This window comes from Enterobacter sp. BIGb0383, assembly GCF_003751845.1.
Classification (GTDB): Bacteria; Pseudomonadota; Gammaproteobacteria; order Enterobacterales; family Enterobacteriaceae; genus BIGb0383.
In genome coordinates this window covers 228,756-286,012 of record NZ_RJKQ01000003.1, presented here as the reverse complement: position 1 = coordinate 286,012, position 57,257 = coordinate 228,756, and the positions used below count along the sequence as shown (strand labels likewise).

The 57,257-nt window shown below is 57.0% G+C and carries 49 protein-coding genes, 1 tRNA gene, 3 pseudogenes and 1 riboswitch (2 of these 54 cut by a window edge); of the genes and pseudogenes, 22 read left to right on the top strand and 31 right to left on the bottom strand.

Translation table 11 applies throughout. The features are described 5' to 3' along the window. On the top strand, window positions 1–527 hold the end of the coding sequence (yqhD, locus tag EDF81_RS16915; RefSeq protein ID WP_123349321.1) for an alcohol dehydrogenase. The gene continues 637 nt to the left of window position 1, outside the view; only the last 527 of its 1,164 coding nucleotides appear in the window; its start codon lies off the left edge, out of view; the stop codon is at window positions 525–527. Between the two features lie 104 nt (window positions 528–631). Next, entirely contained in the window at window positions 632–1,459 is an 828-nt protein-coding gene (gene dkgA, locus EDF81_RS16910) for a 2,5-didehydrogluconate reductase DkgA (protein WP_123349320.1), read from the top strand. Between the two features lie 65 nt (window positions 1,460–1,524). On the opposite strand, the pseudogene EDF81_RS16905 reads toward dkgA, so the two are convergent. The 6 genes and pseudogenes from EDF81_RS16905 to EDF81_RS16880 form a co-directional block, all read right to left on the bottom strand. Continuing rightward, window positions 1,525–3,695: pseudogene (locus EDF81_RS16905) on the bottom strand (YgiQ family radical SAM protein); the annotation flags it as partial. Between the two features lie 25 nt (window positions 3,696–3,720). After that, window positions 3,721–5,127, bottom strand: coding sequence for a hypothetical protein (locus EDF81_RS16900; protein WP_123349318.1), 1,407 nt, complete (start codon window positions 5,125–5,127; stop codon window positions 3,721–3,723). Window positions 5,128–5,160: 33 nt separating this feature from the next. Further along, window positions 5,161–6,573 (bottom strand): cell division protein FtsP, encoded by a 1,413-nt coding sequence (gene ftsP / locus EDF81_RS16895; protein WP_123349317.1) that lies wholly within the window; start codon window positions 6,571–6,573, stop codon window positions 5,161–5,163. A gap of 75 nt (window positions 6,574–6,648) precedes the next feature. Beyond that, on the bottom strand, window positions 6,649–7,386 hold the full coding sequence (plsC, locus tag EDF81_RS16890) for a 1-acylglycerol-3-phosphate O-acyltransferase (RefSeq protein WP_123349316.1): 738 nt from the start codon (window positions 7,384–7,386) through the stop codon (window positions 6,649–6,651). Between the two features lie 178 nt (window positions 7,387–7,564). After that, on the bottom strand, window positions 7,565–9,829 hold the full coding sequence (gene parC, locus EDF81_RS16885; RefSeq protein ID WP_123349315.1) for a DNA topoisomerase IV subunit A: 2,265 nt from the start codon (window positions 9,827–9,829) through the stop codon (window positions 7,565–7,567). A 172-nt stretch (window positions 9,830–10,001) separates the two neighbouring features. Next, window positions 10,002–10,403: a YgiW/YdeI family stress tolerance OB fold protein gene (locus tag EDF81_RS16880; protein ID WP_123349314.1), complete on the bottom strand. Its 402-nt coding sequence runs from the start codon at window positions 10,401–10,403 to the stop codon at window positions 10,002–10,004. Window positions 10,404–10,554: 151 nt separating this feature from the next. Between EDF81_RS16880 and qseB the strand changes: the two genes are divergently transcribed. The 5 genes from qseB (at window position 10,555) to EDF81_RS16855 (ending at window position 15,356) form a co-directional block, all read left to right on the top strand. After that, window positions 10,555–11,214, top strand: a complete 660-nt coding sequence (gene qseB / locus EDF81_RS16875; RefSeq protein ID WP_123349313.1) for a quorum sensing response regulator transcription factor QseB — start codon at window positions 10,555–10,557, stop codon at window positions 11,212–11,214. Further along, on the top strand, window positions 11,211–12,566 hold the full coding sequence (gene qseC / locus EDF81_RS16870; protein WP_123349312.1) for a quorum sensing histidine kinase QseC: 1,356 nt from the start codon (window positions 11,211–11,213) through the stop codon (window positions 12,564–12,566). Before qseB ends, qseC begins: the two co-directional genes overlap by 4 nt. A gap of 109 nt (window positions 12,567–12,675) precedes the next feature. Further along, window positions 12,676–13,257: an NAD(P)H-dependent oxidoreductase gene (locus EDF81_RS16865; protein WP_123349311.1), complete on the top strand. Its 582-nt coding sequence runs from the start codon at window positions 12,676–12,678 to the stop codon at window positions 13,255–13,257. A gap of 30 nt (window positions 13,258–13,287) precedes the next feature. Next, the gene (locus EDF81_RS16860) at window positions 13,288–13,602 is read left to right on the top strand and encodes a putative quinol monooxygenase (RefSeq protein ID WP_123349310.1); all 315 of its coding nucleotides are present in this window, start codon (window positions 13,288–13,290) and stop codon (window positions 13,600–13,602) included. Between the two features lie 302 nt (window positions 13,603–13,904). Continuing rightward, complete coding sequence (locus tag EDF81_RS16855) at window positions 13,905–15,356, top strand: MFS transporter (RefSeq protein WP_221180827.1); 1,452 nt, start codon at window positions 13,905–13,907, stop codon at window positions 15,354–15,356. A gap of 84 nt (window positions 15,357–15,440) precedes the next feature. Here EDF81_RS16855 and EDF81_RS16850 read toward each other — a convergent pair whose 3' ends face one another. The 3 genes and pseudogenes from EDF81_RS16850 to EDF81_RS16840 form a co-directional block, all read right to left on the bottom strand. After that, complete coding sequence (locus tag EDF81_RS16850; RefSeq protein ID WP_123349308.1) at window positions 15,441–16,631, bottom strand: glycoside hydrolase family 88 protein; 1,191 nt, start codon at window positions 16,629–16,631, stop codon at window positions 15,441–15,443. Window positions 16,632–16,673: 42 nt separating this feature from the next. After that, complete coding sequence (locus EDF81_RS16845; RefSeq protein WP_123349307.1) at window positions 16,674–17,942, bottom strand: oligosaccharide MFS transporter; 1,269 nt, start codon at window positions 17,940–17,942, stop codon at window positions 16,674–16,676. 63 nt (window positions 17,943–18,005) lie between these two features. Next, window positions 18,006–19,835, bottom strand: a pseudogene (locus EDF81_RS16840) (DUF2264 domain-containing protein). 166 nt (window positions 19,836–20,001) lie between these two features. On the opposite strand from EDF81_RS16840, the gene EDF81_RS16835 reads away from it, so the two are divergent. The 3 genes from EDF81_RS16835 (at window position 20,002) to EDF81_RS16825 (ending at window position 22,064) form a co-directional block, all read left to right on the top strand. Further along, on the top strand, window positions 20,002–20,847 hold the full coding sequence (locus EDF81_RS16835; protein WP_123349306.1) for an AraC family transcriptional regulator: 846 nt from the start codon (window positions 20,002–20,004) through the stop codon (window positions 20,845–20,847). A 180-nt stretch (window positions 20,848–21,027) separates the two neighbouring features. After that, entirely contained in the window at window positions 21,028–21,489 is a 462-nt protein-coding gene (locus EDF81_RS16830; protein WP_123349305.1) for a helix-turn-helix domain-containing protein, read from the top strand. Beyond that, on the top strand, window positions 21,489–22,064 hold the full coding sequence (locus tag EDF81_RS16825) for a PIN domain-containing protein (protein ID WP_123349304.1): 576 nt from the start codon (window positions 21,489–21,491) through the stop codon (window positions 22,062–22,064). Before EDF81_RS16830 ends, EDF81_RS16825 begins: the two co-directional genes overlap by 1 nt. Before the next feature lie 57 nt (window positions 22,065–22,121). Here EDF81_RS16825 and parE read toward each other — a convergent pair whose 3' ends face one another. The 5 genes from parE to nudF are packed head-to-tail and all read right to left on the bottom strand — an operon-like array spanning window position 22,122 to window position 26,534. Next, complete coding sequence (parE, locus tag EDF81_RS16820; protein WP_123349303.1) at window positions 22,122–24,014, bottom strand: DNA topoisomerase IV subunit B; 1,893 nt, start codon at window positions 24,012–24,014, stop codon at window positions 22,122–22,124. A 41-nt stretch (window positions 24,015–24,055) separates the two neighbouring features. Next, the gene (gene yqiA / locus EDF81_RS16815; protein WP_123349302.1) at window positions 24,056–24,631 is read right to left on the bottom strand and encodes an esterase YqiA; all 576 of its coding nucleotides are present in this window, start codon (window positions 24,629–24,631) and stop codon (window positions 24,056–24,058) included. Beyond that, window positions 24,631–25,458, bottom strand: a complete 828-nt coding sequence (gene cpdA, locus EDF81_RS16810; protein ID WP_123349301.1) for a 3',5'-cyclic-AMP phosphodiesterase — start codon at window positions 25,456–25,458, stop codon at window positions 24,631–24,633. The genes yqiA and cpdA overlap by 1 nt, the downstream gene beginning before the upstream one ends. Before the next feature lie 24 nt (window positions 25,459–25,482). Then, a complete protein-coding gene (locus tag EDF81_RS16805; protein ID WP_123349300.1) occupies window positions 25,483–25,905 on the bottom strand; it encodes a DUF1249 family protein in 423 nt (140 codons plus the stop codon). Next, window positions 25,902–26,534 (bottom strand): ADP-ribose diphosphatase, encoded by a 633-nt coding sequence (nudF, locus tag EDF81_RS16800; protein ID WP_123349299.1) that lies wholly within the window; start codon window positions 26,532–26,534, stop codon window positions 25,902–25,904. Before nudF ends, EDF81_RS16805 begins: the two co-directional genes overlap by 4 nt. A gap of 199 nt (window positions 26,535–26,733) precedes the next feature. Between nudF and tolC the strand changes: the two are divergent. The 3 genes and pseudogenes from tolC to EDF81_RS16785 form a co-directional block, all read left to right on the top strand. Continuing rightward, a pseudogene (tolC, locus tag EDF81_RS16795) lies at window positions 26,734–28,104 on the top strand (outer membrane channel protein TolC); the annotation flags it as partial. 164 nt (window positions 28,105–28,268) lie between these two features. Continuing rightward, window positions 28,269–28,931, top strand: a complete 663-nt coding sequence (locus EDF81_RS16790; protein ID WP_123349297.1) for a DUF1190 family protein — start codon at window positions 28,269–28,271, stop codon at window positions 28,929–28,931. Window positions 28,932–28,936: 5 nt separating this feature from the next. After that, window positions 28,937–30,097: a glutathionylspermidine synthase family protein gene (locus tag EDF81_RS16785; protein ID WP_123349296.1), complete on the top strand. Its 1,161-nt coding sequence runs from the start codon at window positions 28,937–28,939 to the stop codon at window positions 30,095–30,097. A gap of 55 nt (window positions 30,098–30,152) precedes the next feature. Here EDF81_RS16785 and EDF81_RS16780 read toward each other — a convergent pair whose 3' ends face one another. The 5 genes from EDF81_RS16780 to ribB all read right to left on the bottom strand — a co-directional run bounded on the left by EDF81_RS16780 (window position 30,153) and on the right by ribB (window position 34,957). Further along, window positions 30,153–31,439 (bottom strand): TRAP transporter large permease, encoded by a 1,287-nt coding sequence (locus tag EDF81_RS16780; protein WP_123349295.1) that lies wholly within the window; start codon window positions 31,437–31,439, stop codon window positions 30,153–30,155. A gap of 27 nt (window positions 31,440–31,466) precedes the next feature. Then, window positions 31,467–31,976: a TRAP transporter small permease gene (locus EDF81_RS16775; RefSeq protein ID WP_123349294.1), complete on the bottom strand. Its 510-nt coding sequence runs from the start codon at window positions 31,974–31,976 to the stop codon at window positions 31,467–31,469. An 84-nt stretch (window positions 31,977–32,060) separates the two neighbouring features. After that, window positions 32,061–33,038: a TRAP transporter substrate-binding protein gene (locus tag EDF81_RS16770; RefSeq protein WP_123349293.1), complete on the bottom strand. Its 978-nt coding sequence runs from the start codon at window positions 33,036–33,038 to the stop codon at window positions 32,061–32,063. 324 nt (window positions 33,039–33,362) lie between these two features. Beyond that, the gene (gene ygiD, locus EDF81_RS16765; protein WP_123349292.1) at window positions 33,363–34,145 is read right to left on the bottom strand and encodes a 4,5-DOPA dioxygenase extradiol; all 783 of its coding nucleotides are present in this window, start codon (window positions 34,143–34,145) and stop codon (window positions 33,363–33,365) included. A gap of 158 nt (window positions 34,146–34,303) precedes the next feature. Continuing rightward, entirely contained in the window at window positions 34,304–34,957 is a 654-nt protein-coding gene (gene ribB / locus EDF81_RS16760; RefSeq protein WP_123349291.1) for a 3,4-dihydroxy-2-butanone-4-phosphate synthase, read from the bottom strand. A 93-nt stretch (window positions 34,958–35,050) separates the two neighbouring features. Beyond that, a riboswitch (FMN riboswitch) is annotated at window positions 35,051–35,203 on the bottom strand. A 123-nt stretch (window positions 35,204–35,326) separates the two neighbouring features. Between ribB and ubiK the strand changes: the two genes are divergently transcribed. After that, window positions 35,327–35,623 (top strand): ubiquinone biosynthesis accessory factor UbiK, encoded by a 297-nt coding sequence (gene ubiK, locus EDF81_RS16755; protein ID WP_123349290.1) that lies wholly within the window; start codon window positions 35,327–35,329, stop codon window positions 35,621–35,623. Between the two features lie 44 nt (window positions 35,624–35,667). On the opposite strand, the gene hldE is transcribed toward ubiK, so the two are convergent. From hldE to EDF81_RS16740, 3 genes are all read right to left on the bottom strand, one after another. Beyond that, window positions 35,668–37,101 carry a bifunctional D-glycero-beta-D-manno-heptose-7-phosphate kinase/D-glycero-beta-D-manno-heptose 1-phosphate adenylyltransferase HldE gene (gene hldE / locus EDF81_RS16750; protein WP_123349289.1) on the bottom strand — a complete coding sequence of 478 codons (1,434 nt, stop codon included), beginning with the start codon at window positions 37,099–37,101 and terminating at the stop codon, window positions 35,668–35,670. Window positions 37,102–37,176: 75 nt separating this feature from the next. After that, window positions 37,177–40,011 carry a bifunctional [glutamate--ammonia ligase]-adenylyl-L-tyrosine phosphorylase/[glutamate--ammonia-ligase] adenylyltransferase gene (gene glnE / locus EDF81_RS16745; protein ID WP_123349288.1) on the bottom strand — a complete coding sequence of 945 codons (2,835 nt, stop codon included), beginning with the start codon at window positions 40,009–40,011 and terminating at the stop codon, window positions 37,177–37,179. Window positions 40,012–40,026: 15 nt separating this feature from the next. Then, the gene (locus EDF81_RS16740) at window positions 40,027–41,328 is read right to left on the bottom strand and encodes an inorganic triphosphatase (RefSeq protein ID WP_123349287.1); all 1,302 of its coding nucleotides are present in this window, start codon (window positions 41,326–41,328) and stop codon (window positions 40,027–40,029) included. A 242-nt stretch (window positions 41,329–41,570) separates the two neighbouring features. Between EDF81_RS16740 and EDF81_RS16735 the strand changes: the two genes are divergently transcribed. Both EDF81_RS16735 and EDF81_RS16730 read left to right on the top strand, forming a co-directional pair. Continuing rightward, complete coding sequence (locus tag EDF81_RS16735; protein WP_123349541.1) at window positions 41,571–42,191, top strand: TIGR04211 family SH3 domain-containing protein; 621 nt, start codon at window positions 41,571–41,573, stop codon at window positions 42,189–42,191. A 90-nt stretch (window positions 42,192–42,281) separates the two neighbouring features. After that, complete coding sequence (locus EDF81_RS16730) at window positions 42,282–43,556, top strand: multifunctional CCA addition/repair protein (RefSeq protein WP_123349286.1); 1,275 nt, start codon at window positions 42,282–42,284, stop codon at window positions 43,554–43,556. Here EDF81_RS16730 and bacA read toward each other — a convergent pair. Then, the gene (bacA, locus tag EDF81_RS16725; RefSeq protein WP_123349285.1) at window positions 43,538–44,359 is read right to left on the bottom strand and encodes an undecaprenyl-diphosphate phosphatase; all 822 of its coding nucleotides are present in this window, start codon (window positions 44,357–44,359) and stop codon (window positions 43,538–43,540) included. The two genes, EDF81_RS16730 and bacA, sit on opposite strands and share 19 nt — an antisense overlap. Window positions 44,360–44,461: 102 nt before the next feature. Beyond that, complete coding sequence (gene folB / locus EDF81_RS16720; RefSeq protein ID WP_123349284.1) at window positions 44,462–44,830, bottom strand: bifunctional dihydroneopterin aldolase/7,8-dihydroneopterin epimerase; 369 nt, start codon at window positions 44,828–44,830, stop codon at window positions 44,462–44,464. Window positions 44,831–44,937: 107 nt separating this feature from the next. Here folB and plsY point away from each other — a divergent pair, with 107 nt between their 5' ends. Next, window positions 44,938–45,558 (top strand): glycerol-3-phosphate 1-O-acyltransferase PlsY, encoded by a 621-nt coding sequence (gene plsY, locus EDF81_RS16715; RefSeq protein ID WP_123349283.1) that lies wholly within the window; start codon window positions 44,938–44,940, stop codon window positions 45,556–45,558. Between the two features lie 38 nt (window positions 45,559–45,596). On the opposite strand, the gene tsaD is transcribed toward plsY, so the two are convergent. Further along, window positions 45,597–46,610, bottom strand: a complete 1,014-nt coding sequence (gene tsaD, locus EDF81_RS16710) for a tRNA (adenosine(37)-N6)-threonylcarbamoyltransferase complex transferase subunit TsaD (protein ID WP_123349282.1) — start codon at window positions 46,608–46,610, stop codon at window positions 45,597–45,599. Window positions 46,611–46,846: 236 nt separating this feature from the next. Here tsaD and rpsU point away from each other — a divergent pair, with 236 nt between their 5' ends. The 3 genes from rpsU (at window position 46,847) to rpoD (ending at window position 51,021) form a co-directional block, all read left to right on the top strand. Continuing rightward, window positions 46,847–47,062, top strand: a complete 216-nt coding sequence (gene rpsU, locus EDF81_RS16705; protein ID WP_001144069.1) for a 30S ribosomal protein S21 — start codon at window positions 46,847–46,849, stop codon at window positions 47,060–47,062. Between the two features lie 144 nt (window positions 47,063–47,206). Beyond that, entirely contained in the window at window positions 47,207–48,952 is a 1,746-nt protein-coding gene (gene dnaG / locus EDF81_RS16700) for a DNA primase (protein ID WP_123349281.1), read from the top strand. Window positions 48,953–49,182: 230 nt separating this feature from the next. Further along, the gene (rpoD, locus tag EDF81_RS16695; protein ID WP_123349280.1) at window positions 49,183–51,021 is read left to right on the top strand and encodes an RNA polymerase sigma factor RpoD; all 1,839 of its coding nucleotides are present in this window, start codon (window positions 49,183–49,185) and stop codon (window positions 51,019–51,021) included. 55 nt (window positions 51,022–51,076) lie between these two features. Here rpoD and EDF81_RS16690 read toward each other — a convergent pair whose 3' ends face one another. The 3 genes from EDF81_RS16690 to mug form a co-directional block, all read right to left on the bottom strand. Continuing rightward, window positions 51,077–51,550 carry a hypothetical protein gene (locus tag EDF81_RS16690; protein WP_123349279.1) on the bottom strand — a complete coding sequence of 158 codons (474 nt, stop codon included), beginning with the start codon at window positions 51,548–51,550 and terminating at the stop codon, window positions 51,077–51,079. 8 nt (window positions 51,551–51,558) lie between these two features. Continuing rightward, on the bottom strand, window positions 51,559–52,164 hold the full coding sequence (locus tag EDF81_RS16685; RefSeq protein ID WP_123349278.1) for a protein rhiA: 606 nt from the start codon (window positions 52,162–52,164) through the stop codon (window positions 51,559–51,561). 169 nt (window positions 52,165–52,333) lie between these two features. Next, the gene (gene mug, locus EDF81_RS16680; protein WP_123349277.1) at window positions 52,334–52,840 is read right to left on the bottom strand and encodes a G/U mismatch-specific DNA glycosylase; all 507 of its coding nucleotides are present in this window, start codon (window positions 52,838–52,840) and stop codon (window positions 52,334–52,336) included. Window positions 52,841–52,965: 125 nt separating this feature from the next. Between mug and EDF81_RS16675 the strand changes: the two genes are divergently transcribed. Both EDF81_RS16675 and yjjJ read left to right on the top strand, forming a co-directional pair. Further along, a tRNA-Ile gene (locus tag EDF81_RS16675) sits at window positions 52,966–53,042 on the top strand. A 172-nt stretch (window positions 53,043–53,214) separates the two neighbouring features. Beyond that, window positions 53,215–54,519, top strand: a complete 1,305-nt coding sequence (gene yjjJ / locus EDF81_RS16670) for a type II toxin-antitoxin system HipA family toxin YjjJ (RefSeq protein ID WP_123349276.1) — start codon at window positions 53,215–53,217, stop codon at window positions 54,517–54,519. Between the two features lie 39 nt (window positions 54,520–54,558). Here yjjJ and EDF81_RS16665 read toward each other — a convergent pair whose 3' ends face one another. The 3 genes in view from EDF81_RS16665 to EDF81_RS16655 are tightly spaced (each overlapping or abutting the next) and all read right to left on the bottom strand, a layout consistent with a single transcriptional unit that may run on beyond the window. Next, window positions 54,559–56,241, bottom strand: a complete 1,683-nt coding sequence (locus EDF81_RS16665; protein WP_123349275.1) for an ABC transporter ATP-binding protein — start codon at window positions 56,239–56,241, stop codon at window positions 54,559–54,561. After that, window positions 56,238–57,104 (bottom strand): ABC transporter permease, encoded by an 867-nt coding sequence (locus EDF81_RS16660; protein WP_123349274.1) that lies wholly within the window; start codon window positions 57,102–57,104, stop codon window positions 56,238–56,240. Before EDF81_RS16660 ends, EDF81_RS16665 begins: the two co-directional genes overlap by 4 nt. Next, window positions 57,094–57,257 carry the final stretch of an ABC transporter permease gene (locus EDF81_RS16655; protein WP_123349273.1) on the bottom strand. Its footprint extends 799 nt past the window's final position, so only the last 164 of its 963 coding nucleotides appear in the window; its start codon lies off the right edge, out of view — the gene reads right to left on this strand; it ends in the stop codon at window positions 57,094–57,096. The genes EDF81_RS16660 and EDF81_RS16655 overlap by 11 nt, the downstream gene beginning before the upstream one ends.

Here is a 57,257-nt window from a genome sequence, read left to right as displayed (position 1 = left end):
AGGACCGCTTTGCGGAAGGTATTCTGCTGACGCTGATCGAAGACGGTCCGCGTGCGCTGACAGAACCGGAAAACTACAACGTGCGCGCCAACGTGATGTGGGCTGCCACTCAGGCGCTGAACGGCCTGATCGGTGCAGGCGTACCGCAGGACTGGGCCACCCATATGCTGGGCCACGAACTGACGGCAATGCACGGCCTGGATCACGCCCAGACCCTGGCGGTGGTGCTGCCTTCCCTGTGGAATGAGAAACGCGACGCCAAGCGTGGGAAGCTACTGCAGTACGCTGAACGCGTCTGGAATATCACCGAAGGTTCAGAGGATGAGCGTATCGATGCGGCCATCGCTGCCACCCGTCGCTTCTTCGAGGAACTCGGCGTGCCGACACGCCTGTCCGGCTACGGTCTGGACGGCAGCTCTATCCCGGCGCTGCTGGCCAAACTGGAAGAACACGGCATGACAAAACTGGGCGAACATCAGGATATTACCCTCGATGTCAGCCGCCGGATTTACGAAGCGGCACGCTAAGTCATTTGACGCAGCGACTTCCGTTTTGGCAGTTTTAGGCCAAACTTAGTGCACACAACCTTACCGGGATTTATTCCCGGTAAGCTTCATCAAAGGAGAACTGCATGACACATCCAACCGTGATTAAGCTCCACGACGGCACCATTATGCCGCAGCTGGGGCTCGGCGTGTGGAAGGCTGGAAACGACGAAGTGGTTGAGGCTATCCATAAAGCGCTGGATGTCGGCTATCGGTCCATCGATACCGCTGCGGCCTATAAGAACGAAGAAGGCACAGGGAAAGCATTACGCAGCGCTGGCGTACCGCGTGATGAACTCTTTATCACCACTAAGCTGTGGAATGGCGATCAGCAGCGGCCAAAAGAGGCCCTGCAGGAGAGCCTGAAGAAGCTTCAGCTGGATCATGTCGATCTCTATCTGATGCACTGGCCTGTGCCGGCGCTGGATTATTTTGTCGACGCCTGGAAAGGCATGATCGAGCTGCAGAAGCAGGGCCTGGCGAAAAGCATCGGCGTCTGTAACTTCCAGATCCACCATCTGCAACGGTTAATCGATGAAACCGGCGTGACCCCGTCGATCAACCAGATCGAGCTGCACCCGCTGATGCAGCAGCGCCAGCTGCACGCATGGAATGCGACGCACAAGATCCAGACCGAATCCTGGAGCCCGCTGGCGCAGGGCGGCGAAGGCGTTTTCGATCAGAAAATTATTCGTGAACTGGCGGATAAATATGGCAAGACCCCGGCACAGATCGTGATCCGCTGGCATCTGGATAGCGGCCTGGTAGTGATCCCGAAATCGGTCACCCCGTCGCGCATTGCCGAAAACTTTGACGTCTGGGATTTCCGTCTGGATAAAGACGAGCTGGGCGAAATCGCTAAACTCGAACAGGGTAAACGTCTGGGGCCGGACCCGGACCAGTTTAGCGGCTAAGTTTTTCCTTATTCTGCCCCCGCAATGGGGGCAGAATAACAGTCTTAGCGCGTGCGCGGCTTATTGCGCTGCTGCTGTTTAATCGGCGTATGTTTCGTTAATGCCGGGCGTGCCGTACGGTTCTGGCGGCGGGCTTCACGCATCTCATCAATTGTCGGCGACGGCACCAGACAGTCGCGGCGACCGCCTATCAGATGTTTTTTCCCCATGCTTTCCAGCGCCTGACGGATCAGCGGCCAGTTAGCCGGATCGTGATAGCGCAGCAGGGCTTTATGCAGACGGCGCTGACGATCCCCACGCGGCACCACCACATCCTCACTCTTATAGTCAATTTTACCCAGCGGGTTCTTGCCGGTGTAATACATGGTGGTCGAGTTGGCCAGCGGCGACGGATAGAAGTTCTGTACCTGATCGAGACGGAAGCGGTGCTGCTTCAGCCACAGGGCCAGATTCACCATATCTTCATCACGTGTTCCCGGATGAGCCGAGATAAAGTAAGGGATCAGATACTGCTCTTTCCCCGCCTGCTTCGAATAGGTATCAAACAGCTCTTTAAAGCGGTGATACGTTCCCATTCCCGGCTTCATCATCTTCGACAGCGGCCCTTCTTCCGTATGCTCAGGCGCAATCTTCAGATAGCCACCGACGTGGTGACTGGCCAGCTCTTTGATATAGCGCGGATCGGCCACGGCCAGATCGTAACGGACGCCTGAGGCGATCAGGATCTTTTTGATGCCTTTCAGATCGCGCGCGCGACGGTAGAGATCGATGGTCGGCTGATGGTTGGTGTCCATATGCGGACAGATTTCCGGGTAGACGCAGGAGAGACGACGACAGGTTTGCTCGGCACGCGGCGAGGTGCAGCGCAGCATATACATGTTGGCCGTCGGCCCGCCCAGATCGGAGATAATTCCGGTAAAACCGGGGACCGAGTCGCGAATGGCTTCGATCTCGTTAATGATCGAGTCTTCCGAACGGCTCTGAATAATGCGCCCTTCATGCTCGGTGATCGAACAGAATGAACACCCGCCAAAGCAGCCGCGCATAATGTTGATCGAGAAACGGATCATATCGTAAGCCGGAATGCGGCTTTTGCCATAGGAAGGATGCGGAATACGCTGGTAGGGCAGCGCAAAGACGCTGTCCATCTCTTCCGTGGAGAGCGGGATCGCCGGAGGGTTGATCCAGATATAGCGATCGCCGTGCTTCTGCATCAGCGCCCTGGCGCAGCCGGGGTTGGTTTCATGATGCAGAATGCGTGACGTGTGGGCATAGAGCACCTTATCGCCCTTCACTTTCTCAAAGGAAGGCAGCAGAACGTAGGTCTTCTCCCAGGGCTTCGGCCGCGGCGGCTGAACGGTGACGCGCTTCGGCTCCTGCGGCTGCACCGGCTTGTTGTCGGCGCAGGGCAGATCGTCCCCGTAAGGGTGCGGGATCGGATCGATACGGCCCGGGGTGTCCAGGCGGGTGGAATCGACGCCGCTCCAGCCCGGCAGCGCCTCTTTCAGCATAATGGCGGTATTACGCACGTCACGGATGCTGGCGATCGGCTCACCGGCGGCCAGACGGTGGGCCACCTCGACCAGCGGGCGCTCGCCGTTGCCAAACATCAGCATATCGGCCTTGGAATCGACCAGGACCGAGCGGCGCACCGTATCGGACCAGTAGTCATAATGGGCGATACGGCGCAGGCTGGCCTCGATGCCGCCGAGGATCACCGGCACGTCTCTCCACGCCTCTTTACAGCGCTGGGTATAGGCCAGCGTGGCGCGGTCCGGGCGCTTGCCCGCCACGTTATCCGGCGTATAGGCGTCGTCATGGCGCAGTTTACGATCCGCCGTGTAGCGGTTGATCATCGAGTCCATATTGCCTGCGGTGACGCCGAAAAAGAGATTCGGTTTGCCGAGGCGCATAAAGTCCTCTTTGCTGTTCCAGTCCGGCTGCGCAATGATCCCTACACGAAATCCCTGCGCTTCCAGCATCCGGCCACAGATCGCCATCCCGAAGCTGGGATGATCGACATAGGCATCGCCCGTGACCAGAATAATGTCGCAGCTATCCCAGCCAAGCTGGTCCATCTCTTCCCGCGACATCGGCAAAAAAGGCGCCGGGCCAAAGCAGGCGGCCCAGTACTGCGGCCAGGAGAAGAGGTCACGATCCGGCTGGATCAGGGATATTGCGCTCATAATGCTTCCGGAAATGGCAAAAAAATAATCAAAGGGCGGGGATTATAAGCCCTATTTCCTTAGAGATCGAAAGGATTATTCGCCCGCCTGATGATTTCCTGCCGCACAGATCTCGCGAATGCGCTGCTCCCCGGAAGGGAAGCGCTCGCCCGCGGCAAGATTGTCCAGTGCTGCCTGTAGCTGCTGACAGGTCAGGCCCGCCTGATAGAGCGCCCAGACGACCTGAGAGCCCTCTTCTTCCGTATAGAAGCTGCGCGCCACCTGCGCCGGAGACCAGGCGGCCTGCTTCCTGAGCATATCGCGCATCACCAGCATTAGGATCTGCGGATCGTCGCCGAAATGGCTGCGTGCCCGGTCAATCGCCGCGTCCAGAATCTTGTTCTCACCCTTCTCATCCTGATAATCGGCCCAGCGGATACGGGTCTTATCAAGCACGGCGGCGATAATCTCGCGCGGGGCATACTGCACCAGCCAGAGCCATAAAGTGGCCGGGTATTCGGAAACAGCGGGAGTATCCAGAATGCCTGGCGTCCGGGCAATCTTATCGACGACCGTCAGATCCCCCAAAATGATCCGCGCCTGAATCAGCTGCATAGTGTTCTCCGGCGGATGGTAGTCCCACAGGAATTTAACCAGTTCCGGATCCGCCGATTTGACGATTTTAGCCCAGGCTGCATCATCGAGCAGCTCCGGCATCTTCGCCAGCAGGATCTGCGCCTTTGCTTTGTACTCTGCGACCTGACGTTCACCGGGTCGGGTGTAGATATAAACCAGCGAACTTAACGGGCCAATCTCCTGCACGTACTCACGCCTGCTTACAACCTCAGGAGAATTGCCAGCCAGCAGCTCGCTGAACAGGCGCAGTGCCGGGCGATTATCGCGGTGAAGCGCGATAATAAACGCCGTCTGCTCGTAGTAGCCCTCTCCCCGTTTACCAAAAGGCGTCGCGCCTTTGTCGAGCAGCGCTTTAAGCGTCGCCTCAGGAATATCAGTGTTGCGGGTGGCGTTCTCCAGCATCCGCTGGCGGAATTCCGGGTCGTCGAGCTCGCGGATAAAGCTCTTGCTGGCCTGGCGAAGATCGCGCAGCTGGTGGAGTTCACGGCCGGTTTGCAGGTCGTGCATCTTGTTCGGTTCGAGATAATGCATCAGACCCAGAAACAGCACCAGGCCGGTGATATGGCCGCACAGCAGCGGAGCCAGCCAGGGCTTCGACTTGCTCGGGATCGCAAAGAACAGCATCGAAAGCATCATGATGGGCGCGGCGAAGAAGTAAATATTACTGTCGACGCCGTAGTAGCTCAGCATGCCCGCCAGCAGCAGCAGCGCCGCGACCTGGGGCAAAACCAGCCATTTGACAATGATCAGACCGCGGGGACGGCGCGACGCCATCACCAGCAGCGCAATGACAATCCCCGCCAGCACGAAGGGAGCCGCCAGCAGAAACAGAATGGTGGCAACATCAAACCAGCTAAAACTTAGCATCGCGCAGTCCTTTGCTATGAATTTACAGAGAGATTAAGGGGCCGGATTCACCAGCAGCTGCCCGGCAGAGCCACGGTCCGCCATTTCCAGCGTCTGGCTGGCGAACTGGAACGGGAAGTGCGGCCAGGAGGGCTGACCAAAATAAACCAGCAGCTCGACCTGCCCGTCGATCCAGACCGTGTCTTTCCAGCCGCGATCTTCCGGGAACGGCATGGCACCGTTAATGTTATCGACCAGGAAGCTGACGCCTTCAATATGAAATGCCTGAGGCATATCCGCCCGTACCGTCCAGCGCTCCCAGCTTCCCTGTTGGGTAGTGATGTCGATTCGCTTAGGATCCCACAGCTGGCCGTTAATCCCCGGCTCGTCACCGAGAGTGATATCGCGGCTGCGTACCGGCGCGCCCTTAAGCACATCGGCAGGCAGCAGGCGCATCGGCAGCGCGCTGGTGACCAGCGGCAGCAGGCCGGTCGGGCGCAGGGTCAGCACCAGAGTAGAGACCAGAATAGAGGAAGGTTCGAAGATCCCACGGATCCGGTCGACAATGCCCGCCGCCTCGCCGCAGGTGAGCGACACCTCGTCGCCGTTGGTCATATCGATCAGAATTTCGCGCCGCTCTCCCGGCGCCAGGGCCAGCTGTTTGACCGCCACGGGCGCAGGCAGGAACCCCTGATCGCCCGCGATCACATGCAGAGCGCGGCCATCGCTGACCTGAAGCTGATAGCGACGGGAGTTGGAGGCGTTGAGCAGGCGCAGACGCACCCAGCCGCGAGAGACCTCAACATAGGGACTCTGCGCGCCGTTGACCAGCAGGATATCGCCGACAAAGCCGCCGCTGCCCGGTTCGCTGTATTCCGGCGTGCCAAAGTTATCCAGTCGCTTGTCCTGGATAATCAGCGGGAAATCATCGACGCCATAGTGGTTAGGGATCGGCAGCGTTTTGCTGACCTCATCCTCTACCAGCCACAGTCCGGCGAGGCCGTTATAGACCTGCTGCGCGGCGTGGTTGGGCGTGTTGGCGCGATACCACAGGGTGGCCGAGCTTTGACGAATCGGCAGCACCGGCGCCCAGTCGGCGCCAGCAGACATCATTCTTGCCGCGCCGCCAATCAGCGCACCGGGAACCTGCAGCCCCTGCACGGTCATGGCGACGTTTTCCGCCAGCCGGTTGCTGTAGATCAGCTTAACGTCATCGCCGCTCCAGACACGAACGGTCGGCCCCAGGTACTGGCCGTTGATGCCCCAGATTGACGCACGGGTCCCCTGGGTAAAGGACCAGTGGGTACGCTGCATCGTCAGGAACAGCGGCTGACCACGGCGGGACTCCAGCAGCGGAGGCACCGGTAGCGGCGGCTGTTTGCCTGCGGCATGCGCCTGTAACGGTAGCGCACCGGCACAAAGTGCCAGTCCCGATGCCTTAATAAAATGACGCCGACTCAGCGACATAATGGCTCCATGAGAGACGGAAAAACATAAGCGGGAAATCATTTCCCGCCGGAAGGCGCGCCCGGGCCTGTACCTTTAAATCTGGCCGGATGCTTCCCGCTCCGCAACTTCTTTATCGAGCTCGGCGATTTTCTCCGCCATCAGCGCGTGGCAATGTGCAGCCAGGTCGCGGACCTGCTCTTTTTCCCAGCGGGTGACATCGATCGGCGGCAGCATTTCAACAATCACCAGGCCGTTCTTCAGACGATTGAGGTTAATTTTGTTGGAGGTGTTTGAGACACACACCGGAATAATCGGCACGCCAGCGGCGATAGCCGCATGGAAAGCACCGGTTTTAAACGGCAGCAGACCGCGACCGCGGCTGCGGGTGCCTTCCGGGAACATCCACACTGAAATTTTACGCTTTTTAATCTGCCCCACCACTTCCGCGATGGTGCCGTGCGCTTTGGTACGGTTGTTACGGTCAATCAGCAGGTTGCCCGTCAGCCAGTACAGCAGGCCAAAGAACGGAACCCACAGCAGGCTTTTTTTACCGACGGTCACCGTCGGAGGCTGAACGATAGCCGCCGCCGTCACCATATCGTAGTTGTTCTGGTGGTTACCGATGTAGATTGCGCTACCCCAGGTTTCGGCATCGGCCGGCTTGCGTTTCTCGACCTTCAGACCAAAAACGGGTGCCAGGCGACCAAACATATGGCCAAAGGTGGCAACATGACGCGGATTACGCGGGCTGAACAGGCAGTAAATACAGCCGAAAACACAGACCAGAATGCTGTAAATCACAACGATGATAAAGCGGAAAATCAATAGCATAGCTACCTCTAAAGCCCGGATATCTGATTATTATACGTGAGCTGTCGGCGGCTAAACCCACTTAGGGCAAGCGCCGTCGAACGCGTATTGTTAATCGCCGCACGGGAATTCACAACGGCTATCCGGGAATAATTCGTGTCGCTCCCTCTGCCGGACGGCAGAGGGAGTGCATGGTCAGTTACTCTTCGCTGTTGCCAGCGTCGACGCTCGCCTGACGAGGAGAGTCAATTTCAACCCGATCGATACGCTGCAGGCCGCGCATCAGCGTCCCACGACGTCCGCGATCGCCGGTCACTTTCTCCAGCTCTTCCGGGCGCAGTTTGATCTTACGTTTGCCGACGTGGAGGGTTAAGGTGCTGTTCGGCGGCAGGACATAGAGATGGGCAAGGCCATCAGCGCCACTCGCGGCATCGGCGGAAGGAATGCCGATAATTTTGTTGCCCTTGCCCTTCGACAGCTGCGGCAGATCGCTGACCGGGAACATCAGCATACGACCCGCATTCGAGATCGCCAGCAGCATATCGCTGTCGTCCTCAATCACCAGCGGCGGCATCACCTTCGCATTTTCCGGCAGAGAGATCAGCGCTTTACCGGCGCGGTTACGGGCAATCAGATCGTTAAAGGTACAGACAAAGCCGTAGCCCGCATCGGAGGCCATCAGCAGTTTCTGATCGTCACCGGAGGTCAGCATATGGTCAACGCTCGCGCCCGGCGGCAGCGTCAGCTTGCCGGTCAGCGGCTCGCCCTGCCCGCGCGCCGACGGCAGCGTAATAGGGTCAATGGCGTAGCTGCGGCCCGTGGAATCCACAAACACCACCGGCTGATTGCTCTTACCTTTAACGGACGCTTTCCAGCTATCACCCGATTTGTAGCTCAGCCCCTGGGCATCGATATCATGGCCTTTGGCGCTGCGCACCCAGCCCATCTGCGACAGGACGATAGTGACCGGTTCAGACGGCTGCATATCGTGTTCGTTCATGGCTTTGGCTTCTTCGCGCTCGTGCAGCGGAGAACGGCGATCGTCCCCGAAGGCTTCGGCGTCAGCCTGCAGCTCTTTCTTCAGCAGGTTGCTCATCTTACGCTCGGAGGCGAGGATGCCCTGCAGATGGTCGCGCTCTTTCTCCAGCTCATCCTGCTCACCGCGAATTTTCATCTCTTCCAGCTTCGCGAGATGGCGCAGTTTCAGTTCGAGGATCGCTTCCGCCTGGGTTTCGCTGATGCCAAAGCGGGCAATCAGCGCCGGTTTCGGCTCATCTTCGGTACGGATGATATGGATGACTTCGTCGATATTGAGAAACGCCACCAGCAAACCTTCAAGGATATGCAGGCGCTTCAGCACTTTCTCCAGACGGAAACTCAGACGACGACGCACGGTGTCGCGGCGGAAGACCAGCCACTCGCTGAGGATCTCCAGCAGGTTTTTCACCGACGGACGTCCGTCGAGGCCGATCATATTCAAGTTAACGCGGTAGCTCTTTTCCAGGTCGGTGGTGGCAAACAGGTGATTCATCACCTGATCCATATCGACGCGGTTAGAACGCGGCACAATCACCAGACGGGTCGGGTTTTCGTGATCCGACTCATCGCGCAGGTCGTCGACCATCGGCAGCTTTTTATTGCGCATCTGGCTGGCGATCTGCTCCAGCACTTTTGCGCCGGACACCTGGTGCGGCAGGGCGCTGATCACCACCGCGCCGTCTTCTTTGGTCCACACCGCACGCATACGCACCGACCCGCGTCCGTTCTGGTAGATCTTACGGATCTCGGCGCGGGGCGTGATGATCTCCGCTTCCGTCGGATAGTCCGGGCCCTGCACAATATCCAGCAGTTCGTCGAGGGTGGTTTTCGGCTGTTCAATCAGAGTTATCGCCGCCTTCGCCACTTCACGCAGGTTATGCGGTGGAATATCGGTGGCCATACCGACCGCGATCCCGGTGGTGCCGTTAAGCAGAATGTTCGGCAGGCGCGCCGGCAGCATTTTCGGCTCCAGCATGGTGCCGTCAAAGTTTGGCACCCACTCTACCGTCCCCTGCCCCAGTTCACTCAGCAGCAGCTCGGCATATTTGGACAGACGAGATTCGGTATAACGCATCGCCGCGAAGGATTTCGGATCGTCCGGCGCCCCCCAGTTACCCTGGCCGTCGACCAGCGGATAACGATAGGAGAACGGCTGGGCCATCAGCACCATCGCTTCATAGCAGGCGCTGTCGCCGTGCGGATGGTATTTACCCAGAACGTCCCCGACGGTACGGGCGGATTTTTTGAACTTCGCGCTGGCGCTCAGCCCCAGCTCCGACATGGCATAGACAATGCGGCGCTGTACCGGCTTCAGGCCATCACCGATAAACGGCAGTGCCCTGTCCATGATGACGTACATGGAGTAGTTTAAATAGGCGTTTTCCGTGAACTCATGTAGCGCGAGGCGCTCTGCCATATCGCTCATTACTGACGATTCCTCAACTGTAAGCCTCAGGCGATACCCGACAGGTGACGGATATCAGCAGGCAATATTGCCGCAGATACTACCTTATATAGAGCGTGGAGTCACAGAGAGGCGAATAACTTTCGTGCGGGGCGGGAAAAGCAAAAGGGCCGATGATTCGGCCCTTTTGGGATCAGTTACTGACTTTACGGATCTGCTTCACGTCGATCTCGACAGAGTTCCAGTCTTTATCGACTTCACCCTGAATTTCAACCGTATCCTGCGGGGTCACGGTCTGCCCGTTCCAGCGCTTGTGGTCGATATCGACATTCACGGTGCCGGAAGCATCTTTAAAGACGTACAGGTCGTCAGAGATACGCTCGGTGATATTGCCGCGCAGCGTAACCCAGGTATCGTCACGCAGGGATTTCGCATTGGCAACGGTGCTGCTGCTGCCGTTGGGTCCCTGGAAACCACCGGTTTGCGTCTGCTGAGTCTGTGTTGTTGCCGGACCGGAAAAACCGCCAGGATTAGCAGCAAAAGCCGGGGCCGAGCACAGTGCCAGAATGGCGGTCATTGCAGCGATTTTTTTCATCTCTATCTCTCCTTGTAAATGCGTTTCATCGCTATTAAACCGCCCAGTCCTTAACGACTTCTTAAATCAAAAAAAGATAATTTTTCTCTGTACAGGCCTCGCCCGGAGAGGGTTTACTGGCCCCAGGCAGGCACTTACCCAGGACGGTACTATGCGCATTTTACTGATCGAAGACGATAAGCTGATTGGCGACGGACTGAAAACCGGGTTGGCCAAAATGGGCTTCAGCCCGGACTGGTTTACCGACGGTAGCGCCGGGAAAAATGCCTTATACAGCGCACCCTATGACGCGGTGATCCTCGACCTGACGCTGCCGGGCATCGACGGGCTGGAGATCCTGCGCGAGTGGCGGGAAAAACGCCATGCTGAACCTGTTCTGATCCTGACCGCCCGCGACGCCCTGAACCAGCGCGTAGAGGGGCTTCGCCTCGGTGCCGACGACTATCTGTGCAAACCCTTTGCCCTGATCGAGGTGGCCGCCCGGCTGGAGGCGCTGATCCGTCGCGCCCACGGCCAGGCCCAAAGCGAACTGCGCCACGGTCGCGTCACCCTGAGCCCGGGCAATCTGGTTGCCACGCTCGACGGTGAAACCCTGGTGCTGAAACCGAAAGAGTTCGCCCTGCTGGAACTGCTGATGCGCAACGCGGGCCGCGTGCTGCCGCGTAAACTGATTGAAGAAAAGCTTTATACCTGGGACGACGACGTCTCCAGTAACGCGGTCGAGGTGCACGTTCACCATCTGCGCCGCAAGCTGGGCAGCGACTTTATCCGCACCGTTCACGGGATTGGCTACACCTTAGGTGATGTATGAAACTGATTTCCCGCCTGCGGCTTAGCCTGCGACTCAGGCTGACGCTCCTTTTCTTACTGCTGGCGCTGATCGCCTGGAGCTGCGCCAGCCTGGTAGCCTGGAAGCAAACCACCCATAAGCTTAATGAGCTGTTCGATACCCAGCAGATGCTGTTCGCCAAGCGCCTGAGCGTGATGAATCTCGATGAGATCCGCACCACGCAGCCGAAGATCCGCACCGCCAAAAAGCTCAAGCACGGCCACCTCGACGATGATGCCCTCGCCTTCGCTATCTTTACCCGCGACGGTAAGATGCTGATTAACGACGGCGATAACGGCGACGACATTCCTTATCACTATCGCCGGGACGGTTTCGACAACGGCAATCTTCGCGGCGACGACGATCCGTGGCGCTTTGTGTGGCTGACCACCCGCGACGGCGAGCATCGCATTGTCGTCGGCCAGGAGTGGGAATACCGTGAGGATATGGCGAGGGACATTGTTATCTCCCAGCTGATGCCCTGGCTGGTAGCGCTGCCGCTGATGCTGCTGCTGCTGATCGTTCTGCTTAGCCGCGAACTGCGGCCGCTGAAAAAACTGACCCAGGCACTGCGCCTGCGCTCGCCGGACGCCACCGATGAACTGGACGCACGCGGCGTACCGGGCGAAGTCCGTCCGCTGGTTGACGCGCTGAACCAGCTGTTTGCCCGCACCCGCGACATGATGGGCCGGGAGCGGCGCTTCACCTCCGACGCCGCTCATGAGCTACGCAGCCCGCTGGCCGCGCTGAAAGTGCAAACCGAAGTGGCCCAGCTCTCGCCGGACGATCCCGACACCCGCAACAAAGCCCTTACCCAACTGCACGAAGGTATCGATCGCGCCAGCCGCCTGGTGGATCAGCTCCTGACGCTCTCCCGGCTGGACTCGCTGGAAAATCTCGACGACGTACAGCGCATTCCGCTGGACGATCTGCTGCAGTCTGCGGTGATGGATATCTGGAGCCACGCCCGCCAGGCCGGTATTGACGTGCGTCTGGATATTCAGGCCTCCGGCGTCGCCCGTACCGGACAGCCGCTGCTACTCAGCCTGCTGGTACGCAATCTACTGGATAACGCGGTGCGCTATAGCCCGTCAGGCAGCATCATCGACATCACGCTTTATCCGCAGCGCTTTACCGTGCGCGATAACGGTCCCGGCGTCAGCGCCGATGCCCTGGTGCGTATCGGCGAGCGCTTCTACCGCCCACCGGGCCAGGATGAAACCGGCAGCGGTCTGGGTTTGTCGATTGTTCAGCGTATCGCGACCCTGCATCAGATGTCGGTCGCCTTTACGAATCATCCCGAAGGGGGTTTCTGCGTGACGGTGAGCTGGTAAGCGTATTATTGCTTTTACAGCAAAAGTCTTTGCACATTTTGCTCATTTAATCGCTCCGCTGCGCGGCGTAGTATGGCGACCAGACGCAATGATTTGAGGAGTGACCCCCATGAGCAATATCCTGATTATTAACGGTGCGAAAAAGTTCGCCCACTCTAACGGCCAGCTGAATGACACCCTGACCGCGGTCGCGGAAAGCTTTTTGCGCGACGTCGGGCATGATGTCCGGGTGACCCGCGCCGATGCCGACTACGACATCGCGGCAGAAGTGCAGAATTTCCTGTGGGCCGATACCATTATCTGGCAAATGCCAGGCTGGTGGATGGGCGCGCCCTGGACCGTGAAGAAATATATCGATGACGTGTTTACCGAAGGCCACGGTTCCCTTTACGCCAGCGACGGACGTACCCGCTCCGACGCCAGCAAAAATTACGGCTCCGGCGGCCTGATCCAGGGCAAAACCTATATGCTCTCCCTGACCTGGAATGCCCCGCTGGAGGCATTCACCGACAAAGAGCAGTTCTTCCACGGCGTGGGCGTGGACGGCGTTTATCTGCCGTTCCATAAGGCGAATCAGTTCCTGGGGATGGAGGCGCTGCCGACCTTTATCGCCAACGATGTGATGAAAATGCCGGACGTCCCACGCTATAGCGCAGAATATCGCAAGCATCTGGCGGAAATTTTTGCTTAACTGGGAGGCTGTGATTAGAAGGAGTTAACCATGTTGACCATTATTGCTGAAATCCGTACCCGTCCGGGCCAACACCACCGTCAGGCCGTGCTGGATGAGTTCGCGAAAATTATCCCTGCCGTACTGCAGGAAGCAGGCTGCCACGGCTACGCGCCGATGGTGGATCACGCCGCTGGCGTGAGCTTCCAGACCACCGCCCCGGACTCCATTATTATGGTGGAGCAGTGGGAAAGCGTGGCGCACCTTGAAGCGCATCTGCAAACGCCGCATATGAAGGCGTGGGGCGAGGCGGTGAAAGGCAGCGTCCTGGAAACCCAGATCCGTATTCTGGAATCCGGGGTTTAAGCCAGTATTGATAGAAACCTGTTCGATTAAAAGCCAGCGTCGCTGGCTTTTTTATTTCCCGCAATCTATTACGCCACTGAAACAATTAAATATCTCACAACGATTATGGGAGCTAATACGCATTTGTTAAATATCACAATCAGATTGTGAAATAACGGAATTGAGCCAGACTGCCGACATCCTCAGGATTAAATCTTTGCAATAGCAAAGGGAATACCTGTATGGCGGGAATACTTAATTACGAAAAAATGCGCATATATAAAAAACAGCCTATCACAATGCTGCGCTCATTAGGTTATGGAATGAATGACCTTAACGGCTCCGCATGGGGAACCCTTGTCGGTTCATATCTGATGCTGTTTCTGACCACTTATGCCGGGCTTAATGCTGGCCTGGTTGGCACGATGCTCTTCGCGTTGAAGATCGTTGATATGGTCGTCTGCGGCGTTATCGGCGGCGTATCCGACCAGCTATTTCGCACCGCAATCGGACGTCGCTTCGGCCGCCGCCACAGCCTGTTTCTTATCGGTGCCATCGTCACCCTGCTCTGCTTCCCGCTGCTATTCACCGTTCATGTCGGTTCGTACCTCTGGTATTTTATCGTTTTACTTCTGCTTGATACCGCGCAGTCATTTAACAGCATCGCGTATGAAACGCTGGCGACGGAAATGACGGATAAAGCAAATGAGCGGGTTAAAATGAGCTCGGTCCGCATGTTTATCTCCGCATTTGGTACTTTCGCGGTCACAGGGCTCCCTGCAATATTACTCTCCGTCCTGGGCAACGATAGCGCAACTGCCTACACTATTTCCGGTATTGTGTTTGGTATTTTCCTGTTTCTTGGCACCATGATTACCTGGTATACGACCTGGGAATTTTCGCCCACCTACGTAGAGAACTTCGAGAAAAAAAACCGGGTTGAAGAAACACGTAATTACCGCACTGCGTTAAATGAATACCGTAATGTCATGCGCACAAAAGCCTGTCGCAGAACCTGTATCATCTATTTTGTCTCCTATTTTGCCAAAGACTGTTTCAATACCTCATTTTTCTTTTACGTCGCGTTTATGCTCGGACTGTCGCAGGCGATGGCGCAGACCGCATCTTCCCTGTCGCTGATTGGCCTGTTCGTTGTGCCCGTCGCCACCTTATGCATGTATAAATTCGGGCCTAAGTGGCTCTGGACGGTCGCATTTTCAATGATGATCGCCGTGCTGGCTTACTACTCCGCACTCTATCTCCTGAATATTCAGCTCTCGAACGCCGTCGCCTTTGCTACCATCCTGGCGCTGACCGCGCTCTTTCAGGTGGGCCGTCAGACTATGGAATACACCGTCTGGAACGTTATTCCGCTGGTTCCCGACGTTGACTCACTGGTGTCGACAAAGCTTCGCGCCGGGACGTTCGCCGCCTGCCAGACCTTTACCCGTAAGCTTACCGGGGCGGTAGGTTCCGCACTCGTTGGCTGGGTTCTGGCCTTCGGCGGGTTTGACAAGTCGCAGTCCGTACAGAGCGACAGCGCTCAGTTAGCGATTATGACCGTCTTTATCGTGATCCCCTTTATCTGCCTGGCGTATTCGCTGTACCTCATCCGCTCCTTCAACCTGAATCCGCAGACCCATAAGGTCATCAAGGATGAGATTGCCCGCCTGCAGCAAGGAGGAAAAAAAAGTGATGTGGATCCGCATACCCGGCGCGTGGTGGAGGATCTGACCGGCTATTCTTATGCTGAGATATGGGACGCGGATAAGTAATGTAAGACACCCACAGCCTTACGTCGGCGAGGTCTGCAACATTCTGCTCGCGCGGCCAGCTCTCGCCTGGCCGCAGCAGTGTTGTTACCAGTAGAGCTTCCAGCTCTGGCTCACGCGCGCCAGGGCTTCAACGTAGAAGTAATCCCCCCAGCTGCTGCACTCGTCCACGCCTTTGTTGCTGGAGAGATGATAGACCGAGTGCTTCAGCACGCCGTTACCCGCCTCCTCAAGCCCGCTGACATAGTGCCGCGACAGGGAGAGCACAATCTCCGTCGCCCAGAGCTGATAGCGTTCCCGGTCCGGATCGGTCACCGGTAGGTGCTTCACCAGCTCCAGCAGGCCACAGGCGGCAATCGCCGCCGAGGAAGAGTCACGCAGTGCATCGGTGCCGACCAGCGCCAGATCCCAGTGACAAACGTGATCCTCCGGCAGGCGGTTAAGGAAGTAGTTCGCCAGCCGCTTCGACAGGGTAATCATGCTCGCATCGCCGGTATAGATATAGCTCAGCAGGAAACCGTAAATCCCCCACGCCTGACCGCGCGACCAGCAGGAGTCGTCCGCATAGCCTTGCTGGGTGTTGCCGTAGCGCGGCTCGCCGGTTTTCACATCCATATAGTAGGTATGGAAGGTCGAGGCATCTTCGCGGATCAGATACTTTGCCGCCTGCATCACGTGGGCCTGCGCCGCACTGGCAAAGCGCGGATCGCCGGTCTGTTCGCTGGCCCAGTAGAGCAGCGGCAGGTTCATATTGCAGTCGATAATCATCCTTCCGGCCTGCTCAGGATCCTGCAAATCGCCCCAGGCCTGGATAATGTGCGCCTTTGGATGGAAACGCTCCAGCAGCGCTTCCGCCGCCTGCAACGCAAAACCACGGGCATCGCGGTTGCCGGTCAGACGCCAGCCCGCCACGCAGGAGAGCGTATACAGGAACCCAAGATCGTGGGTATTGGTGTCCTGACGTCCGGCGATACGCAGCCCGAAGGAGCGCACGTGCTTTTCCGCCATCTCGCGGAAGGTCGCATCACCGCTCATCTCCCACGCCAGCCACAGCTGCCCGGTCCAGAAGCTGGTGGTCCATTCGACGTTGTCGGTCAGCGGGTAGTAGCCTTTAACGCAGGTTTCTGCCGGGAAACGCTCACCGAACTCCGCTAAATGACGGCCTATCAGGGCAAGGACATGACTGCGCGCCGCGCCCAGCTCATCACGCAGCGCCTGCGGATGATGCGGAGTGCCAGGGAAGTCGCGCAGGGTCTCCTCAGCGATATGCTTTAACATATTTCGGTTCCTTTTTTGACAGCAACAAATCGGTTATTCGCATTAACGTGCAGTATGACTTCCGGCAATATCCAGCGGCGCACGCTGGCGCCATTTGCTCTGGCAGGCCGAAAGAGTGAAGGCGGATATCACGGTAAACAGCAGGGCGATGGAGCCCATAATGATATAGGTATGCTCGAAGCCAATCCGGTCATACAGCAGGCCCGCAGGCGAGGAGACCACAACGTTGCCGACGTAGAGCATCGCCTGATAGCCCAGCAGATACATGGTGGCATTCACACGCTTGTCGAAATGCTCGGCGATATATTTAAAGACTGAGACCAGCAGCAGACAGATTTCCAGACCGTAGAGCGGTTTCAGCACGGAAATTAACAGGTGCGAATCGGCGAGCCCGGAAATAATCAGACGTGCACCGACCACCAGCCCGACAATTAACAGACCGCGTTTGGCCCCGATATAATTCACAAACAGCGGGATCACCATATACATCAGGAATTCCATCGCCGACTGCACGGTGCCCAGATAGCCAAAGACGGCGTTGCCCTGATGAATATCGTCGAAGAAGGTGACGAAGTAGCGCGAGAACTGCTGTTCGGCGATAAACATCATCCAGGCTACGCCCGCCACGTACAGACAGAATGCCCAGAATTTGCGACTTTTCAGCAGCGCATAGACGTCCGCCGGAACGATTTTTTCTTTGGCCAGCACTTCACCGGCATGGGCGGAGTTAACGTTCACTTTCAGGCTAAGCAGCACCACCAGCATCACCAGTGACGCCACGCTGCCGAGAATAAAGTTATAGGCCGGAGAGAGGTTAAACAGCAGGCCGGAGAACGATGACGCCACCGCCCAACCCAGCGATCCCCACATGCGGATCTGGCCGAACTCCATGCCGTTCAGGCGGCTAAAGCGGTCGGTATAGGATTCGCAGGCGGCAACACCGGCATACCACGCGAAGCTTAAATAGATCGCCCCGACGACAATCCCCAGCATGGTGTTGGAAATCAGCAGCGGCTGGTAAACATAAATAAAGAACGGAGCCATCAGTGCCGACATGGCGACCACAAAATAGAGCAGGTATTTGCTCATGCCTATTTTGTCGAGAATGTAGCCGTAGATCGGTTTAAGAATTACCGAGAAGATACCGTTAACCGCAAAGACCGTGCCGATTACCGTCCCGCTTAAATTCGCTTTTTGTCCTAACCAGATCGCCAGCAAACCAATACTTGCCGACCAGGTAAAGAAGTACAAAAAGATGAAGGTACTGATTTTGTAATACTCGGTTCTGTTTTTCGTTGGTGTATTTTCCATACTATCCTCGACGAAAGCCTGTAGAGATATCAGTTAAGGGATGTCCGGCTAACGGCCCGGAGGTTAAACAGAGAGCGTGAGCGTCCTGCCGCTGAGCGGGTCGGTTATCGTCAGTCGGTTACCGTCGATAGTCAGATCCGGTCGCAGAGACCAGGGTTTATCGGGGCGTCCACTGGCCGCCACGGCGCAGCACAGCCAGCTTTCACCCCGGGGAATATCGCCCGTCAGTAGCGGGATCGAAACGCAACCGGCAAACATAATGCTGCTGTTGGGCGGCGTCACCACGCTGTCCGCCCGCCGGAGCGGCTGCGGGGAGAGATCGAGGATCGCGCTGGTGCCGTTACTGGCGTTAATCCGGCAGCCACGCTCGCCCAGCGGATCGTGATCCGCCTTCAGTACCGCAAAGCCGCCCTCCACCGTTTTCAGCACGCGTGCGCTGTCGATCTTATGCACCCGCAGATGCCACTCGCCGCAGGCAATCAGCCAGGTCGTGATATGCACATCGTGCCAGGGCGACCAGCGGGAGAGAATGTGATCCTGATGCACCTCCACCGCTTCACACTCGCGCCGTCCCCGGTAGTACTCATCGCCATCCGCCAGCAGCAGCATCGAGTCACAGGCGGCGTGTTTAATGCCGTAGCGACCGCGCTCGATGGTGAAGCCGAACCGGCTGGAGTAGGCAAATTTGGTGTATTTGGCGTCGGTATTAACGTAGTTATTCAGCTCCCGCTGGCCGGATGTCAGCATAGTGACATGCTGCGATCCTGCACTGTGGATAAGGATCTGTCCGGCATGTGGGATTGCCCGACTACCGTCCATCGCGGGAAGCGGCAGCTCTTCGGCCTGCCAGAACGGATGATCCGCAGGCAGGGCCAGGATCAGAAAGACCTTCAGCGCCCAGTAGGGCGATCCCGGCGAGTTATAGTCCTCGCACATCGCCAGGTTCGGATACGCAAAGCCGAGCGTCAGAATCCCGTCGCGATCGAAGATGGGCTGCTTCAGCCACCAGCGCAGATGGCGCAGGATCACGCCTTTGATGATGCCAGGCGACAGCACATCCAGCCCGGCAAAGACTGCCGCACTCCAGAAAGCGACCATCGCAAAGCGGTAGGTCAGGCTGCGGCCAAACGGCACCGATGCGCCGTCTGCTGCCGACATCCAGATAAAATCGGCGGCAAATTACTGAGCGCGTTCGCGCAAAACGGCGCAGCGCTGCGGGTCGTCATCCTGATTGAGCGTGGCATAAATCAGGCCGTAGAAGTGGAAGGCCATCGGGATGTAATAATCTTTCGGCCGCCCGGGACCGTCGGAATACCAGCCGTCGCCCAGGTAGTAAGCTTCCATCATGGCAAAACGACGCTCTACCGCCGCTTTATCCCAGGGCAGCCCGGCGCGTTTAAAACCGAGCTGGACCATAATGGCGAAATAGTTCCAGTTGCTGTCGGGCATCTGCGCGTCGGTGATTTGGTCCAGCCAGCGGTGCAGGTTGTGCAGGGTCTGCGCATCAAACATCTCGTTAAAGCGCTCACCCAGCAGCGACAGGCCCAGGCCGTAGGCGGCCATTTCCACCAGCCGCTGATCGTACGGCCCGGTTTCGCCCCAGTAGCCTTCGCTGTCGGGATCGGTGCCCTGACGAATAGCCTCGCGGTATTTATCAAAGACAGGCACCTCTTCGCCGCCCGCCAGCAGCGGGAACACACCCCACAGCGCACGGGAAAGCCCTTCCATATTGGCGATTTCAACGCTGTAGTGGGCACAGGTCTGGCCCAGAGGAAAACCGGATTTTCCCGCCGGAAACTGCTTATCCAGCGCCGCCAGCATCTCCGTCAGCGCCGCGACAACATCATCCCGCGAAGACAATATTTTTGATGTTTCCACTCTGGTCACCCGCATCCTTTTACCCGCCTGTTAACGTGGGACTAAGGATAGTGAATCGCCGGATGACAGAAATGTTATCTCAGTCACACCGGGAGAATTTGCCCAAACCGCCAGTTGTGGAAATTTAAAAAGGTGGTTTATAAATGGAATTTAACCGCTATAAATTGAGAAATATTGTCCTGTGAAAACCCACTGGCAGGCGGATCGTCTGGAGCCGATCGCGCTTAATAACGCCATCGTCTCCTTTAGTCGGCTGTACGCCAATACGGTGCGCTATCACCACTGGCATCAGTGCCTGGAGGTGCTCTATGTCGAAGAGGGTTACGGCGTGGTGATCGTCGATAATCGCCAGTACACCATGCGGCCGGGGCGACTGTTCTTTTTCCCGTCCTTTACGCTGCACAAGGTGATGGTGGATGAGAAGGTGCAGGACAGCTACCGGCGGACGATTATCCACGTCGACCATCATGCGGTGCTGAAAACCCTGCGCGACTTCCCGCAGAATCAGAGACGTCTTCAGACCCTTACCGCCCGTGGCGGCCCGGCTTTCGTGGCCGATATGGCCGACTGCCACACGCATATCGACCATCTGTTTAGCCGCTACGCACAGCTGGCGGCGCTGAATACGGAAAACGTCGCCAGCCTGCTGCTGACGTTACTGAGCCTGCTGCCCCAGGAGCAGCAACACCTTCCGGAAAGTGACGGCGGCATCGCCAGCGAAGTGATGTTCTGGCTGGAAGAAAACTACCGGCAGAAATTCAGTCTTGATGCGCTATCCCGGGATATCGGTAAATCCCGTAGCTATGTCTCGCGCCGCTTCCATTTTGAGACCGGCGAGCATATCCATCACTACCTCAACACCCTTCGCCTGCGCAAAGCCTGCGAAACGCTGCTGCACAGCGAGACCAGCATCCGCGAGATAGCCGCTGAAGTGGGGTTTTCCGATGTGACCTATTTTATTAGCGCGTTTAAAAAGGGGATTGGTGAAACGCCGCTGCAGTACCGGAAGAAATCAATGGGGAAATAGTGGGCGTTTCGTTTATTGCGAATTTCGTTTATTTCGTTTAATCTTCTCTTAGAACACTGCAGCCTGGCAAGGAAAACAAAACAGCTCGCATTCAGCGATGTTTGTTACATCATCATCCCTATGTTTTCCTGAACACTTATCGCAAATTAATTTTTTCATACTCTCAATGGGAGGAACACCATGACACACTCGCAGCTTAACGGTCTCAGTCTCCCGGCAAAAAAGGAAATAGAGGCCGCCACGCGTGGGCAAAAAGAGCTTGCTACCTGGCTGTCCACGCACCTGGAAACCCAGAAAATCACGATTCAGGATGCAAACGACATTGCCCATCAGATTGAACTGCCCACTTCGGCACTAAAGCTTCTGGTCAACGTCCTCGGAGAGCTGGCGGCAGGAAATGCCGTACAGGTTGTTCCGGTGCATGCTGAACTGACAACGCAGGAGGCTGCCAATATGCTGAACGTTTCTCGCCCTCATCTGGTCAAGCTGCTCGAGGAGGGCAATCTGCCTTTCCATCGGACCGGCCGCCATCGCCGGGTACTTTTCGCTGATCTTATGCACTACAAAGAGCAGCGCGATCGTGACAGTATGCAGGCCATGCAGGCGCTGACGGACCAGGGCCAGGAACTCGGGCTTTACTGATGCTGCATCCCCCGTGGCCCACGGTACTTGATGCCTGTGTGCTTTATCCGTCGCTGCTGCGGGACCTGCTGATGCATCTGGGGCTAACGGGGTTATATCAGCCGAAATGGACCGACCGTATTCAGCAGGAATGGCAGCGAAATCTGCTTATCCACCGCCCTCAAATCTGTGCTGAGCAGCTAAGGCGAACGGAAACCCTGATGAATCAGGCTTTGCCTGATGCCAGGATCGTTGGCTATGAGGATCTTATCGAAGGACTCCGTTTGCCCGATCCCGATGACAGGCACGTACTGGCAGCGGCCATACGCTCCGGAGCCGAAACCATTGTTACGGCGAACCTGAAAGACTTTCCGGCAGAACGTCTGGCTGTATTTGGCATTGAAGCACTGAGCCCGGATACGTTTATTTGCGATCTCTTCGACCTCAATAACGCGCTGGTACTGAGAGCGGCCAGAAATGCTCGTGTTTCTCTCAATAAACCCCCGTTCGGGGCCAATGAGTATCTAGCATGTTTACAGCGTGCAGGCTTGCCTTCGCTGGCCACAGTATTACAGCCCTGGCGGCTTATGTTTTAACCCACACCCAAAAAAAACGGAGCGCACCAGGCGCTCCGTTTTTTCAGCAACAGGCTATCAGGATTCCAGATCCGCCATATCGCCTTTCTCCTGCAGCCAGTTGCGGCGGTCTTCCGAACGCTTCTTGGCCAGCAGCATATCCATCATCGCGTTGGTGCGCTGATCGTCCTCGTCGCTGATGGTCAACTGCACCAGACGACGGGTGTTTGGATCAAGAGTGGTTTCGCGCAGCTGGAGCGGGTTCATTTCACCCAGCCCTTTAAAGCGCTGAACGTTAGGCTTGCCCTTTTTACGCTTCAGCTGTTCCAGCACGCCGGCTTTCTCTTCTTCGGTCAGCGCGTAATAGACCTCTTTGCCGAGGTCGATACGGTACAGCGGCGGCAGCGCCACGTGGACGTGGCCGTGTTTCACCAGCGTACGGAAATGCTTCACAAAGAGCGCACACAACAGCGTGGCGATATGCAGACCATCGGAGTCGGCATCCGCGAGGATACAGATTTTGCCGTAGCGCAGCTGGCTCAGATCGTCGCTGTCCGGATCGATACCGATAGCAACGGAGATATCGTGGACTTCCTGCGAGGCCAGCACTTCGTCGGACGAGACTTCCCAGGTATTCAGGATCTTACCCTTGAGCGGCATGATCGCCTGGTATTCACGGTCACGAGCCTGTTTGGCAGAGCCGCCCGCCGAGTCCCCTTCCACGAGGAAGAGTTCGGTACGGCTTAGGTCCTGCGCGGTACAGTCCGCCAGCTTACCGGGCAGCGCAGGGCCGCTGGTCAGCTTTTTACGCACCACTTTTTTCGCCGCACGTAGACGACGCTGGGCGCTGGAGATCGCCAACTCCGCCAGCATTTCTGCGGCCTGAACGTTCTGGTTCAGCCACAGGCTAAAGGCATCTTTCACCACGCCGGACACAAAGGCCGCGCACTGACGCGAGGAGAGACGCTCTTTGGTCTGACCGGCAAACTGCGGATCCTGCATTTTCACCGACAGCACGTAAGCACAGCGATCCCAGATATCTTCGGCGGAGAGTTTCACCCCACGCGGCAGGATATTGCGGTATTCGCAGAACTCACGCATGGCGTCCAGCAGGCCCTGACGCAGGCCGTTAACGTGGGTGCCGCCCTGCATGGTCGGGATCAGGTTAACGTAGCTTTCCGTCAGCAGCTCACCGCCTTCCGGCAGCCACAGCAGCGCCCAGTCCACCGCTTCGGTCTCACCGTCGAAATTGCCGATAAACGGCTTTTCCGGCAGCAGAGGCAGCCCGTTGACCGCTTCGCTCAGGTAGTCGCTCAGACCATTCTCGTAGCGCCAGGTCTGTTCGGTGCTGTTAACGTGATCTTTAAAGACTATCTCTACGCCAGGGCAGAGCACCGCTTTCGCTTTCAGCAGGTGAGACAGGCGGGAAACGGAGAAACGCGGGCTGTCGAAGAAGCTTTCATCCGGCCAGAAATGGACGCTGGTACCGGTATTGCGCTTGCCGCAGGTGCCGATCACTTCCAGATCCTGAACCTTGTCGCCGTTTTCAAACGCGATGCTGTAGATCTGAGCGTCACGACGCACGGTCACTTCAACACGCTTCGACAGGGCATTGACCACGGAAATCCCGACCCCGTGCAGACCACCGGAGAACTGATAGTTCTTGTTGGAGAACTTACCGCCAGCATGCAGGCGACAGAGGATCAGCTCAACCGCAGGCACGCCCTCTTCCGGATGTATATCCACCGGCATCCCACGGCCATCGTCGATCACTTCCAGCGACTGGTCCGCGTGCAGGATCACCTCCACGCGTTTAGCGTGGCCGGCGAGCGCTTCATCCACGCTGTTATCGATAACTTCCTGACCAAGGTGGTTCGGGCGAGTCGTGTCGGTATACATCCCCGGACGACGGCGCACTGGCTCAAGCCCGGTCAGTACCTCAATGGCATCTGCGTTATAAGATTGCGTCATGGTGTTTTCGTAGAATGTGAACGCATCGTTTCCCGGGCGGCTCAGCGCAGACCGAGAAAATCGATAATCTGTGTGAAATGATCGTCAAAACCCACAAAAGCGTGATTACCACCCTGCTCAATGGTCTGGCGGCAGGAGGCGTAATACGCCACTGCCTGGCGGTAGTCGAGCACTTCATCTCCCGTCTGTTGCAGCAGCCAGAGCAGGTCTGGCGCGTCCAGCGGGTCGATCTGCATGACTTTGAGATCGTAAATATGGCGAGACTCTAGCACATATTGTTGCCCTGTGTAGGGATTCTCGTTCTGACCAAGATAGTTCACCAGCAGCTCAAAGGGTCGCACCGCCGGGTTCACCACCACCGCAGGCAACGTAAAGCACTGGGAGAGCCAGGTGGCGTAATACCCGCCAAGGGAGGAGCCGACAATGCCCATCGGCACGCCGCCTCGTTCAAGCACCAGCGACTCAAGCAGCTCCGCCGCCTCGGCGGGGAATGCGGGCAGCTGCGGCACCACCATCTCAATCTCCGGATAGTGCGTCGCCAGCCACTGCCTGAACTGAGTGGCCTTAGCGGAGCGCGGAGAGCTGTTAAAACCGTGCAGGTAGAGAAGCGTTGACATCAGTAGCCTTCTGAAGCGGTATCCGGGCTGAACTGCGTACTTTGCAGACGGCAGACTTCGGTGGTCACGGTGCCGTCGTCATGCAGTTCCAGCCAGCGCCAGCCGGGTGCGATGGTATCCAGCGTAAAGTTGGCACAGTGCGGTTTGAACTGTACGCAGGTCGATGGCGTCGCCATCATCCGTCGCCCGTTCCAGTCGAGATCCAGTTCCTGATGAATGTGGCCACAGAGCATATGCCTGACGCGGGGATAGCGCGCCAACACGGTATCCAGCGCCGCGCCGTTGCGCAGGCTGTGTTGATCCAGCCAGCTACAGCCTGACGGCAGAGGGTGATGGTGCAGCAGCAACAGCGTATTACGCTCAGGCGCATCGGCCAGCTTGCGCTCCAGCCACTCCAGCTGATAGTCGCTGAGTTCGCCGTAGGGCACGCCGAAGACCTGGCTATCAAGCAACAGGATCTGCCAGTGGTCGCCAATAAACACGCGCTTCGCTGACGAAATTCCCGCTTCCTGCAGGGCGCTATACATCGCTGGCTGGAAGTCATGATTGCCCGGCAGCCAGACGCAGGGCATGGCAAAAGCCGCGATGCTTTCAGCGAAATGCTGATAGGCCTCGGCGGAATGGTCCTGCGCTAAATCACCCGTCGCCACAATTAAATCGCAATCACGCTGTTGAGCATGGATGGCCGCCAGTACGGCCTGATAGCTTTCCCAGGTATTCACACCCAACAGCGTTTCGTGCTTTTGAGCAAACAGGTGAGTATCAGTAATTTGCAGTATCCTGACCCTGGCCCCACCGGCCAGAGGAAGGTTTAACAGGCTTTCCAAATGGTGTCCTTAGGTTCCACTACGCTAACAAACCGGAATCGCCATCGCTCCATGTGCTAAACAGTATCGTAACCAGTCAGCCAGAAACTGGTTAATTTGATGCTTTTCGTCGCGTTGATGCAACTTTTTATTAGGATAATCATAACGCGCTTTAAAGCGAAAGATCTGCTGACTTGAACACACTTCGGCAACCATCGCATCGTGGTAAAGCCGCACCGTCATTGACGGCAGGCTCCAGTAGCTGACTGCCGGGACGGTTTGTTCAATCTCGACCAGCGTAGTGTAGCGGGTCGATTCTGTAATCGTTAACCGGTATTGGGCATTGCTCACCTGATAGCTCACCGTTTCACCTGGCGCATCGTTTTGCGGCAGCAGGCGGCGTAACTGCGCGAAGTTGGTTTCGCACAGGCGCATCATTTCAGGGAAGTCAGGTGTATAACGCTTCATTTTTTCCACTCGTTTCGTAATTCCAGATAATGCAGCTGCAGCCATTGCAAAGCGATGACAGAGGCCGCGTTGTCGATTTTCCCCTCTTCAACCCACTGGTAGGCCTGCTCCCGGCTTACCACATGAACGCGGATATCCTCATTTTCATCCGCCAGGCCGTGTATCCCCTGGGCCGTTGTCGCATCCACTTCCCCCACCAGCAGGGATAAGCGCTCGCTGGTGCCACCGGGGCTTGCCAGATAGCTCATAAATTTCTTCACCCGCCCGACGACCAGCCCGGCTTCCTCTACGGCTTCCCGGCGGGCAACCTCTTCGACCGTTTCGCCCTCTTCGATCATACCGGCGACCAGTTCCAGTAGCCACGGGCTATCGCTGGTGTCATAAGCCGCGATGCGAATTTGCTCGACCAGTACCACTTCATCGCGCACAGGGTCAAAGGGTAGCAAGACTGCGGCATGCCCGCGCTCAAAAATTTCACGTCGGACCTCACCGCTCATTTCGCCGTTGAAAAGGCGGTGGCGAAAACGATACAAATCGAGCGAAAAAAAACCGCGATAAAGCGTTTCACGTGCAATAATTTCTACATCATTTTTAGCGAAAGTAACGGCCTGTTCACGAGGCTGGCTCATCGTTATGTCCTGTTAACTGTGATGAAATTGTGGTTTTAAATTCGGTTTACATAGGCTTTAACCACGGGTGTGGTACATTTGTGCAAATTAGTGCCAGATGGCACATTACGCAAAGCTATCACAGTGGCAGACTCTGGTAGAATCGGCGATTATTTTTCTATTTTGTTCAGCGCTACGATGCTTCACACAAGGAATGCAAATGAAGAAATTGCTCCCCATTCTTATCGGCCTGAGCCTGACGGGCTTCAGCGCGATGAGTCAGGCAGAAAACCTGTTACAGGTTTATCAGCAGGCACGTTTAAGCAACCCGGATTTGCGTAAATCAGCGGCTGACCGTGATTCTGCCTTCGAAAAAATTAATGAAGCACGTAGCCCGCTGCTCCCGCAGCTTGGATTGGGCGCTGACTACGGCTATACACGTGGCTACCGCGATCAGAGCGGGATTAATGGCACCTCCACCAGCGGTTCACTGCAGCTGACGCAGACCATTTTTGATATGTCTAAATGGCGTGCGCTGAGCCTGCAGGAAAAGAACGCCGGTATTCAGGATGTCACCTTCCAGACCGATCAGCAAACGCTGATCCTGAACACCGCGACCGCCTACTTCAACGTACTGAGCGCTATCGACTCGCTCTCCTACACCGAAGCGCAGAAACAGGCTATCTACCGCCAGCTGGACCAGACCACCCAGCGTTTTAACGTGGGTCTGGTTGCCATCACCGACGTACAGAACGCCCGCTCACAGTATGACACCGTGCTGGCGAATGAAGTCACCGCCCGCAACAACCTGGACAACGCGGTGGAAAGCCTGCGTCAGGTCACCGGTAACTACTACCCGGCGCTGGCCTCTCTGAACGTGGACAGCTTTAAAACCGATAAGCCGCAGGCGGTGAATACCCTGCTGAAAGAGGCGGAAAGCCGCAACCTGTCCCTGCTTCAGGCCCGCCTGAGCCAGGATCTGGCGCGCGAGCAAATCCGCCAGGCGCAGGACGGCCATCTGCCGACGCTGGGCCTGACGGCTTCGACGTCCGTTACCGACAGCTCCAACAGCGGCTATAAAACGCGTAACAGCGCACAGTACGACGACAGCAACATTGGTCAGAGCAAAATTGGTCTGAGCTTCTCACTGCCGCTGTATCAGGGTGGGATGGTTAACTCGCAGGTGAAACAGGCGCAGTATGGCTTCGTTGGCGCCAGCGAGCAGCTGGAAAGCGCACACCGCAACGTAGTACAGACCGTGCGTTCTTCGTTTAACAATATCAACGCTTCCATCAGCAGCGTTAACGCTTACAAACAGGCCGTGGTTTCCGCGCAAAGCTCGCTGGATGCCATGGAAGCCGGCTACTCTGTGGGTACGCGTACCATCGTTGACGTGCTGGATGCCACCACTACCCTGTTTAACGCCAAGCAGCAGCTCTCAAGCGCGCGTTACAACTACCTGATTAATCAGCTGAACATCAAATCCGCACTCGGTACGCTTAACGAGCAGGATCTGGTCGCGCTGAATAACACCCTGGGTAAAGCGGTCACCACCGCGCCGGACAGCATCGCGCCGGAAACCGCACAACAGAAATAAGTCATTTCGTATCGCAAACGGGGGCATCAGCCCCCGTTTTTACGTAAGGCAACGTAAAGACCCGCCTGCAACGCCCGTCCCTGCTTCATTTTCAGCCACTCATCCTCTATCCTTAACGCAATTTTTCACGCACTACCACTGGGTCCAGGAAGACAATAATGAAACGGACAAAAAACATTCATCAGGCCACGTTTCGTAAGAGCTGGAGCGCCCGTCATCTGACGCCGGTTGCCCTGGCCGTTACGGCGGTGATTATGCTGGCTGGCTGTGAGCAAAGCGACGAAACGGTGTCGATGTATCAGAACGCCGACGACTGTTCGACGGCGAATCCGGGCAAAAGCGCGGAATGTACCACCACCTATAACAACGCGCTGAAAGAAGCCGAGCGCACCGCGCCGAAATACGCCTCCCGTGAAGACTGCGTGGCCGAATTCGGCGAAGGCCAGTGCCAGCAGACTCCGGCTCAGGCCGGTATGGTGCCGGAGAATCAGGCACAGACGCAGTCCAGCGGCAGCTTCTGGATGCCGTTGATGGCGGGCTATATGATGGGCCGCATGATGAGCGGCGGCGCGCAGCATCAGCCGCTGTTCAGCTCGCGCAACCCGGCAAGCCCGGCCTACGGTCAGTATACCGACGCCGCAGGTAAGAGCTACGGTGCCGCACAGCCAGGCCGTACCACCACGGTTCCGAAAACGGCGATGGCACCGAAACCGGCCACCACCTCCACCATTACCCGTGGCGGCTTTGGCGAGTCCGTGGCGAAGCAAACCACGATGCAGCGTAGCGCGACCGGCAGCACCTCCCGCTCAATGGGTGGCTGATCGGCATGGAAAGAATCAGCATTACCGAGCGTCCGGGCTGGCGTGAAAAAGCCACCGAGTTCGGCTTTAATTTTCACACCATGTACGGCGAACCCTACTGGTGCGAAGAGGCCTACTATAAGCTGAGCCTCGCCCAGGTCGACAAGCTGGAAGAGGTCACCGCTGAACTGCATCAGATGTGCCTGAAGGTCGTGGAAAAAGTGGTCGCCAGCGATGAGCTGATGGCCAAATTCCGCATTCCAAAGCACACCTGGAGCTTTGTCCGCCAGTCGTGGCAAACCCATCAGCCGTCGCTCTACTCGCGTCTGGATCTGGCGTGGGACGGCACGGGTGAACCTAAGCTGCTTGAGAACAACGCCGATACGCCCACGTCCCTGTATGAAGCCGCTTTTTTCCAGTGGCTGTGGCTTGAAGATCAGCTCAACGCCGGTAACCTGCCGGAGAACAGCGATCAGTTCAACAGCCTGCAGGAAAAGCTGATCGAGCGCTTTGCCGCGCTGCGTGAATCCCACGGTTTCCAGCTGCTGCATCTGACCTGCTGTCGCGACACCGTCGAAGATCGCGGTACCGTACAGTATCTGCAGGACTGCGCGGCTGAAGCGGGCGTCGCCACCGAGTTTCTCTATATTGAGGACATCGGCCTCGGTGAGAAAGGTCAGTTTACCGATCTGCAGGACCAGGTGATCGGCAATCTGTTCAAGCTCTACCCGTGGGAGTATATGCTACGCGAGATCTTCTCCACCAAGCTAGAAGACGCTGGCGTTCGCTGGCTGGAGCCGGCGTGGAAAAGCATTATCTCCAATAAAGCGCTGCTGCCGCTGCTGTGGGAAATGTTCCCTGACCACCCGAATCTGCTCCCGGCTTACTTTGCTGACGATGCGTATCCCGCGATGGATAAGTTCGTTATCAAGCCGATCTTCTCTCGCGAAGGCGCTAACGTCTCGATCGTCGAAAACGGCAAAACCATCGAGCAGGTGGAAGGTCCCTACGGTGAAGAAGGGATGATCGTCCAGCAGTTCTGCCCGCTGCCAAAGTTTGGCGACAGCTATATGCTGATCGGCAGCTGGCTAATTAACGACCAGCCTGCGGGAATTGGCATCCGCGAGGATCGCGCCCTGATTACCCAGGATCTCTCCCGCTTCTATCCGCATATTTTTGTTGAGTAAGCGGCGCTGAGCGCAAAAGAAAAACCCGGCTTTTTAAGGCCGGGTTTTTTTATGGCTACATCACACCGAAAAACGTAGGCAGGAATAGCGAGATCGCCGGGATATAGGTCACCAGCATCAGGACAAAGAAGAGGATGGCATAGAACGGCAGCATCGCTTTCACCACCTGTTCAATGGTCTGCTTACTCACCGCACTGGCGACAAACAATACCGATCCTACCGGCGGCGTGATCAGCCCGATACCGAGGTTCACCAGCATGATCATCCCGAAATGGACCGGATCGATCCCCAGGCTGTTGGTCACCGGCAGCAGCACCGGCGTCAGGATCAGGATCAGCGGGGCCATATCCATCAACGTCCCGATCAGCAGCAGCATGATGTTAATGCACATCAGGATCACATACTTGTTATCGCTGATGCTGGTAAAGGCTTCGGTGATCCGCATCGGCAGCTGCATATAGGTCATGATCGCGCCAAACGCAGCGGCAAAACCAATCAGGATCATCACGATGGTCACCGTCTTCACGGTGCGGTACATCAGCTTCGGCAGCTCGGACCATTTGTAGTCACGGTAGATAAACATAGTGACGAAAAAGGCCCACAGACAGGCGATCGCCGCGGATTCAGTGGCGGTGAAAATACCGGACAGGATCCCGCCCATGATGATCACCACGGTCATCAGGCCCCAAAGGGTGTCGACAAAAATCTTCAGCGCCTGACGGAACGGGACCCGCTCACCCTTCGGATAGCCGCGCTTATGGGCAAACAGCACGCACATCACCATCAGGGTCATACTCAGCAGCAGCCCCGGCAGGATACCGGCGATAAACAGCGCGGCAATCGACACCGTACCGCCGGTCGCCAGAGAGTAGATCACCGAGTTATGGCTGGGCGGCGTCAGGATAGCCTGTACCGATCCGCTGGCCGTCACCGCCGCAGCGAAGTCACGCGGATAGCCTTTTTTGTCCATCTCCGGGATCATCACAGAGCCGATAGAGGCGGTATCCGCCACCGACGAACCGGAGATCGCGCCGAAAAAGGTCGAGGCGACGATATTCACCAGCGACAGGCCGCCGCGAATAAAGCCGACAAAGATATAGGCAAAGTTGACCAGCCGACGGGCAATCCCTCCTTCGGCCATAATGGCCCCTGCCAGGATAAAGAACGGGATCGCCAACAGCGAGAACTTGTTTACGCCGTTGGTCAGCTGGATCATGACCGCTTCCAGCGGGATATCAATATACCAGGCGCCAATAATCGCACTGATGCCAACGGCATAGGCAACCGGCACCCCAATCGCCAGCATAATGCCGAGCGTAAAGACCAGAATAAATGCATCCATAGACTTTCCTTACCGGGGGTCCGGCGGTTAACTCGACGAGCCCAGCATAACCACCGGACGATGGTGCTGCGATCCGCACAGAATTTTCTCAAGAATAAACAGGATGGTTATCGCAGAACCGATCGGTAACGGCAGATAGCTTTCACCTGCGGTAAAGACCGGGAACTCAGCCACCGGCTGTTCCCACAGCTCGGCACAGAGTGCAGCGCCGTACCAGAAGATAAACACGCTGATAGCCATCAGCATCAGGTCCGCCAGAATCATGCACAGCCTGCGGGCGTTTTCTCCCAGCCGATCGACCACCATGCTGACCGCAATATGCGAACCGGCGCGATAGCTCACCGCCGCCCCAATAAAGGTAAAAGTCACCATGCAGATAATCGCCACCGGCTCCGGCCAGGAGAGTGCGCTGTTCATGACATAGCGCGCAAAGATCCCCACCGGGATCACCGCCACCATGACCAATAGCGCCAGGCCGGCAATCCACATGGATATTCGATACAGAATATCCATCAATAATGAATAACGCTCACCCATACAATTTGCCCCGGTAATAATATATTTTCGCAAACGGAAAAAGAGCGACAGGAAAACGGGCAGCTATTGCTGCCCGCTCTGGTGTTATTTCACTTCCTGAATACGGTTAATCAGATCCTGGTGATCTTTACCATACTTGTCACGAACGGACTGGGTGGCCTGATAGAAAGGCGCGGTATCCATTTCATGGAACTGAACGCCACCGGCTTTCATCGCTTCCAGTGATTTATCATTGTAGGCTTTCCACAATTCACGCTGCTCGGCCTGGGCTTCTTTCGCCAGCTTGAGAATTAATTCCTGGTCCTCTTTTTTCAGCTTATCCCATTTGGCTTTGGAGAATAAAAACAGCTCGGGAATAATGAAGTGTTTGCTCCAGGTGTAGTTCTTCACCACCGGCAGGTAGTTATGGGCAACAAAGGTCGGCGGGTTATTCTCAGTGCCGTCGATGACCCCGGTTTGCATGCCGCTAAACACCTCGCTCACGCCCATCGCCACCGAGTTCGCCCCCATCGCCTTCAGGGTATCCAGCGCAATCGGGCTGCCCTGCACGCGGATCTTCATGCCTTTTAAATCTTCCGCTTTGGTCACCGGGGCCTTGGTGATCAGGTTGCGGGTGCCCGCATCCATCCAGCCGAGGAAAATCAGACGCGATTTGCTGCTGGCCGAAAGGCGATCGCCGATCTCCTTGCCAATCATGCCGTCGAGCACTTTGTGCATATGATCTTCATCACGGAAAATATAGGGCAGCGTAAAGACGTTGATTTCCGGCAGAATAGCGGCAACCGGCGTCATTGATACACGGATAATATCAATAGCGCCAATCTGTGCCTGTTCAATGACCTGTTTTTCATCGCCTAAGACACCGCCGGGAAACGTTTTAATCTCCAGACGACCATCGGTAGCTGCGCTGAGTTTTTCCCCCATATGCTGAACCGCGACGACGTTGGGATAATCCGCCGGGTGAACGTCGGCGGCACGGAAAGTTTGGGCCATGGTGGTATGAGAGATAAACAGCAATGCAGAGCTAATACAAACGTTGAGCAGTGTTTTCGCAGACTTCATCTTTCTGTTTCTCCAGAGGTTTTAATTTTTCGGAATAACAGTGACCACGGGCAGACCGCCCGGGGTGTAACACCAGATAGGGCTAAAAGAGTGCGTTCAGAATAGAATCAAGAAGAAGAGTAGTCAGTCAGGGGAATTATTGCGATGATAACCTTCACAAAAAACGCGCAGTTCCAGCACAGCGTTTCATTTTTGCAGCGAAGCTCTTTTTATTTTAAAAAAAACGTCATTTCAGTGGCTTTTTTTTGCGATCTGTCTCTTAGTTTTTTTATTTTCACAAAGTTCTGCAGACGCAAAAATGGCGCATTACGCGCCATTTCTGTTTTAGCCAATCAGCACCGACAGCATGCTCAGGGAGCCCATCTCAAGCCCGTCAACCGGAATGGTTATCGGCTCTTCGCCATCCCACGCGCCCAGCATATAGAGCAGCGGCAGGAAGTGATCCGGCGTCGGGTTAGAGAGCGAGCCGCCCTCATGGTCAAGATAGTTCACCAGCGGATGCTGATCTACCGGTCCCTGCCAGCTGAGGTTGTCCTTCACAAACTCATTGAACGATGTCGCCCACGGATACGGCGAGCTATCGCCATGCCAGCGTGCGGTACGCAGGTTATGCACCACGTTACCGCTGGCCACCAGCATAATCCCCTCGTCGCGCAGGGACGCCAGCTTACGGCCCATCTCAAAATGCCAGGCCGCCGGTTTGGTACTGTCGATACTCAGTTGCACCATCGGAATATCAGCATCGGGATACATTTTGATCAGCACGCCCCAGGAGCCGTGGTCAAAACCCCAGGCTTCTTTGTCCAGCGCCACCGGCACGGGTGCCAGCAGTTCCACCAGCTGCTGCGCCAGCGCCGGCGATCCCGGTGCCGGGTAATGGGTGTCGTACAGCGCCTGCGGGAAGCCGCCGAAATCGTGAATGGTCTTCGGTGTTTCCATCGCCGTGACGCCGGTTCCACGGGTAAACCAGTGAGCCGACACGACCACTATCGCTTTCGGGCGCGGCAGCGTCCGGCCCAGCTCGGCCCAGGCACGGGTATAAATATTGTCTTCCAGCACGTTCATCGGGCTGCCGTGACCTAAAAACAACGCGGGCATACGGGACATGATGTGATCCTCAGTGTGACAAGATGTAATAGTGCTACCTTACGCCCTTTTCACAGTAGAGAAACTCAGATAAGCATGATGATGATCATCAGGAAATTTGAATATAAAAAATGCCAGTCGATGACTGGCATTTCAGGCAGAAAGAGACGTCTGCGGGATTAGCTGGCTTTACGCTCGTGCTTGTGGCGATACGCCACCAGATCTTCGATCGTGACCACGGCCATATTGTGCTGCTGTGCAAAGGTGATGCACTCCGGAGCACGGGCCATGGAGCCGTCATCGTTGGTCAGTTCACACAGTACACCGGCCGGTTTAAAGCCTGCCAGGGTGACCAGATCGATGGTCGCTTCGGTATGACCGCCGCGGGTCAGCACGCCACCCGGCTGCGCACGCAGCGGGAACACGTGGCCAGGACGGTTCAGATCGGAAGGTTTCGCACCGTCGGCAATGGCAGCACGCACGGTCGTCACGCGGTCGGCAGCGGAAACGCCGGTGGTCACGCCATGGGCGGCTTCGATGGTCACGGTAAAGCCCGTGCCGTAGGCGCTGGTGTTGTTTTCCACCATCATCGGCAGGTCGAGCTGTTTACGGCGTTCTTCGGTGAGACACAGGCAGACAATCCCGCTACCGTGACGGATGGTCAGCGCCATCTGCTCAACGGTCATGGTTTCTGCTGCAAAGATCATATCGCCTTCGTTTTCACGGCTCTCGTCGTCGAGAACCATGACACCACGGCCTTCACGCAGCGCGGTCAGCGCGAGCTCAACGCGTTCGAGGGAAGAACCGAAAGAGGAAAGTAGCGTCTGATTCATGGTAATAAAACCTCATTAACATTATGGTTACCAGAATCAGGGCAGTCTTAGGAGTCAAAAAAATAACGTGCGCAGGCCGAAGCCTGACAAGATCGTTACTCTCTCCCATCCGGACTTTAACCGTCGGCCCCGGAATTACACCGGATCTGCTGACCTTCAAACCTGGCGGTCTGAAGCGCTCGCGGGCTTTCAGCGTTAAGCTGATTTACCGCCGGTGGGGAATTTCGCCCCGCCCTGAGAATAAGCAGGACAACTATAACGCTATTGACTATCTCCGGCAATGCATTCGAACGAAACATTTGTGGTTTATCACCACCGCCGTTAGCACTACAATGAGTGTATGAATCCAGCCAATCAGGGAATCCTGTTATGATTAACCCGAAAAAAATTGAACAAATTGCGCGTCAGGTCCACGAGTCAATGCCAAAAGGGATCCGCGACCTTGGCGAGGATGTCGAAAAGAAAATTCGCCAGGCCCTGCAGGCGCAGCTGACCCGTCTCGATCTGGTCAGTCGTGAAGAGTTCGACGTGCAGACCCAGGTTCTGCTGCGTACCCGCGAAAAACTGGCCCTGCTTGAGCAGCGTCTGAGCGAGCTGGAAAAACGCGGCGCGGAACCGGCCGTTACGCCCGCACCGGCGATCCCGCCGATCGATACGCAGGAATAAAAAAACGGGCCAGTTGGCCCGTTTTTGATCGCAGAAACAACGCCTTATTTATCGCTGTTGCGCTGGATCTTTTTGATGATATTGGTGGTCGAACAGCCGTCTTCAAAGTTGAGCACCAGCACATCCCCGCCGTTAGCCCACACCTCTTTGCTCCCGGCAATATCCTCCGGCTTATAGTCGCCGCCTTTGACCAGCAGATCCGGCAGGATCCCGGCGATCAGACGCTGCGGGGTGTCTTCTTCAAAGGAAACCACCCAGTCCACCGCTTCCAGCGCGCCCAGCACGATCATCCGCTGCTCCTGCGGGTTCACCGGACGGGTTTCGCCCTTCAGACGACGGGTCGAGGCATCGCTGTTCACCGCCACGATCAGACGATCGCCCAGCTTGCGGGCATTGGCGAGATAGGAGACATGACCGGCGTGCAGAATGTCAAAGACGCCGTTGGTCATCACCACTTTCTCACCGCGCTTACGCGCCGCCGCTACCGCGACCTTCAGCTCTTCTTCGCTCATCACGCCGAAGCCGGTTTCAGAGCGACCACGAACCGCGTTTTCCAGCTCAATCGGCGAAACGGTTGAGGTGCCGAGTTTGCCAACGACGACGCCCGCTGCCGCGTTAGCGAAGTAGCAGGCCTCTTCCAGCGAGTTGCCTGCCGCAAGGGTGGCTGCCAGTACGCCGATCACCGTATCGCCTGCGCCGGTCACGTCATACACTTCCTGCGCCAGCGTCGGCATATGCAGCGGCGCTTTACCCGGCTGCAGCAGCGTCATCCCCTGCTCGGAACGGGTCACCAGCAGCGCGGAGAGCTCGAAGTCGGCGATAATTTTCATCCCGCGTTCGACGATCTGCGCTTCGTCCTGGCATTTACCCGCGACCGCTTCGAACTCGGAGAGGTTCGGCGTCAGCAGGGTCGCACCGCGATAGCGTTCAAAATCGGTGCCTTTCGGGTCAATCAACACAGGAACACCGGCCACGCGTGCCAGCTGAATCATCTGCTGGACGCTTTCCAGCGCGCCTTTGGCGTAGTCGGAGAGCACCAGCGCCCCCACCTGCCCCAGCGCCTGACGGATACGATCGTGCATCGGCTGCGGATCGACTCCGGCAAAGCCCTCTTCAAAATCAAGGCGGATCAGCTGCTGGTTACGTGACAGCACGCGCAGCTTGGTGATGGTCGGATGGGTCGGAACAGAAACGAAATCACACTTCACGTTAACGTCGGCCAGTGCTTTGCTGAGCGCACGTGCCGCATCGTCAATGCCGGTCAGGCCCACCAGGCGTGAGCTGGCGCCCAGCGAGGCAATGTTCATCGCCACGTTTGCCGCGCCGCCCGGACGTTCTTCAATGGTATCGACTTTCACCACCGGCACCGGTGCTTCCGGTGAGATACGGCTGGTTGGGCCGTACCAGTAGCGATCCAGCATTACATCACCGACGACCATGACGCCTGCACGGCCAAACTCGGGCAGCGTTACTTTCATTCCTGACTCCAGAGAGATGTCAAATTTGCGCGCGATAATAACATATAGCAGCAGGATTTCGAGTTGCCACGATGGCTACGCCCCAAGCCACTTATGCCAGCTCTCGCTCACCTGCTTGCGTTCGTCGCTAAAGGCCTCCAGCGGCAGATAGCCCGGCTGCTCCTGTAGCGCAAGGTGATGTAGCTCATCGCGCAGAGTGGTGTAAGCCTCGGTCAGCGCCCGCGCCTCCTGCTCATCCATAATATCGTTCTGCGCCAGCAGCTCCAGAATGCGGACATTATCGGACCAGCGGGTTAACTTCGGCCGCTCGTGAGCGTAGCGCAGCACCAGATACTGGGTAATAAATTCAATATCGGTGATGCCGCCGGCATCGGTTTTAATATCAAAACTGTCGCGGTGCTTGCCGCTAAGATGGCTGCGCATTTTTTCGCGCATCTCGCGCACCTCAGTCTGTAGCTTATCGCCCTCACGCGGCAGGCTGAGAATATCGCGGCGAATGGCGTCAAACTGGACCTTAAGCTGCGGATCGCCGTACACCACCCGCGCCCGGACCAGCGCCTGATGTTCCCAGGTCCAGGCCTCATTGCGCTGATAGTCGGCAAAAGATTCCACGGTGGTCACCAGCATTCCCGCCGCACCGGACGGCCGCAGGCGGGCATCCACCTCATACAGAATCCCCGTCGACGTTCGGGTGCTGAACAGATGCATAATCCGCTGGGCAAGACGGAGATAGAACTGGCGGCCATCGATCTCGCGCTCGCCGTCGGTCATGACGTCCGCCGGACAGTCGTGGAGGAAGACCAGGTCGAGATCGGAACTGTAGCCCAGCTCCCAGCCGCCCAGCTTGCCGTAGCCCACCACCGCAAAACCGCGTCCTTCACGCTCGCGTAAATGCGTCGGCTGGCCGTAACGCGCCACCATTAGACCCCAGGCCTGACGCACTACCGCGTCGATCATCGCCTCCGCCAGCCAGGTTAAGTGATCGCTCACTTTCATCACCGGCAGCGTCCCGGCGATATCCGCCGCCGCTACGCGCAGCAGCTGGGCCTGCTTAAACTGGCGCATCGCCTCCAGCTGTTGCTCCTCGTCCTCTTCCGGCACCCGCAGCAGATACTGCCGCAGCTCGTCGCGATAGGCGTCGGTTGCCGTCGGCTGGTAGAGCGTCGCCGGATCCAGCAGCTCGTCGAGCAGCAGCGGATAGCGTGCCAGCTGGCTGGCAACCATGGGCGACGCAGCGCAGAGGGAGATTAAATGCTTGAGCGCACCGGGGAATTCACTCAGCAGCTCAAGGTAGGTCGTGCGGGTGATAATCCCGGTCAGCAGCGGCGTCATCCGGGAGAGCGGCACCGCCGCATCGGGCCGCGCACAGACGTCGCGCAGCAGAGGCGGCATCAGATTATCCAGCACCTGACGGCCACGCGGGCCAATGGTGCGCCTGTCCAGCTCTTTACGGAAATCGGCAATCAGCGCCACCACCTGATTACGCTGCTCCGCCGGAAGGTGCGCCAGCGCAGAAGGGGTATCATCCTCCTGGAGCGCATCCTGCCACAGCTCCCGCCAGTGTTCGGCCAGCTGGTCATCGGGGCTGGCGCTTTCATCATCGCCGATCAGATCGTTGAAGACCTGGCGGACGCCGTCCATATGCGTGGCCAGCGTACGTTCAAGGCTGGCCCAGTCCTCGCACTGCATTGCCCAGGCCAGACGGGCGCGATTCAGTTCATCCCCGGGCAGGGTCTGGGTCTGCTCGTCGTTAATGCTCTGCAGCAGGTTTTCCAGCCGCCGTAAAAACAGATACGCCTCGCGCAGCCGCCTGGCATCCGCCTCAGGAAGAAGGTGCAGCGCCTCAATCGCGGCCAGGGTGGGCAGCAGCGCACGCAGCTGAAGCGATGGCTCGCGGCCGCCGCGGATCAGCTGGAAGACCTGCACAATAAATTCGATTTCACGGATGCCGCCCGCACCCAGCTTGATATTGTCCTTCAGCCCGCGACGGCGAACTTCACGGGCGATCATGCCCTTCATATTGCGCAGGGACTGGATGACGCTGAAGTCGATATAACGGCGGAAAACAAAGGGTCGCAGCATGGCGCGCAGTTCGCTGGCGTAGGCGCCATCGTCGCCCATAATCCGCGCCTTCACCATCGCATAGCGCTCCCAGTCGCGGCCCTGCTCCTGGTAATAATCCTCCAGCGCGGCAAAGCTCAGTACCAGCGGGCCGCTGTCGCCAAAGGGACGCAGACGCATATCCACTCGATAAACAAAGCCGTCCTGGGTTGGCTGGTCGAGCGCTTTAATCAGCCGCTGGCCGAGACGCGTAAAGAACTGGGCGTTATCCAGCTCCCGCCGCCCGCCGAGGGTGACGCCGTTTTCCGGCCAGGCAAAGATTAAGTCGATATCGGAGGAGAAGTTCAGCTCCCCGCCGCCCAGCTTGCCCATCCCGAGGATCAGCAGCGGCTGCGCGTCTCCGTTCGGCCCGGATGGCGTGCCCCACTCGCGACAGCAGGCGGCATAGAGCCAGTCGCGGGCGGCAATAATCAGGGTTTCCGCCAGCACGCTCAGCTGCTGCAGGGTACTCTCTTCATTGACCAGGCACAGCGTCTGCGCCCAGGCGATACGCACCATAATGCGTCGCCGGAACAGGCGCAGCTCGCGCATCAGCCCCGCTTCATCACCCACTGACGCCAGCGTCTCCTGCAGCCACTGTGCGTAGTGCTGCCACTCTTCCGCTTCTGGCGGGCAGCTCTCCAGCTGCGCCAGCCATTCGGGATGCGCCGTCAGGCTCTGCTGGACGAAATCACTAAAAGTCAGCACCGCAAGCGCCTGCTCGCTCAGCCCTGATAAAGGAAAATCGTCCGGCAGCCTGTCCTGTACCGTCTGCCAGTGCTGCTGTAACTGCGAAGAGAGCGGCGTCATATGAGAGTCCCTGGGTTATTGTTTTCCGCTATGTAACCAGAAAGGCGCCGTTGCCAGCGCGTCGGTACGGCAATCTTCAGTTTCATGACGCCGGTTGGTCAGGATGGCGTAATGCAGCCCCTGCCAGTTATCCAGCCAGGCCTGTACCTTCGCCAGATCGTAATAGCCTGCGAGCAGCAGAACGCTGTCAATCTCACGCGTCAGACGCGGGAGCTGATCTTTGTAGCTGTCGCCCAGAGAGCGTAAGAATGTGCTTTTCAGCTCGGCCGCCGCACGGGAAAGCTGCACGTCTGAAAAACGCTTAAAGGAACCGGCGATTTTTGCCTGCGCCTTCTCGTCGAGGAACGGCTGCCAGCCTCGGCCAATCAGCCATTCGGTGAGGGCCAGCTTCGCCAGCGCCACTTCCGAACTGCAGGCGGCGGTTTGCGCCGAGACATCGGAGGTCAGCGTCGCTTCAGAAAGGGTTAACAGGTCACGTAAGTGAGCGCTCGCTTTTCGCGGGACCAGGCTGCCAAACAGGGTCAGCGCATGGCGAAGTAACGCCACGGCACCCAGCACTTCGGCTTTCGCCTTCGGTACGCCGCGCACCCAGAGTTCTTCATGGTACTGCCACTGGTTCAGCGCCAGCTCCAGCGCGGCTTCCAGACCCTGCTCGATGCTCGCCTTTGGCGCCACCTGCAGGACAGGCGTCGGCCGCAGCAGACGTTCTTCATTGCCCTGGGCCAGATGATACCCGCGTGCCGCCTTGCTCAGGCTCCCCTGGCGCAGTACCGCCTGGCCCACCAGCTGACGCGCCAGCTTGAGCACATCGGCGGTATTGCCCTGCAGCAGTTCCAGTTCCAGCTCGCAAATCGCTTCCTGATGCTCACCGGCTTTCACCTCGCCAAGGTCGAGGGCGATCTCAATCCGGCTCTCACCCACCTCAACCAGCCATTTTTCCCGCAGGAAATCGGTGCTGAACAGCGGCTGCACGCGCTCAGCAAGATCGGCCGGTAGTTGGCCATCGGGCCAGACGTCCGTCGGCAGGCGCGCCAGATCCAGCTCGGCCTGGCTCAGTTCAATATTGTATTCCGGGCGCTGATGCAGCCCGCCAACCACGCGACCGGCGATCTTCATGGTCATTTCATAGCGGCCATTTTCACCACGAATGCGCAGCCCCATATCATGGCTACGCAGCCAGTTATCCGGCGTCTCGTAGTAGATATTCAGCAGCTGGACCGGGGGAACATGCTCCGCGGTCAGCGTATTCAGATGGGCGCGCAGCGTATCCACGCCGTCGGGATTAACGATAAACTTTAATTCGATTTCTTGAGCCATGGCTGCATTCTTATAGTTGTGCCGACGTCACACCCTGAGGGCATGCGGCGAACTTACTTGGGTCTTACTTGTCAGTAGATAGTATTTTGCGTCAAAGCGCCATACAACGCGACCCTGACAAAATGCAAAGTTTGATTGTCATTCAGTTCGACCTGGATGATTCCGATTGATGCTGAATGCTTTGCGTCGTCAGACTGATGACACTACTATTGTTCCACTTTTCAGATATTAACGATGATCTAATGCCAAAATTACGCCTGACCGGACTGATTTTTCTTGCACTTAGCGTTTCCACTGTGGCTCATGCCGAAGAAAAGCGTTATGTCTCTGATGAACTAAGCACCTGGCTGCGCAGCGGCCCGGGCGACAATTTTCGCCTGGTGGGAACGCTGAATGCCGGGGAAGAAGTTGCCCTGCTGCAAACCAACGACAGCACCCGCTATGGCCAGATCCGCGACAATACAGGTCGTACTGCCTGGATCCCGCTGAAAGAGCTGAATACCGATCCCAGCCTGCGCACCCGCGTACCGGAACTGGAAAATCAGGTCAAAACCCTGACCGATAAACTGAACAATATTGACACCACCTGGAACCAGCGCACTGCCGATATGCAGCAGAAAGTGGCGCAGAGCGACGGGGTGATCAACGGGCTGAAAGACGAGAATCAGAAGCTTAGAAATGAGCTGATTGTCGCGCAGAAAAAAGTCAGCGCGGCCAATCTTCAGCTGGATGACAAACAGCGCACCATCATCATGCAGTGGTTTATGTACGGCGGCGGCGTGCTCGGCATGGGTCTGCTGCTCGGCCTGGTGCTCCCGCATATGATCCCTGGCCGTAAACGTAAAGATCGCTGGATGAACTGATCTTCCTGCCCCGGCAAATTCCGGGAGTCGCCTTCTCCTCTACACTTACGTATTATCTGTCAGCAGTGACGTAATGAGGAGAAAGGCGGCGTGAAGAGTTATCTGGTCGGTGGTGCAGTACGGGATACGTTGTTAGGACTACCGGTCAAAGACAGAGATTGGGTGGTAACAGGCAGTACGCCTCAGCAGATGCTGGACGCGGGCTATCAGCAGGTAGGGCGCGATTTCCCGGTCTTTCTGCACCCGCAAACGCGGGAAGAGTATGCCCTGGCGCGTACCGAGCGAAAATCCGGCTCCGGCTATACCGGTTTCACCTGCTATGCCGCACCGGACGTGACTCTCGAGGATGATTTAGAGCGTCGCGATCTCACCATCAATGCGATTGCCCAGGCCGAAGACGGCAGCCATATCGACCCTTACGGCGGCCGTGACGATTTACGCAATCGCCTGCTGCGCCACGTTTCCCCCGCCTTTAGCGAAGATCCCCTGCGCGTTTTACGCGTGGCGCGTTTCGCCGCCCGCTACGCGCACCTTAGCTTCCGCATTGCCGATGAAACCCTGACCTTAATGCGCGATATGACCGCCGCAGGTGAGCTTGAACACCTGACGCCGGAGCGCGTCTGGAAGGAGACGGAAAACGCCCTGCGCAGCCATAACCCTCAGGTTTACTTCCAGGTGCTGCGCGACTGCGGCGCGCTGAAGGTGCTGTTCCCGGAAATTGACGCCCTGTACGGCGTTCCGGCTCCGGCCAAATGGCACCCGGAAATCGACACGGGTATTCATACGCTGATGACGCTGTCGATGGCGGCGATGCTGTCACCGGAGGTCGACATACGCTTTGCCACCCTGTGCCACGATCTCGGCAAAGGATTGACGCCAAAAGCCCTGTGGCCACGCCATCACGGTCACGGCCCGGCGGGCGTCAGGCTGGTTGAACGCGTCTGCCAGCGCCTGCGCGTGCCGAACGAGATCCGCGATCTGGCGAAGCTGGTGGCGGAGTTTCACGATCTGATCCACACCTTCCCGATCCTGCAGGCCAAAACCATCGTTAAGCTGTTCGATAATATTGATGCCTGGCGCAAACCGCACCGTGTCGAGCAGATTGCGCTCACCAGCGAAGCCGACGTACGCGGACGGACCGGTTTTGAAAACTGCGACTATCCGCAGGGACGTCTGCTGCGTGAATCATGGGAAGTGGCAAAGGCCGTCTCGACTCAGGACGTGGTTGCCGCTGGTTTTCAGGGCGCGGCGATCCGCGAGGAGCTGACCAAAAGGCGTATTCGGGCGGTTGAGCAGTGGAAAGCGCAACGTTGTCCCCAGCCGCAGGCCGGGGACAACGAAGAGGATCAGAAGAAGACCACGTAAACCGCCGCGGCGACCACAAAGCGGTAGATTGCGAACGGAATAAACGAGATGCGTTTGATCAGCTGCAGGAAGGTTTTAATCGCCACCAGCGCCACCAGGAACGCGGTGACAAAGCCGACGGCGAACATGGGGATATCCGCCACGGAGAGGAAGTGCCAGCTCTTATAGAGGTCCAGCGCGGTGGCCCCCATCATCATCGGCACCGCCAGCAGGAACGAAAACTCCGAAGCTGCATAGCGGCTGACACCCACCAGCATCCCGCCGGAGATCGTCGCACCCGAGCGGGAAAAGCCCGGCCACAGAGCCAGACACTGGAAGCAACCAATCATAAAGGCCTGGCGATACGTCATATCATCCAGACCCGGCGCACGCGGCTCTTTCGGCTTCAGTAGCTCTGCGGCAATCAGCAAGAAGCCACCGACCACCAGGGCGTACATGACGTTAATCGGGTTAAACAGCGACTTGATGGTATCGTGGAGCAACAGCCCCAGCACCACGGCCGGGATCATCCCCAGCAGGATATGAATCAGCGTCAGGCGACCTTTACCGGTGCCTTCCTGCTGCGGCGGACGCCCAAAATGGATACCAATCAGACCAAACAGACGACGCCAGAACATCACTACCACGGCCAGAATAGAACCGAGTTGGATCACCACTTCAAAGGTCTTCGCCGTTTCGCCCTCGAAGCCGAGAAGATGTCCGACGATGATCATATGGCCGGTACTGGAGACCGGTAAGAACTCCGTCAATCCTTCGACCACACCCAAAATCGCTGCTATCAGCAGGGAGTGCATATCGCTCATCATTAACCCCTAAGAAACATAAAAAAGCGATTCCCCTTTTGAGAAATCGCAGCCAGCCTGTGTAAGACCTGTATAAACTGTTTTAGTTTAATAATGATAGCGTTAGTTAGAGTCTTTCGGATTAACCCCACGCTCGATCAGCACGCCAACGCTTGCCGCGCGCGCCACCGCGCCCGGTTTGCTGACTTTGATTCGCACCCAGGGAGAAGCGAAGCGCGACAGCAGCAGTTCAGCGACCTCTTCAGCCACACGTTCCACCAGGGCAAAACGTCCGCCTTCGACGTGACCGATGACCGCATCGGCGATATCGGCATAGCTCAGGCAGTCGTTAACGTCATCGCTGCGCGCCGCAGCGCGGTTATCCCACGCCATTTCGATATCGAACATAAGCTTCTGTTCGATGGTCTGCTCCCAGTCATAAACACCGATGGTGGTGATTACCGAAAGTTGCTCTATAAATACAATGTCCATCACGCCCCGCCTGCTTTTTGGCTAAACCGGATACCACTCCCGGCGAATTATGCGTATTATCCACGGATGCAGAGAATAAAACGACATTTTCAAAACGGAACAATGTTATGAGTGCAATCGCGCCTGGAATGATTCTCCTCGCCTACCTTTGCGGCTCAATCTCCAGCGCCATTTTGGTCTGCCGCATCGCGGGTCTGCCCGACCCTCGTGAAAATGGCTCAGGTAACCCCGGCGCGACCAATGTTCTGCGCATTGGCGGCAAGGGTGCAGCCGCAGCGGTGCTCGTTTTCGACTTACTGAAAGGCATGCTGCCGGTCTGGGGCGCGTACGCCCTCGGTGTGTCGCCGTTCTGGCTGGGCCTGATCGCCATCGCCGCCTGCCTCGGCCATATCTGGCCCGTTTTCTTTGGTTTTCAGGGTGGTAAAGGCGTGGCCACCGCTTTTGGTGCCATCGCTCCCATCGGCTGGGATTTGACCGGCGTGATGGCCGGAACCTGGCTATTAACCATTCTGCTGAGTGGCTACTCCTCGCTGGGTGCTATCGTCAGCGCCCTGATCGCGCCGTTTTACGTCTGGTGGTTTAAGCCCCAGTTTACCTTCCCGGTCTCGATGCTCTCCTGCCTGATCCTGCTGCGCCACCATGACAATATTCAGCGCCTGTGGCGGCGTCAGGAACCCAAAATCTGGCGCAGGCTGAAGAAGACGCAAAACGCAAAAGACCGGCAGTAAGCCGGTCTTTTCATCTCTGCCATCGGTTCGCCCGATGGTTATGCCGCAGGCAGTTCCGCCAGCGGCCAGCGCGGACGCACGGTCACACCCAGTCCCGCCGTGGTTCCTACCTTCAGACGCACCATGCCCGCATAGGCGATCATCGCCCCGTTGTCGGTGCAGAATTCCGGCCGGGCATAGAATACTTCGCCCCGACGCTTGTGCATCATCTCCCCAAGCCGGGTCCGCAGCGTCCGGTTGGCGCTGACGCCGCCCGCCATGACCAGCCGCGAGAAGCCGGTCTGATCCAGCGCACGTTTGCACTTGATCATCAGAGTATCCACCACCGCATCCTCAAAGGCGCGGGCGATATCGGCGCGGGTTTGGTCGTCGTTGTCGTTATTACGAATGGTGTTGGCGGCGAAGGTCTTCAGGCCAGAGAAGCTAAAATCCAGCCCCGGACGATCGGTCATCGGGCGCGGGAACACAAAGCGCCCTTCCGTGCCTTCTGCCGCCATTTTCGACAGCATCGGACCGCCGGGATAATCCAGCCCCAGCAGCTTGGCGGTTTTGTCGAAGGCTTCCCCGGCGGCGTCATCGATGGACTCGCCCAGCAGCGTATAGTGGCCGATACCGGTCACGCTGATCAGCTGCGTGTGGCCACCGGAAACCAGCAGCGCAACAAACGGAAATTCCGGCGGGTTATCTTCCAGCATCGGGGCCAGCAGGTGCCCTTCCATATGGTGAACGGCAATGGCCGGCACGTTCCAGGCAAATGCCAGCGAACGGCCAACGGTGGCGCCGACCAGCAGCGCACCCACCAGGCCGGGTCCAGCGGTATAGGCCACCGCATCGATATCTTTTGCCGTCAGATTTGACTCTTTCAGCGCCGCCTGGATCAGCGGAACGGTTTTGCGCACATGATCGCGGGAAGCCAGCTCCGGCACCACGCCGCCGTAGTCAGCATGCAATTTCACCTGACTATACAGTTGGTTGGCTAACAGGCCTTTTTCGTCATCATAAATGGCGATGCCGGTTTCATCGCAGGATGTTTCAATTCCCAGTACACGCATGGCTTTTTTACCTCATTTCAATAGCGCGCAGTGTAGGTCGAATGCGGGTCGATGTAAAACTTTGCTCTCCCCAGGTGATGAGTTCGTGTATACTCCTCACCCTTACAAAAGTCCCTGTCAAAAAGGGCGGCGGTGCTTTACAAAGCAGCAGCAGTTGAAGTAAAATTCCGCACCATTTTGAAATAAGCTGACGACGATGTCAGCGAAGAACCGAATTAATCAAAGGTGAGAGGCACATGCCGGTAATTAAAGTACGTGAAAACGAGCCGTTCGACGTAGCTCTGCGTCGCTTCAAGCGTTCCTGTGAAAAAGCAGGTGTTCTGGCGGAAGTTCGTCGTCGTGAGTTCTATGAAAAACCGACTACCGAACGTAAACGCGCCAAAGCTTCTGCTGTGAAACGTCACGCGAAGAAACTGGCTCGCGAAAACGCACGCCGTACTCGTCTGTACTAATCCGTTGAGGGTGTTTCGCCCTCAATAGCAGACAGAGTTGTAGTTGAAAGGCCGTGCTTCCGGAAGGAATGCGCGGCTTGTTTTCGTTTATACTCGTCATAATTCGCATCGCGAGTCCTGAAGAGTATTCACAGCAAGGGGCCTATGGCTGGACGTATCCCACGTGTCTTTATCAGTGACCTGCTGGCGCGAACCGACATCATCGATCTGATCGATGCCCGGGTTAAGCTAAAAAAGCAGGGCAAGAACTGGCACGCATGTTGTCCATTCCATAACGAGAAAAGCCCATCCTTCACCGTTAACGGTGAAAAACAGTTTTATCACTGCTTCGGCTGTGGTGCGCACGGCAACGCTATCGATTTTTTGATGAACTACGACAAGCTCGAGTTTGTTGAAACCGTCGAAGAACTGGCGGCCATGCACAACCTTGAAGTGCCTTACGAAGCCGGCAGTGGGCCGAGCCAGATAGAGCGCCATCAGCGGCAAAATCTGTATCAGCTGATGGACGGCCTGAACGCGTTTTATCAACAATCCCTGAATCAACCCGTCGCGGAACCCGCCCGCCAGTATCTGGCAAAGCGCGGCTTGAGCAGTGAAGTGACTGCCCGTTTCGCGGTTGGCTTTGCCCCGCCCGGCTGGGACAACGTGCTTAAGCGTTTTGGCGGCAACGGCGAAAATCGCCAGTCGCTGATCGATGCGGGCATGCTGGTGACAAACGATCAGGGACGCAGTTACGACCGTTTCCGCGAGCGGGTGATGTTCCCCATTCGCGATAAACGAGGCCGGGTGATTGGCTTTGGTGGACGCGTGCTGGGCGACGCAACGCCGAAGTATCTGAACTCCCCGGAAACCGATATTTTCCATAAGGGCCGCCAGCTTTACGGCCTTTATGAAGCGCAGCAGCACGAGGCTGAACCTCAGCGTCTGCTGGTCGTCGAAGGCTATATGGACGTGGTGGCACTGGCGCAGTACGACATTAACTATGCCGTCGCCTCGCTGGGCACCTCCACCACGGCGGACCATATTCAGCTGCTGTTCCGGGTGACCAATAACGTCATCTGCTGTTACGACGGCGACCGGGCAGGCCGCGACGCCGCATGGCGCGCGCTGGAAACGGCGCTGCCGTATATGACCGACGGCCGTCAGCTGCGCTTTATGTTTCTGCCCGATGGCGAAGACCCGGATACCCTGGTGCGCAAAGAGGGCAAGGAAGCGTTTGAAGCGCGGATGGAGCAGGCTCAGCCGCTCTCCACGTTTCTGTTTAACAGCCTGATGCCGCAGGTTGACCTGAGTACACCGGACGGGCGGGCGCGCCTCAGCACCCTGGCCCTGCCGCTGATTACGCAGGTTCCCGGCGAAACGCTGCGCATTTATCTGCGCCAGGATCTCGGCAAAAAGCTGGGGATCCTGGATGACAGCCAGCTGGAAAAGCTGATGCCGAAGCAGGCAGACAATACGGCGGTTAAAGCCACTCCACAGCTAAAACGCACGACCATGCGTATACTGATTGGACTGCTGGTACAAAACCCGGAGCTGGCCCCACAGGTGCCGCCGCTCAACGGGCTGGACCAGAATAAACTGCCCGGACTTGGCTTATTTGCCGAACTGGTCAACACTTGTCTGTCACAGCCGGGCCTGACCACCGGCCAGCTGCTGGAGCAGTATCGCGGCACAAATGAAGTCGCGACCCTTGAAAAACTGTCGATGTGGGACGATATAGCAGATAAGGACATCGCTGAAAAAACGTTCACCGACTCGCTCAACCATATGTTTGATTCAATGCTTGAACTGCGACAGGAAGAGTTGATTGCTCTCGATCGCACTCAGGGTTTAAGCAGTGAAGAACGCCGGGAACTCTGGACAATAAGTCAGGAACTGGCAAAAAAGTGAATTTAAACGGCTTAAGTGCCGATAATCGTTCGGGTAGATCCCGACAGCCGCATTGAGGGGCGCGGCAAAAATATAAGTAGACCCTCATTTGTGCATACGCAGCATCGTTCAGGTCGCCTCCGGGCGATAACGGCCAGTAACAAGCCGCCTGAAAGATAACGTGTATTATGTTGGCGGCTTTGTTTCGCCGACCGACACCAACCTCATGAATTAAGTGTGGATACCGTCTTATGGAGCAAAACCCGCAGTCACAGCTGAAGCTTCTCGTCACCCGTGGTAAGGAGCAAGGCTATCTGACCTATGCCGAGGTCAATGACCATCTGCCGGAAGATATCGTCGACTCCGATCAGATCGAAGACATCATCCAGATGATCAACGACATGGGCATCCAGGTTGTGGAAGAAGCGCCCGATGCCGATGATCTGATGCTGAACGAAAACAGCAGCGACACCGACGAAGATGCTGCCGAAGCTGCCGCGCAGGTACTGTCCAGCGTAGAATCTGAAATCGGGCGTACTACCGACCCGGTTCGCATGTATATGCGTGAAATGGGTACGGTTGAACTGCTGACCCGTGAAGGCGAAATCAACATCGCCAAACGTATCGAAGACGGGATCAACCAGGTCCAGAGCTCCGTCGCCGAATACCCGGAAGCGATCACCTATCTGCTTGAGCAGTACGATCGCGTCGAAGCGGCCGAAGCGCGCCTGTCCGACCTGATTACCGGCTTCGTCGATCCGAATGCGGAAGAAGATCTGGCCCCGACCGCGACCAACGTCGGCTCTGAATTGTCCAGCGAAGAGATGGACGATGATGACGACGAAGATGAAGACGAAGACGACAGCGACGATGACAACAGCATCGATCCTGAGCTGGCACGTGAGAAGTTTGGCGAACTGCGCACCCAGTATGAAGTCACCCGTGACGTCATCAAAGCGAAAGGCCGCAGCCACGCCGCCGCACAGGAAGAGATCCTGAAGCTGTCTGAAGTCTTCAAACAGTTCCGCCTGGTGCCGAAGCAGTTTGACTATCTGGTCAACAGCATGCGTATCATGATGGATCGCGTCCGTACTCAGGAACGCATCATCATGAAGCTGTGCGTTGAGCAGTGCAAAATGCCGAAGAAAAACTTCATCACCCTGTTCACCGGCAACGAAACCAGCGAAACCTGGTTCAACGCAGCCATTGCGATGGGCAAACCGTGGTCGGAAAAACTGAACGATGTTTCCGAAGACGTGCATCGCGGCCTGATGAAGCTGCAGCAGATTGAAGAAGAAACCGGCCTGACCATTGAACAGGTTAAAGACATCAACCGTCGTATGTCCATTGGCGAAGCGAAAGCCCGCCGTGCGAAGAAAGAGATGGTTGAGGCTAACCTGCGTCTGGTTATCTCTATCGCCAAGAAATATACCAACCGTGGTCTGCAGTTCCTCGATCTGATTCAGGAAGGCAACATCGGTCTGATGAAAGCGGTAGATAAGTTTGAATACCGTCGCGGTTACAAGTTCTCCACCTATGCAACCTGGTGGATCCGTCAGGCGATCACCCGCTCCATCGCGGATCAGGCGCGTACCATCCGTATTCCGGTGCATATGATTGAGACCATCAACAAGCTCAACCGTATCTCCCGCCAGATGCTGCAGGAAATGGGTCGCGAGCCGACGCCGGAAGAGCTGGCCGAGCGCATGCTGATGCCGGAAGACAAAATCCGCAAAGTGCTGAAAATCGCCAAAGAGCCAATCTCCATGGAAACACCGATCGGTGATGATGAAGATTCGCATCTGGGTGACTTCATCGAGGATACCACCCTCGAGCTGCCGCTGGACTCTGCCACCACCGAGAGCCTGCGTGCCGCCACTCACGACGTGCTGGCAGGCCTGACCGCTCGTGAAGCGAAAGTGCTGCGTATGCGCTTCGGTATCGATATGAACACCGACCATACGCTGGAAGAAGTGGGTAAACAGTTCGACGTTACCCGCGAACGTATCCGTCAGATCGAGGCAAAGGCGCTGCGTAAACTGCGTCACCCGAGCCGCTCTGAAGTACTGCGTAGCTTCCTGGACGATTAATCTCTCGTCTACCCGCTTAAAGCCCCGGTTTATACCGGGGCTTTTTTTTATCCCATTAATATCTCTGTGCCCGCCGCCATTTGGCGCTGCCAGGCAGCTCAATCAGCCCTGCGTCTGCACCGTTAAGTCCGTATACGGCAATATCCTGGCCATTGCTGGTAAACTGGTACTGTAGGGTTGCAATAAAGCTTTCGATATCAGGAGAACGGTCGGAAGAGGAACAGGCATCAATATAAATGCCCCCGGTATAGCCAGCAGGGATAATAGGGGAAATATTGCGGTAGCACATTATGCCGTCAATAAAAAAATACCGTCTCTCAGCCAGATCGCCAATAACCGGACGTCCATCTTCGGGAGCCTGAAATGCGCGGTGAGCCAGGATAAATAAATCCTCCTGTGCACCGAGCATAGGTAAACTATGGCGAAATACCTGATAGCGTCGATTAAACACCTGCGGACATCTCAGGACTGAATCAGCCGCAATGCGGTTTAAATAATCATCATCGGTGCAGAAGATCAAAATCATCATGGCTCTCCCTATTTAACGGTCCAGACGTTATCGATATTGAGCGTGACATCAACGCTAAACACGTTCGGGCTGAAGTTAATTTGCTGTGCGTTGGTTATCGATTCCACATCCAGCACCTCACCCTGTTCATAGTTACCGAAGGTCACCCACAAGGCCTGACCTGGCTGGAAGGCATAGGTGATGTTGGGCTGGGCCGATCGGACAAAGACAGCCGCCCCTGACATACCCATGCCGACAGCGGCATAATCAAACGGAACAGAATTGCCGCTGCGTACATACAGGGTTCCCGCATGCTCAGAAACCCTCTGATTAGCAAAGGTCAGGACCCCCTTTTCATTGATAAAATCAACGCTATTACTGGTTGTTAAATCCGCCGTCAGGTTCTGAGATGCATCAAATATCACACCGGGAGCCAGATGCCCCGTTTCATCCCAGACAAAAGAGTAATCAATCGACCATTGAAAACTTACGCGAGTTGTCGGATGTGCCCGGGCAACAAGCCATGCCAGTGACAGCAATCGGGGATCGTCAATATTCGGATTTGTTTGATATACGCAGATAGAGCCATAATTACGACTATAATTACTAACGTTAAGTGAATATTTCTGTGGCATAGTTATTTCCTCATTGAGCGGGAAGTTTCCTACAATGTCCTCATACTTCAGGCTAATTCACTTTCTTCATAAGAGGATGAATTATTCAATGGCAATAAAAAGAACGGGGGAGTATTCCCCAGGGTAAAGACAAGCAAAAAATAGAGAATATATTCCTGCCAATAAGCAGCTAAAACCCTCGCGCCGCCAGTGCCTCATCCAGCTCCCGATAGGCCTCGACCAGCTTATCCAGCGTCGCCCTGTTTAGCCCGCTGGGATTAGGCAGCACCCATACCTGCGTTCCGCCGATGGTCACCGTCTGACGGCCCCACTTAACGCCACGCTGGCTAAAAGCCTGCTCAAACGCCTGCTTGCCGAGTACCGCCAGCGCCGCAGGCTGATAATCCTCAATCTTGCAGATCAGCTCCCGCCCGCCGCTGCGCAGCTCCTGCAGCCCAACTTCGCTTGCCTGCACCGTAGGACGCTCTACCAGCATGGTAATACCGCAGCGCGTATCCAGCAGCATCTGCTCCTCTTCCGGCTTCAGCAGGCGCTCGGTAAACCCGGCCTGGTGGATCACCTTCCAGAAACGGTTCCCCGGGTGGGCAAAGTGGAACCCCGTATGCGCCGATGACTTCCCCGGATTGATGCCGCAAAACACCACCCGCAGCCCCGGAGCAAGAATATCGTTAATCATAGATTCTCCATGGTTATGCCACAGAGTAGCAGTATAAGGGATTGATAATCATTTGTTTATAAAATCGGCAGACAGGCGATTTCGGCTGGATTGCAACCGTGAGTTACTTTATAATTCTGCGCCACGGCCCCTTAGCTCAGTTGGTTAGAGCACGCGACTCATAATCGCTTGGTCGCTGGTTCAAGTCCAGCAGGGGCCACCAAATTATCAAGGGCTTAGATAAGAAATTATCTAAGCCCTTTTTCTTTGCCCGAAATTTGGATCGGGTTGCATACCTGAAAGGCTCATCACACACACTCACGCCAGAGTGACTGCTCAAAATTTAACTGCTAAAATATCTATTCAATTATCTATTCATCTATCTATTCAAAACCATGACAGCTCGCTCAGAAATGGTACGTCAGTTGCTCAGTCAAGGGCCGTTGAAAACTCAGCAACTAATTGAAAAATTAGTGGTTAGCCAGCCTACGGCATCCCGTGCATTGGCGGTTATGGGCGATGATGTCGTTCGGATCGGAGCAGGTACATCTATTCAATATGCCCTGCGCGATGCCCGGCGCGGGTTCAGCGCCGTGCCCATTTACCGTATCACCGTAAAAGGACGCGTTGAGCCGCTCGGCAACCTTATTCCGGTTTATCCGGAAGGATTTGTTCTGGCGCAGACCGGCAAACCGGGCCTCCATAGTGACGGACTACCGTGGTGGCTGTTTGATATGCGGCCTCAGGGGTATCTCGGTCGAGCCTGGGCGTCAAAGTATGCGGGCGAACTCAATCTGCCGACGAATCCAGAGCACTGGACAGACGCAGATGCGATCAGAGCATTGCTCGCACAGGGTCATGATGCTATTGGCAACCTGCTGATCGGAGAGCAGGCACGAGCCAGATTCCTGGAGATGCCGGAACCGGCCCCGGTTGAACGCGCCACAGCGTTACCCGCGCTGGCGCTGGCGGCCGGTGCGGGTGAGGCGCCGGGGTCATCAGCAGGCGGTGAACAACCGAAATTCTGTACCTGTACAGAACGTGGCCATGTGCTGGTAAAATTCTCAGCCCCGGACGATAACCCGGTCAGCGAACGCTGGCGCGACCTTCTGCTGGCCGAACATCTGGCGCTGAAAGTGCTTAGAGTGGAAACAGAGGTATTTGATTTTGGCGGCCAGCGCTTCCTTGAGATCCCCCGATTCGACCGCACGGGTTTGCTGGGTCGTATCGGCGTCTTCTCGCTGCGGGCGCTGGATGCGGAGTTTGTTGGCAATGCCAGAGCCTCCTGGCCTGTTCTGGTCAATAGCCTGGTTACACAGGGGCATGTTCATCCTGATGCCGCCGCTGACACCGCCCGGCTTTGGGCATTCGGGACGCTGATCGGCAATACCGACATGCATCACGGCAACCTGTCATTTATCAATAGCCACGGCCGCCCGTATCACCTCGCCCCGGCCTACGATATTCTGCCTATGGGATTTGCTCCCAGAGCGGGTGGTGCGATCGTGAACACGCTCCGACCGGCAACGCTGTCGGAAGCGATCGACGGGGATACCTGGCGGGAAGCGCTTCGCCTTGCTGAGAACTTCTTTGTTACGGCCAGCCGTTGCGACCGCTTCTCCGCCAGCTTCACTCCATGTCTTGAGGCATTACGCCAGCACCTTGACGAAGCCAGAACGCGTATTGCACGCCTGGGATAAAACACGCGTGCAAATTTACCGATCCACACATCAACAGCGCTATTCCGCCACCGTCGAAAGCAACAGGCGCGTGTAAGGGTGCTGCGGCTGGCTGAAGATCTGCTCTACCGGCCCTGTTTCAACGATATCGCCATCTTTCATGACCGCGATGCGGTGGCTCATGTGCTGGACGACGCCCAGATCGTGGGAGATAAACAGCATTGTCAGCCCCAGCTGACGCTGCAACGCCACCAGCAAATCCAGCACCTGTGCCTGTGTGGTCACGTCCAGCGCCGATACCGGTTCGTCACAGATCAAAATCTCGGGCTCTGAAGCCAGCGCCTGCGCGATGGAAACGCGCTGACGTTGCCCGCCGGACAGCGCACCTGGACGGCGACTCAGCAGGTCGGGCGTCAGGCCGACCTGTGCCAGCAGCGTCAGAATGCGCTGCTGTTTCTCTGCATCGCTTAAATCGTGGCGCAAACGCAGCGGCTGGTGCAGAATCTGCGCGACGGTAAATTGCGGATCAAACGAGCTAAGCGGATCCTGTGTGATCGTCTGAATACGCGCGCGTAACGGTCGTCGTTCGCGCTCTGTTAATGTGCTCCAGGCCTTGTCCGCGAGGCGGACTTCGCCGCTATCCGGCTTTTGCAGCGCCAGAATAACTTTGCCCAGCGTGGTTTTCCCCGAACCCGATTCCCCGACGATGCCCAGCGTTTCGCCGCGCTTGATCCGCAGAGAGACCTGATTGACGGCCTGCATCCGACTACCGTCCGGGCGCCTGAACGACACCACAATCCGATCCGCCGTCAGGGCAATGGCATCATCGGTGCTGGCGCAATCCGCAGCCTGAGAAGCGGATGACGCCGCAATGCCACTCTGGAATGGATCGGTGCCGGCCAGCCACTTCCCACGCGTGGATGCGGTGGGGATCGCCGCCAGCAGCCTGCGGGTGTAGGAATGCGTCGGCGTGGAGAGGATCTGCTGCGCCTCACCGCCTTCTACCAGCGACCCTTGCTGCATGACGATGACACGGTCCGCGACCTCTGCGACGACGGCAAGATCGTGGGTGATCAACAGAACGCCATGCCCTGCCTGCGCCAGCGCCGTGAAGACCTTCAGCACCTGCTTTTGCACCGTAGCATCCAGCGCGGTCGTCGGTTCATCGGCGATCAGCAGCCGTGGGCCTGACGCCAGTGCGGAAGCGATTAGCGCACGCTGACGCAGCCCGCCGGATAGCTCATGCGGATACTGGGCCGCCCGGTGCTCTGGATCGGGAATGCCAGCCTTCGTCAGGAGTTCGGCGACGCGTAGGGGAACCTGCTGACGCGGCAACAGGCGATGGGTCAGAATCGGTTCGGCGACTTCCTGCCCGATCTTACGCAGCGGGTCGAGAGACACCAGCGCATCCTGTAAAACAAAGCCGATTTCACGGCCGCGAATCATCCGCCAGTCCCGGTCGGTCAGAGAGCGTAAATCACACAGGCTGCCGTCATGGCGCGTGAGCGCAATCGCATTGGCCTGTACCCCGGCGTTTTCCCCGGCCAGACCCACCAACGTGCGAGCGGTAACGGATTTTCCCGATCCCGATTCGCCGACCAGCGCCAGAATTTCTCCGGCATTCACCTGAAAAGAGAGGTTTTTAACCGAACGAACGGGACCGAAAGGGCCGGGAAAGGTAACGCTCAGGCCGTCTACGTGCAGCAGCGGCGTGTTTGCGGATGCCTCTGAATTCTGGCTCATCGTGCCTCTCCTTTTGCCAGAATGGCCTGTAAACGACGCCCCAGCAGCGTGATGGAAATGACCGACAGCGCGACGACGCTGGCAGGCAGCAGGCTAACCCAGGGCGCGATATCGAGGAAGTTACGTCCGTCAGCCAGTAGCGCTCCCCATTCGGCGGTCGGTGGGACGACCCCCAGGCCCAGAAAGCTCAGCGCCGAGGCGGACAGCACCGCATGACCAACGCCAATGGTGGCGACAATCAGCAGCGGGCGCAGCGTATTGGGAATGATATGACGAAAAACGATATACAGCGGGTGTTCACCCAGCGCAATCGCGTGCTCAACATAGCCGGATAGCCTGACCTGCAGCACCTGAGAACGGATCAAACGCGCATAGCCAGCAATCCCGGCCAGGCCCACGGCCAGCAGGGTATTTTCCGGGCCGCGTCCCAGTACAGCGATCACCAGCAACGCCAGCAGCAGGTCAGGAAACGCCAGCATGATATCCAGCAGACGCACCAGAACCTGACGGATACGCAGCGGCGCGAGCACCGACAGGGTGCCAAACAGCACGCCACCGAGGCAGGCGATCAGCATCGCGCCGACGCCAATCCCGAGCGACAGTGAGGTGCCATAAATGATGCGGGAAAAAATGTCGCGCCCCAGTTGATCGGTGCCGAACCAGTAAGTGCTATTCGGTGGCTGGAATACCGCGCCCATATCCATTTCGTCGGCGGTCCGGCTGGTCAACAACGCGGGAAAAAAGGCCGCCAGGGCCAGCAGAAAAACGATGGCGACAGGCACCAGCGTCCCTGCGTTCAGCCACAACCGGCGCCAGGGTTTTCTTAATGGCGCTCGTGTGAAGAGCATCGGTTCACTGCTCATGGGCGCTCGCCTTCTTACGTAAACGGGGGTCGATGATGAGATACAGCGCATCCACCAGCAGGTTGATGATGACGAACAGGAACGCGGACAGCATAACGACGCCCAGCACCAGCGGCATGTCGCGATTTTCAATCGCGCTCAGCGTCACCTGTC

Excerpts from the sequence above, each read along its gene's own strand:
- dkgA (WP_123349320.1), top strand. The coding sequence starts at position 632 with ATGACACATCCAACCGTGATTAAGCTCCACGACGGCACCATTATGCCG.
- EDF81_RS16900 (WP_123349318.1), bottom strand. The coding sequence starts at position 5,127 with ATGCTAAGTTTTAGCTGGTTTGATGTTGCCACCATTCTGTTTCTGCTG.
- ftsP (WP_123349317.1), bottom strand. The coding sequence starts at position 6,573 with ATGTCGCTGAGTCGGCGTCATTTTATTAAGGCATCGGGACTGGCACTT.
- plsC (WP_123349316.1), bottom strand. The coding sequence starts at position 7,386 with ATGCTATTGATTTTCCGCTTTATCATCGTTGTGATTTACAGCATTCTG.
- parC (WP_123349315.1), bottom strand. The coding sequence starts at position 9,829 with ATGAGCGATATGGCAGAGCGCCTCGCGCTACATGAGTTCACGGAAAAC.
- EDF81_RS16880 (WP_123349314.1), bottom strand. The coding sequence starts at position 10,403 with ATGAAAAAAATCGCTGCAATGACCGCCATTCTGGCACTGTGCTCGGCC.
- qseB (WP_123349313.1), top strand. The coding sequence starts at position 10,555 with ATGCGCATTTTACTGATCGAAGACGATAAGCTGATTGGCGACGGACTG.
- qseC (WP_123349312.1), top strand. The coding sequence starts at position 11,211 with ATGAAACTGATTTCCCGCCTGCGGCTTAGCCTGCGACTCAGGCTGACG.
- EDF81_RS16865 (WP_123349311.1), top strand. The coding sequence starts at position 12,676 with ATGAGCAATATCCTGATTATTAACGGTGCGAAAAAGTTCGCCCACTCT.
- EDF81_RS16860 (WP_123349310.1), top strand. The coding sequence starts at position 13,288 with ATGTTGACCATTATTGCTGAAATCCGTACCCGTCCGGGCCAACACCAC.
- EDF81_RS16855 (WP_221180827.1), top strand. The coding sequence starts at position 13,905 with ATGAATGACCTTAACGGCTCCGCATGGGGAACCCTTGTCGGTTCATAT.
- EDF81_RS16850 (WP_123349308.1), bottom strand. The coding sequence starts at position 16,631 with ATGTTAAAGCATATCGCTGAGGAGACCCTGCGCGACTTCCCTGGCACT.
- EDF81_RS16845 (WP_123349307.1), bottom strand. The coding sequence starts at position 17,942 with ATGGAAAATACACCAACGAAAAACAGAACCGAGTATTACAAAATCAGT.
- EDF81_RS16830 (WP_123349305.1), top strand. The coding sequence starts at position 21,028 with ATGACACACTCGCAGCTTAACGGTCTCAGTCTCCCGGCAAAAAAGGAA.
- EDF81_RS16825 (WP_123349304.1), top strand. The coding sequence starts at position 21,489 with ATGCTGCATCCCCCGTGGCCCACGGTACTTGATGCCTGTGTGCTTTAT.
- parE (WP_123349303.1), bottom strand. The coding sequence starts at position 24,014 with ATGACGCAATCTTATAACGCAGATGCCATTGAGGTACTGACCGGGCTT.
- yqiA (WP_123349302.1), bottom strand. The coding sequence starts at position 24,631 with ATGTCAACGCTTCTCTACCTGCACGGTTTTAACAGCTCTCCGCGCTCC.
- EDF81_RS16805 (WP_123349300.1), bottom strand. The coding sequence starts at position 25,905 with ATGAAGCGTTATACACCTGACTTCCCTGAAATGATGCGCCTGTGCGAA.
- nudF (WP_123349299.1), bottom strand. The coding sequence starts at position 26,534 with ATGAGCCAGCCTCGTGAACAGGCCGTTACTTTCGCTAAAAATGATGTA.
- EDF81_RS16790 (WP_123349297.1), top strand. The coding sequence starts at position 28,269 with ATGAAACGGACAAAAAACATTCATCAGGCCACGTTTCGTAAGAGCTGG.
- EDF81_RS16785 (WP_123349296.1), top strand. The coding sequence starts at position 28,937 with ATGGAAAGAATCAGCATTACCGAGCGTCCGGGCTGGCGTGAAAAAGCC.
- EDF81_RS16780 (WP_123349295.1), bottom strand. The coding sequence starts at position 31,439 with ATGGATGCATTTATTCTGGTCTTTACGCTCGGCATTATGCTGGCGATT.
- EDF81_RS16775 (WP_123349294.1), bottom strand. The coding sequence starts at position 31,976 with ATGGGTGAGCGTTATTCATTATTGATGGATATTCTGTATCGAATATCC.
- EDF81_RS16770 (WP_123349293.1), bottom strand. The coding sequence starts at position 33,038 with ATGAAGTCTGCGAAAACACTGCTCAACGTTTGTATTAGCTCTGCATTG.
- ygiD (WP_123349292.1), bottom strand. The coding sequence starts at position 34,145 with ATGTCCCGTATGCCCGCGTTGTTTTTAGGTCACGGCAGCCCGATGAAC.
- ribB (WP_123349291.1), bottom strand. The coding sequence starts at position 34,957 with ATGAATCAGACGCTACTTTCCTCTTTCGGTTCTTCCCTCGAACGCGTT.
- ubiK (WP_123349290.1), top strand. The coding sequence starts at position 35,327 with ATGATTAACCCGAAAAAAATTGAACAAATTGCGCGTCAGGTCCACGAG.
- hldE (WP_123349289.1), bottom strand. The coding sequence starts at position 37,101 with ATGAAAGTAACGCTGCCCGAGTTTGGCCGTGCAGGCGTCATGGTCGTC.
- glnE (WP_123349288.1), bottom strand. The coding sequence starts at position 40,011 with ATGACGCCGCTCTCTTCGCAGTTACAGCAGCACTGGCAGACGGTACAG.
- EDF81_RS16740 (WP_123349287.1), bottom strand. The coding sequence starts at position 41,328 with ATGGCTCAAGAAATCGAATTAAAGTTTATCGTTAATCCCGACGGCGTG.
- EDF81_RS16735 (WP_123349541.1), top strand. The coding sequence starts at position 41,571 with ATGCCAAAATTACGCCTGACCGGACTGATTTTTCTTGCACTTAGCGTT.
- bacA (WP_123349285.1), bottom strand. The coding sequence starts at position 44,359 with ATGAGCGATATGCACTCCCTGCTGATAGCAGCGATTTTGGGTGTGGTC.
- folB (WP_123349284.1), bottom strand. The coding sequence starts at position 44,830 with ATGGACATTGTATTTATAGAGCAACTTTCGGTAATCACCACCATCGGT.
- plsY (WP_123349283.1), top strand. The coding sequence starts at position 44,938 with ATGAGTGCAATCGCGCCTGGAATGATTCTCCTCGCCTACCTTTGCGGC.
- tsaD (WP_123349282.1), bottom strand. The coding sequence starts at position 46,610 with ATGCGTGTACTGGGAATTGAAACATCCTGCGATGAAACCGGCATCGCC.
- rpsU (WP_001144069.1), top strand. The coding sequence starts at position 46,847 with ATGCCGGTAATTAAAGTACGTGAAAACGAGCCGTTCGACGTAGCTCTG.
- dnaG (WP_123349281.1), top strand. The coding sequence starts at position 47,207 with ATGGCTGGACGTATCCCACGTGTCTTTATCAGTGACCTGCTGGCGCGA.
- rpoD (WP_123349280.1), top strand. The coding sequence starts at position 49,183 with ATGGAGCAAAACCCGCAGTCACAGCTGAAGCTTCTCGTCACCCGTGGT.
- EDF81_RS16690 (WP_123349279.1), bottom strand. The coding sequence starts at position 51,550 with ATGATGATTTTGATCTTCTGCACCGATGATGATTATTTAAACCGCATT.
- EDF81_RS16685 (WP_123349278.1), bottom strand. The coding sequence starts at position 52,164 with ATGCCACAGAAATATTCACTTAACGTTAGTAATTATAGTCGTAATTAT.
- mug (WP_123349277.1), bottom strand. The coding sequence starts at position 52,840 with ATGATTAACGATATTCTTGCTCCGGGGCTGCGGGTGGTGTTTTGCGGC.
- yjjJ (WP_123349276.1), top strand. The coding sequence starts at position 53,215 with ATGACAGCTCGCTCAGAAATGGTACGTCAGTTGCTCAGTCAAGGGCCG.
- EDF81_RS16665 (WP_123349275.1), bottom strand. The coding sequence starts at position 56,241 with ATGAGCCAGAATTCAGAGGCATCCGCAAACACGCCGCTGCTGCACGTA.
- EDF81_RS16660 (WP_123349274.1), bottom strand. The coding sequence starts at position 57,104 with ATGAGCAGTGAACCGATGCTCTTCACACGAGCGCCATTAAGAAAACCC.